At 45.5% G+C, this 57,671-nt stretch carries 47 protein-coding genes and 6 pseudogenes; 9 read left to right on the top strand and 44 right to left on the bottom strand.

What is annotated here, in order from left to right; translation table 11 throughout:
• The first annotated feature begins 14 nt into the window (after window positions 1–14).
• Together MUG84_RS10930 and MUG84_RS10925 are read left to right on the top strand one after the other, a co-directional pair.
• Window positions 15–173: a hypothetical protein gene (locus MUG84_RS10930; RefSeq protein ID WP_244725464.1), complete on the top strand. Its 159-nt coding sequence runs from the start codon at window positions 15–17 to the stop codon at window positions 171–173.
• Between the two features lie 148 nt (window positions 174–321).
• Complete coding sequence (locus MUG84_RS10925) at window positions 322–438, top strand: YjcZ family sporulation protein (RefSeq protein WP_244725044.1); 117 nt, start codon at window positions 322–324, stop codon at window positions 436–438.
• Window positions 439–756: 318 nt separating this feature from the next.
• Here MUG84_RS10925 and MUG84_RS10920 read toward each other — a convergent pair whose 3' ends face one another.
• Window positions 757–2,007: an MFS transporter gene (locus tag MUG84_RS10920; RefSeq protein WP_244725042.1), complete on the bottom strand. Its 1,251-nt coding sequence runs from the start codon at window positions 2,005–2,007 to the stop codon at window positions 757–759.
• Between the two features lie 445 nt (window positions 2,008–2,452).
• Here MUG84_RS10920 and MUG84_RS10915 point away from each other — a divergent pair, with 445 nt between their 5' ends.
• Window positions 2,453–3,628 carry a serine hydrolase domain-containing protein gene (locus MUG84_RS10915; protein ID WP_244725040.1) on the top strand — a complete coding sequence of 392 codons (1,176 nt, stop codon included), beginning with the start codon at window positions 2,453–2,455 and terminating at the stop codon, window positions 3,626–3,628.
• A 206-nt stretch (window positions 3,629–3,834) separates the two neighbouring features.
• Here MUG84_RS10915 and MUG84_RS10910 read toward each other — a convergent pair whose 3' ends face one another.
• Both MUG84_RS10910 and MUG84_RS10905 read right to left on the bottom strand, forming a co-directional pair.
• A complete protein-coding gene (locus MUG84_RS10910; RefSeq protein ID WP_244725039.1) occupies window positions 3,835–4,278 on the bottom strand; it encodes a hypothetical protein in 444 nt (147 codons plus the stop codon).
• Window positions 4,262–4,735 carry a MerR family transcriptional regulator gene (locus tag MUG84_RS10905; protein ID WP_244725038.1) on the bottom strand — a complete coding sequence of 158 codons (474 nt, stop codon included), beginning with the start codon at window positions 4,733–4,735 and terminating at the stop codon, window positions 4,262–4,264. Before MUG84_RS10905 ends, MUG84_RS10910 begins: the two co-directional genes overlap by 17 nt.
• 518 nt (window positions 4,736–5,253) lie before the next feature.
• Between MUG84_RS10905 and MUG84_RS10900 the strand changes: the two genes are divergently transcribed.
• Window positions 5,254–6,819 carry an FAD-dependent oxidoreductase gene (locus MUG84_RS10900; RefSeq protein WP_244725037.1) on the top strand — a complete coding sequence of 522 codons (1,566 nt, stop codon included), beginning with the start codon at window positions 5,254–5,256 and terminating at the stop codon, window positions 6,817–6,819.
• 141 nt (window positions 6,820–6,960) lie between these two features.
• Here MUG84_RS10900 and MUG84_RS10895 read toward each other — a convergent pair whose 3' ends face one another.
• From MUG84_RS10895 to MUG84_RS10855, 9 genes and pseudogenes are all read right to left on the bottom strand, one after another.
• Window positions 6,961–8,466, bottom strand: coding sequence for an extracellular solute-binding protein (locus MUG84_RS10895; protein WP_244725035.1), 1,506 nt, complete (start codon window positions 8,464–8,466; stop codon window positions 6,961–6,963).
• A gap of 167 nt (window positions 8,467–8,633) precedes the next feature.
• Window positions 8,634–9,566: a carbohydrate ABC transporter permease gene (locus tag MUG84_RS10890; RefSeq protein WP_244725034.1), complete on the bottom strand. Its 933-nt coding sequence runs from the start codon at window positions 9,564–9,566 to the stop codon at window positions 8,634–8,636.
• Window positions 9,567–9,587: 21 nt separating this feature from the next.
• Window positions 9,588–10,478 (bottom strand): ABC transporter permease, encoded by an 891-nt coding sequence (locus tag MUG84_RS10885; protein WP_244725463.1) that lies wholly within the window; start codon window positions 10,476–10,478, stop codon window positions 9,588–9,590.
• Between the two features lie 218 nt (window positions 10,479–10,696).
• On the bottom strand, window positions 10,697–12,295 hold the full coding sequence (locus MUG84_RS10880; RefSeq protein ID WP_244725032.1) for a response regulator: 1,599 nt from the start codon (window positions 12,293–12,295) through the stop codon (window positions 10,697–10,699).
• 7 nt (window positions 12,296–12,302) lie between these two features.
• Window positions 12,303–14,120: a sensor histidine kinase gene (locus tag MUG84_RS10875; protein WP_244725031.1), complete on the bottom strand. Its 1,818-nt coding sequence runs from the start codon at window positions 14,118–14,120 to the stop codon at window positions 12,303–12,305.
• Between the two features lie 1,003 nt (window positions 14,121–15,123).
• Window positions 15,124–15,798, bottom strand: coding sequence for a sensor histidine kinase (locus MUG84_RS10870; protein ID WP_244725029.1), 675 nt, complete (start codon window positions 15,796–15,798; stop codon window positions 15,124–15,126).
• Complete coding sequence (locus tag MUG84_RS10865) at window positions 15,795–15,986, bottom strand: HAMP domain-containing protein (protein WP_244725028.1); 192 nt, start codon at window positions 15,984–15,986, stop codon at window positions 15,795–15,797. The genes MUG84_RS10870 and MUG84_RS10865 overlap by 4 nt, the downstream gene beginning before the upstream one ends.
• A 3-nt stretch (window positions 15,987–15,989) precedes the next feature.
• Window positions 15,990–16,481 (bottom strand): hypothetical protein, encoded by a 492-nt coding sequence (locus MUG84_RS10860; RefSeq protein ID WP_244725027.1) that lies wholly within the window; start codon window positions 16,479–16,481, stop codon window positions 15,990–15,992.
• Window positions 16,471–17,168, bottom strand: a pseudogene (locus tag MUG84_RS10855) (response regulator transcription factor). The gene MUG84_RS10860 and the pseudogene MUG84_RS10855 overlap by 11 nt, the downstream one beginning before the upstream one ends.
• Window positions 17,169–17,355: 187 nt before the next feature.
• On the opposite strand from MUG84_RS10855, the gene MUG84_RS10850 reads away from it, so the two are divergent.
• The 3 genes from MUG84_RS10850 to MUG84_RS10840 are packed head-to-tail and all read left to right on the top strand — an operon-like array spanning window position 17,356 to window position 19,844.
• Window positions 17,356–17,880: a CopD family protein gene (locus MUG84_RS10850; RefSeq protein WP_244725026.1), complete on the top strand. Its 525-nt coding sequence runs from the start codon at window positions 17,356–17,358 to the stop codon at window positions 17,878–17,880.
• Between the two features lie 19 nt (window positions 17,881–17,899).
• Window positions 17,900–18,493, top strand: coding sequence for a hypothetical protein (locus MUG84_RS10845; protein ID WP_244725025.1), 594 nt, complete (start codon window positions 17,900–17,902; stop codon window positions 18,491–18,493).
• The gene (locus tag MUG84_RS10840; protein ID WP_244725024.1) at window positions 18,465–19,844 is read left to right on the top strand and encodes a multicopper oxidase family protein; all 1,380 of its coding nucleotides are present in this window, start codon (window positions 18,465–18,467) and stop codon (window positions 19,842–19,844) included. The genes MUG84_RS10845 and MUG84_RS10840 overlap by 29 nt, the downstream gene beginning before the upstream one ends.
• A gap of 475 nt (window positions 19,845–20,319) precedes the next feature.
• On the opposite strand, the gene MUG84_RS10835 is transcribed toward MUG84_RS10840, so the two are convergent.
• The 3 genes from MUG84_RS10835 to MUG84_RS10825 all read right to left on the bottom strand — a co-directional run bounded on the left by MUG84_RS10835 (window position 20,320) and on the right by MUG84_RS10825 (window position 23,932).
• The gene (locus tag MUG84_RS10835) at window positions 20,320–21,066 is read right to left on the bottom strand and encodes a MerR family transcriptional regulator (protein WP_244725022.1); all 747 of its coding nucleotides are present in this window, start codon (window positions 21,064–21,066) and stop codon (window positions 20,320–20,322) included.
• Complete coding sequence (locus MUG84_RS10830; protein ID WP_244725020.1) at window positions 21,041–21,967, bottom strand: DUF2268 domain-containing putative Zn-dependent protease; 927 nt, start codon at window positions 21,965–21,967, stop codon at window positions 21,041–21,043. The genes MUG84_RS10835 and MUG84_RS10830 overlap by 26 nt, the downstream gene beginning before the upstream one ends.
• Before the next feature lie 531 nt (window positions 21,968–22,498).
• Window positions 22,499–23,932 (bottom strand): stalk domain-containing protein, encoded by a 1,434-nt coding sequence (locus tag MUG84_RS10825; protein ID WP_244725018.1) that lies wholly within the window; start codon window positions 23,930–23,932, stop codon window positions 22,499–22,501.
• A 510-nt stretch (window positions 23,933–24,442) separates the two neighbouring features.
• On the opposite strand from MUG84_RS10825, the gene MUG84_RS10820 reads away from it, so the two are divergent.
• On the top strand, window positions 24,443–25,510 hold the full coding sequence (locus tag MUG84_RS10820) for a M42 family metallopeptidase (RefSeq protein ID WP_244725462.1): 1,068 nt from the start codon (window positions 24,443–24,445) through the stop codon (window positions 25,508–25,510).
• Window positions 25,511–26,151: 641 nt separating this feature from the next.
• Here MUG84_RS10820 and MUG84_RS10815 read toward each other — a convergent pair.
• The 26 genes and pseudogenes from MUG84_RS10815 to MUG84_RS10690 all read right to left on the bottom strand — a co-directional run.
• A pseudogene (locus MUG84_RS10815) lies at window positions 26,152–26,322 on the bottom strand (DinB family protein); the annotation flags it as partial.
• Window positions 26,323–26,479: 157 nt separating this feature from the next.
• Window positions 26,480–27,355, bottom strand: a complete 876-nt coding sequence (locus tag MUG84_RS10810; RefSeq protein ID WP_244725016.1) for a hypothetical protein — start codon at window positions 27,353–27,355, stop codon at window positions 26,480–26,482.
• Window positions 27,356–27,772: 417 nt separating this feature from the next.
• Window positions 27,773–27,856 (bottom strand): annotated as a pseudogene (locus MUG84_RS10805) (ABC transporter permease); the annotation flags it as partial.
• A 474-nt stretch (window positions 27,857–28,330) separates the two neighbouring features.
• Window positions 28,331–28,657: pseudogene (locus tag MUG84_RS10795) on the bottom strand (ABC transporter permease); the annotation flags it as partial.
• A 76-nt stretch (window positions 28,658–28,733) separates the two neighbouring features.
• The gene (locus MUG84_RS10790) at window positions 28,734–29,429 is read right to left on the bottom strand and encodes a stalk domain-containing protein (protein ID WP_244725014.1); all 696 of its coding nucleotides are present in this window, start codon (window positions 29,427–29,429) and stop codon (window positions 28,734–28,736) included.
• 29 nt (window positions 29,430–29,458) lie between these two features.
• Window positions 29,459–30,634 (bottom strand): TolB family protein, encoded by a 1,176-nt coding sequence (locus MUG84_RS10785; protein WP_244725012.1) that lies wholly within the window; start codon window positions 30,632–30,634, stop codon window positions 29,459–29,461.
• 222 nt (window positions 30,635–30,856) lie between these two features.
• Complete coding sequence (locus tag MUG84_RS10780) at window positions 30,857–32,374, bottom strand: sensor histidine kinase (RefSeq protein WP_244725011.1); 1,518 nt, start codon at window positions 32,372–32,374, stop codon at window positions 30,857–30,859.
• A complete protein-coding gene (locus MUG84_RS10775) occupies window positions 32,375–33,061 on the bottom strand; it encodes a response regulator transcription factor (protein WP_244725010.1) in 687 nt (228 codons plus the stop codon). It abuts the gene before it with no gap.
• Between the two features lie 478 nt (window positions 33,062–33,539).
• A complete protein-coding gene (locus MUG84_RS10770) occupies window positions 33,540–35,546 on the bottom strand; it encodes a DUF5054 domain-containing protein (protein WP_244725009.1) in 2,007 nt (668 codons plus the stop codon).
• A gap of 282 nt (window positions 35,547–35,828) precedes the next feature.
• A complete protein-coding gene (locus MUG84_RS10765; RefSeq protein ID WP_244725008.1) occupies window positions 35,829–36,458 on the bottom strand; it encodes a Type 1 glutamine amidotransferase-like domain-containing protein in 630 nt (209 codons plus the stop codon).
• A gap of 908 nt (window positions 36,459–37,366) precedes the next feature.
• Entirely contained in the window at window positions 37,367–37,657 is a 291-nt protein-coding gene (locus MUG84_RS10760; RefSeq protein ID WP_244725007.1) for an alpha-L-fucosidase, read from the bottom strand.
• 36 nt (window positions 37,658–37,693) lie between these two features.
• The gene (locus MUG84_RS10755; protein WP_244725006.1) at window positions 37,694–39,364 is read right to left on the bottom strand and encodes a type 2 periplasmic-binding domain-containing protein; all 1,671 of its coding nucleotides are present in this window, start codon (window positions 39,362–39,364) and stop codon (window positions 37,694–37,696) included.
• A gap of 51 nt (window positions 39,365–39,415) precedes the next feature.
• Window positions 39,416–40,318, bottom strand: coding sequence for a carbohydrate ABC transporter permease (locus tag MUG84_RS10750; protein WP_244725005.1), 903 nt, complete (start codon window positions 40,316–40,318; stop codon window positions 39,416–39,418).
• Window positions 40,319–40,332: 14 nt separating this feature from the next.
• A complete protein-coding gene (locus MUG84_RS10745) occupies window positions 40,333–41,253 on the bottom strand; it encodes an ABC transporter permease (RefSeq protein WP_244725004.1) in 921 nt (306 codons plus the stop codon).
• Window positions 41,254–41,360: 107 nt separating this feature from the next.
• Window positions 41,361–41,654, bottom strand: coding sequence for an FCD domain-containing protein (locus tag MUG84_RS10740; protein ID WP_244725003.1), 294 nt, complete (start codon window positions 41,652–41,654; stop codon window positions 41,361–41,363).
• A gap of 193 nt (window positions 41,655–41,847) precedes the next feature.
• A pseudogene (locus MUG84_RS10735) lies at window positions 41,848–42,039 on the bottom strand (transposase); the annotation flags it as partial.
• 94 nt (window positions 42,040–42,133) lie between these two features.
• A complete protein-coding gene (locus tag MUG84_RS10730) occupies window positions 42,134–43,099 on the bottom strand; it encodes a phosphotransferase enzyme family protein (RefSeq protein ID WP_244725002.1) in 966 nt (321 codons plus the stop codon).
• Window positions 43,100–43,176: 77 nt separating this feature from the next.
• Window positions 43,177–43,926 (bottom strand): class I SAM-dependent methyltransferase, encoded by a 750-nt coding sequence (locus tag MUG84_RS10725; protein ID WP_244725001.1) that lies wholly within the window; start codon window positions 43,924–43,926, stop codon window positions 43,177–43,179.
• A 541-nt stretch (window positions 43,927–44,467) separates the two neighbouring features.
• A complete protein-coding gene (locus MUG84_RS10720) occupies window positions 44,468–45,649 on the bottom strand; it encodes an ABC transporter substrate-binding protein (protein WP_244725000.1) in 1,182 nt (393 codons plus the stop codon).
• Window positions 45,650–45,901: 252 nt separating this feature from the next.
• Entirely contained in the window at window positions 45,902–47,755 is a 1,854-nt protein-coding gene (locus tag MUG84_RS10715) for an alpha-mannosidase (RefSeq protein WP_244724999.1), read from the bottom strand.
• Between the two features lie 50 nt (window positions 47,756–47,805).
• Window positions 47,806–48,555: a glycoside hydrolase family 38 N-terminal domain-containing protein gene (locus MUG84_RS10710; protein ID WP_244724997.1), complete on the bottom strand. Its 750-nt coding sequence runs from the start codon at window positions 48,553–48,555 to the stop codon at window positions 47,806–47,808.
• A 406-nt stretch (window positions 48,556–48,961) separates the two neighbouring features.
• Window positions 48,962–49,159: pseudogene (locus tag MUG84_RS27635) on the bottom strand (hypothetical protein); the annotation flags it as partial.
• A gap of 77 nt (window positions 49,160–49,236) precedes the next feature.
• Complete coding sequence (locus tag MUG84_RS10705) at window positions 49,237–49,947, bottom strand: DUF421 domain-containing protein (protein WP_244724996.1); 711 nt, start codon at window positions 49,945–49,947, stop codon at window positions 49,237–49,239.
• Between the two features lie 281 nt (window positions 49,948–50,228).
• Window positions 50,229–51,068 carry a VOC family protein gene (locus MUG84_RS10700; RefSeq protein WP_244724994.1) on the bottom strand — a complete coding sequence of 280 codons (840 nt, stop codon included), beginning with the start codon at window positions 51,066–51,068 and terminating at the stop codon, window positions 50,229–50,231.
• Between the two features lie 513 nt (window positions 51,069–51,581).
• On the bottom strand, window positions 51,582–52,784 hold the full coding sequence (locus MUG84_RS10695) for a pectin acetylesterase-family hydrolase (protein ID WP_244724992.1): 1,203 nt from the start codon (window positions 52,782–52,784) through the stop codon (window positions 51,582–51,584).
• A gap of 453 nt (window positions 52,785–53,237) precedes the next feature.
• Window positions 53,238–54,620, bottom strand: a complete 1,383-nt coding sequence (locus MUG84_RS10690; protein ID WP_244724990.1) for an MFS transporter — start codon at window positions 54,618–54,620, stop codon at window positions 53,238–53,240.
• A 150-nt stretch (window positions 54,621–54,770) separates the two neighbouring features.
• Between MUG84_RS10690 and MUG84_RS10685 the strand changes: the two genes are divergently transcribed.
• Window positions 54,771–55,613 carry a helix-turn-helix transcriptional regulator gene (locus MUG84_RS10685; RefSeq protein ID WP_244724988.1) on the top strand — a complete coding sequence of 281 codons (843 nt, stop codon included), beginning with the start codon at window positions 54,771–54,773 and terminating at the stop codon, window positions 55,611–55,613.
• A 234-nt stretch (window positions 55,614–55,847) separates the two neighbouring features.
• On the opposite strand, the gene MUG84_RS10680 is transcribed toward MUG84_RS10685, so the two are convergent.
• The 3 genes from MUG84_RS10680 to MUG84_RS10670 all read right to left on the bottom strand — a co-directional run.
• Window positions 55,848–56,753: a DUF4240 domain-containing protein gene (locus MUG84_RS10680; RefSeq protein WP_244724985.1), complete on the bottom strand. Its 906-nt coding sequence runs from the start codon at window positions 56,751–56,753 to the stop codon at window positions 55,848–55,850.
• A 156-nt stretch (window positions 56,754–56,909) separates the two neighbouring features.
• Window positions 56,910–57,398 carry a GyrI-like domain-containing protein gene (locus tag MUG84_RS10675; RefSeq protein WP_244724983.1) on the bottom strand — a complete coding sequence of 163 codons (489 nt, stop codon included), beginning with the start codon at window positions 57,396–57,398 and terminating at the stop codon, window positions 56,910–56,912.
• Between the two features lie 179 nt (window positions 57,399–57,577).
• A partial coding sequence (locus tag MUG84_RS10670; protein WP_244723193.1) for an IS3 family transposase occupies window positions 57,578–57,671 on the bottom strand: 94 nt, incomplete at its 5' end.

Here is a 57,671-nt window from a genome sequence, read left to right as displayed (position 1 = left end):
TTATTTTCTCCCCTATGGCTGCGACTTGGTTTATTGATGAACCCAATGCTATCAGTATGGTTACTACTGCGCTTCGAATCGATGCTTTTGCAAAGCCTTTCTTGGCCATTGGTTTGGTACTGGCTGGAGCATTACAAGGGGCAGGAGATGCCCGATGTTCAGCACGGCTATAGGGATGTGGCTAATCCGGTCGTTGGGGTTTATGTATTGTGTAAATAAATCAAGTACAACTATTCCATTTTTTACCGATATGCCCTTACCAAATTTTGATTAATCCATAAAATACAATGTAATTCAAATTAATTTATGGAGGGGTAAGGGATGAGCGGAGTTGTAGGTGGAGTAGGTTATGGTTATGGTGGTTTAGGCACAAATATGGGAGCGATTCTGGTTCTCTTCATTTTGCTGGTTATCATTCTTAGCGCTTTTTGCTGGTAAGTAAAATTTTATCGTGTAAATGGACTGAATATTGTTTTTTAAACCCTGCTGGCCTATGCTGGCAGGGTTTATCTATTTTGTAGCGTTTTGAATAACCGATGCATATAATGTAGCGTAATTTCAACCGCCATAACTTACAGTTTAGCCATTCTTTATGTGTCCAGACATTTACTAGGCCGATTATTGATTAGGCGAATGGCATTTGCGAGTTCTTTATCCGTTACTGCAGCAAAATTTCGCCTCAGTTACCATAAGAAGAACCGACTACTTTTTTCGTAGCCGGTTCTTCTAAATTAAATCCTTATAATTATCACAACGTTACATCTCTTGTACAGTAGGTGCGCTATCCGGCGCTTTTTGGTTCATGATCGGCACCATGGCGAGTGCGCCAATAAGAAATAACAATCCTGCTCCGCTATAGATGGTACTTAGCGATAAGGAGTCCTTTAACGCGCCAGCGAAAGACATGGAAATGACCATCATGCCAACGAACATCGGATTTAGAACCCCATTCACCCGGCCAACAATGGAAGCATGGGACCATTTCAGGATCATTGTGCTGATCCCGATATGAATACAAGGGAAAACAAGCCCATTTAGAAATTGAACGGTCAGCGTGACCGGAACGCTCGTCGAATACCCGACAATTGCTGTGCAGACTGCGCCTGCCAGCATGCCGATTGCAAGAAGAATCTGAGGTGGAACCCGCTTCGCAAAGGCGGCAACGATTCCACCACCGATCAGCATGGCTACGCCATTCACCATCAACAGGTATTGCAGGAACTCTTTACTCTTGCCTAGCCGCTCCGTTACGATAAACAGGTTGAGAGCTTGGGCTACGCCAACAGCGAGTCCAGCAAGAATAAACGCGAGTCCGAGCATACGCAGCACTTGGCTTTGCCAAACAAAGCGGAAACCTTCAATGAAATCTTTACGGAACTGCCCTTTTGCGGCGACCGTTTGAGATTCCATATTATCCTCAGGTAAACGAATAAGGACGAGAGCGGAAAGAAGAAAAACGACGCCCATGATAGCAATCGATATTTCAAGGCCAAATGTGCTGTAAACGAAGGTTCCAAGCATTGGGCCAAGTACCATGAAGATAGCCATCAGGGATTGGAATAGAGCCATCCCTTGCTGCAGCTGATCTTCAGATACATGATACTTAAACAATCGCATGCCTGAAGGCTGCGAGAACTGCGAAAGAATAGCTGAGATGAATGCGACAAGGTAGACGGAATGCCAAGAACCGAAATGTATGGTTAGAAGAACGGCGAATACCGATACCGCGGATAATACATCGCACCAGATCATCGTTCGCTTAGGCCGCCAACGGTCGGCAAATGTACCCCCAATGAACGAAAAAACAAAAATTGGCGCAAATTCTGCCACACTGATTAGCGAAATGGCGTATGGATCATTGTTTGTTCTATCGGCAACGTACAGAAGAATTGCGAAATTACGTACCCAAATGCCGATCTGTAGGAGCACATTTGAAAATAATATCGTCTGCAGAAAACGATTGCTAAGAAGGCTTGGTGCAGTAGCACGTTTTTCAGGCTTATTCAATCTTTTCAACCTCCATTTTCTATATAAAGATGCCATCTTTAGTATTGATATGACTCTCCTTCCCTTTCCTAATTATACCGATCTCATCATCGTTCACCTCCGACTTAAGACTGATATTATGGAGTATATTTCCTAGAACTATATGCCTTTGCTTATCCCGGTTCCCCGGTTCCCCGGCACGCCGGACACTCCGTTTTCTTGGAGAAAAACGAAATCAACACTTGCGTGGCTGAACAGTTTGCGGCAGCTCAAAATGTTTCCATTGAATCGTCGTTCAACGTGAGGAAAGGCTCTGGAAGCCATTCCCCGAAATATTCCTCCCATTGAAGGTTCAACGAATATATCTCTATACAACCGGTCCCAAAACGCTTACTATTTTCTATAGAGTATTGTTAATATCTGCTTTAGTTTAAGAGAACTTATTCGTGAAGGAGTCATAACAAACATGCTGGAGCCATACATAACCAACCAATTAAAAAAAACGCTGATGGCAAGTATTGACAACAAGGAAATCGCCGGCGCGAATTTCATGGTGATCAAGGACGGCAACGAAGTTTTTTACCATGAAGACGGCTTGGCCGACATCGAGTCGGGACGCCCTATTGCAAGGGATTCCATTTTCCGTTTATATTCGATGACGAAGCCGATTACCGCCACTTCCGTCATGATGCTGTTGGAACGTGGGGATATCGATCTGTTCGATCCTGTAAGCCGCTATATTCCGGGTTTCAAAAACCAACGGGTCGAAAAAAATGGAGAACTGGTGCCTACCGGCCGGGAAGTCAACATTCACGATTTGCTGAACATGACATCAGGGTTGGTATATGGCGGAACCAATAAGGCCGGGCAGCAAACGGAAACATTGTTCCAGGAAATGGGCAGCCGGTTGTACAGTGATAACCCAATGAGCACAATGGAATTCGCAAACCGCCTGGGCCAAGGCCCCCTTTCGTTCGAACCGGGATCGTCTTGGCAGTACGGAACGTCGGCCGACGTTCTTGGTGCGATTGTGGAAGCGGTCAGCGGCATGCGGTACGGGCAATTTTTGAAAAAAGAAATATTCGAGCCGCTCAAAATGAAAGATACCGGTTTCTGGCTGTCTGAAGAAAAAAGAGTCCGCCTTGCGAAAACCTATCAGGATGATAACGAGGGCGGCTTGAAGCTGTACGCGGAAAGCCATCTTGGCATCGGCCATCAGATGGATCGGGATCCGGCATTCGAGTCTGGCGGAGCAGGTCTAGCGTCCACGATTGACGATGCCGCTAAATTTACTACGATGCTGATAAATCAAGGCAGCTTAAATGGTGTTCAACTGTTGAAGCCTAGAACGATTCAATTTTTGACTTCGGCTACGTTAACCGATTGGCAGCAAAAAGGCTTCGATACGTGGCATACATTGCGCGGCCATAGCTATGGCAACCAAATGCGCATTATGACCGACCCCGGTAAAGGCGGCTTTATCGGCATCCAAGGCGAATACGGCTGGGATGGCTGGCTTGGGGCTTACTTCTGCAACAGTCCTCAAGACCGTATGACGATCCTATTTATGATCCAGAAAAAAGATGCCGGCACGATGACGATTACGCGCAAGCTGCGCAATATCGTGTTCAGCTCCTTATAAATGGCAAAATGAAAGGAACCGCACGGGAGGGATAACTCCAGGTGCGGTTCCTTTTTATTGTCTACTTTAGCGGCTGCCTAAAATAAACCTCTGTTCAAAAATTGAGATTATGGCACGTTCTTCCAATCCGGCGACGCCGGCGTTCAGCGGATTTGCGTCCTCCCGCCCTCGCAAATGTCTTGGCTGGAAATCGCCTCACGAAGCTTTCATGGATGAGGTGTCGCACTTGGCTTGACAATCTGTCCTTTGTGCTTCTTTTTTATTCCCAGTATGATGAAGGTGACATAGATTACGGTGGCAATCGAATCGATTAACGTATCCGTAAGTGCCGAAACGTCTTGAAATGCCGATATGCCAAGAATGACCATCAGTCGGACGATCAGAAGCGACACGATCATCCATGCGGCAAACAGGATCTTCGATCGCTCGCTTTGGAATGACATTAAAATGAACACGATGCCGAAGACCAGATTTTCCGCCGTGATAATGTGCCAGACATACATGAATACTGTCTGGGTATCCATGGCTATCGCACTCACGTGGAGCGTCGGCAGCACAGCGGATTGCCCGTTCCATGCGTGCGTAACGGCAAACAGTATCGCAAGAATACCTGCAATCAGATAATAAAAATTCCTAACCTTGATGTCCATGACATCCCTCCTCGGATATTCCCGCTTCCTTCTTTCGAATAGCCCGGTAAATCCCGTGAACGATCTCTGCCAGCCGCTGGTCGCTTTCATGATTAAAGTCCCTTAGCGTTTCGGTTGTTACGTCGAGCAACTGACTGACCGTTTCCAGATGAGCAATCTTCTTGCGCGTTTCTGCATTCTTGGCATCGAGGAACGCAGCAACCTCCTCGCAATAAGCGGGGTCTACGTTCTCCATCCTGTGGAACCCAAACTTTCCCTTGATTTCGTCAAGAGAAAAGTCCGCATACTGCATGATTTGAATATTCATCAAGTCGATGAGGTCGTTCTTCGAATACCTGCGGTACCGATTGTCTTCCCGGGAGGGCGATACGATTCCAATCCGGTCATAATACCGAAGCGTATCCTTCGGTATCCCAAGTATCCGCGAAACCTCTTGTATAGAATAATGTTTTTCCATGAATTCAAAGTAACATTGGAGTAACCTCCAATGTCAAGACGTTTATTATTTTTTCTTCGTACGCAATCAAGCAATCTCTGAATTGTGTTGCGAAATCGAGATCACGATTAATAGGAATACGTTTTTCTATCTTCGGCTCGCTCAGTTTTAAAGCAGGATTTCTACAATCTGAGCCTGATTCATCAGGCTCTTTCTCAATAATTATGTGGGTACATTTGTGTCATTAGACATATGATGTTGCACACTTTATTCACTTAATTCTTTTTAAAGTTGGTTTACGCTTCTTTGATTCCTCCAAGCCCCATATTGGAAAAGTACCTGTAGATATCATAGTACAAGTGTTCTCATGTTAACAGCATCTTTAAAAAGGGTAATGAAATTGAAGATCCTCATCAATCTACCGATGAAAGTCATACATATTTCTACCAAACGGCTTCATCTGTCCTGTACAATTGCAATTGTACCATCCCTTCCCAATTCCGCTCACTCTAATGAGCGACAGACAAGGAGGAATCAATGTGATTAATGAAATGCGAGCAGACTGCATCATTATCGGGGGCGGAACCGGAGGATGTGCGGCTGCCCTGTCTGCGGCCCGCTTAGGCAAATCCGTCATTATGACCGAGGAAACCCACTGGATCGGAGGGCAGTTGACGAGCCAAGCCGTCCCTCCCGACGAGCATTCCTGGATCGAATCGTTTGGCTGTACGAGGAGCTACAGACAGTTCCGCGATGGCATCCGCGCTTACTACCGGCACTATCTTCCCTTGACTGCGGCAGCTGCCGCCAACCCGCTGCTGAACCCAGGCAACGGGATTGTAAGCCGATTATGTCATGATCCGAGAGCCGCGTTGGCCGTTCTGCATGAAATGCTGGCACCGTACGTGCTCAGCGGGTGCGTCGTCATCCTGACCCGGCACCGGATCGAATCGGCGGAAACCGAAGGGGACCGGGTACGTTCTGTAACTATTCGGTGCCAGCAAACGAAGCAGCGCTCCGTCCTGACTTCGGACTATTTCATCGATGCAACCGAATGCGGTGACGTGCTTCCGCTTACCGGCACCGAATATGTCACCGGGGCCGAATCCGTCAGCCTGACCGGAGAGCCGCATGCCCTCGAAGGGGAAGCCGACCCGCAGGACATGCAAGGGTTCACCCACTGTTTTGCCGTGGATTACCTGCCGGATGAAGTCCACACCATTGACAGGCCTGCACAGTATGCCTTCTGGAAAGACTACAAACCGGATTTCTGGCCGGATAAGCTGCTTAGCTGGACAGCCGTTAAGCCGCAGACGCTGGAACCGGTCCAATATGAGTTGTTTCCCGGCACCGAACGGTTTTCGCTGTTCCAGTACCGCCAAATTGCCGATCAGGCGAATTTTGTTCCCGGCACTTTCCGCAGTTCGGTCACGCTCATTAACTGGCCCCAAAACGATTATTGGCTTGGCAATCCGTTCGAAGTGGATGATGCAGAGCGGCAGAGCCATCTTGAGGGCGCCCGGCAGCTTAGCCTCTCGCTTCTCTATTGGCTGCAGACGGAAGCCCCCCGTCCGGATGGCCGTCAAGGCTATCCCGGCCTGAGACTCCGGCCGGACGTCGTAGGTACCCGGGACGGCCTCGCTATGTATCCTTACATCCGCGAGTCAAGACGCATTCGCGCCGAATTCACTGTCCTGGAGCAGCATTTGGCAGCAGATCGGCCGGGTGGAACGTCTGAACGGTATCATGATTCGGTTGGCATCGGCTGCTACCGGATTGACCTGCATCCCAGCACAGGAGGGCGGAACTATATCGACGTTTCCTCCCTGCCTTTTCATATTCCGCTGGGCAGCTTAATTCCCGAGCGGATGGAAAATCTCATTCCGGCATGCAAAAATATCGGTGTAACCCATATTACGAACGGCTGTTACCGCTTGCACCCAGTCGAATGGAATATCGGGGAAGCGGCAGGATCGCTTGTCTCTTTTTGTCTGGACCATGGCATTTCGCCGCGTGGGGTGCGCAATCAGGATAAGGAGCTGAACTCTTTCCAGACGCTTCTTCGTCAGCAGGGGGTCGAACTGGAATGGCCTGTCATCGTTTAACCGGGTCCTCTTACGATGCCAGATATCGTGCCCAAGCCGTTTATATTCTCGGATATCTTAAAAGTAAAAAGCTGCATCCGTCATGGCAACGGATGCAGCTTCTTTATGCGTATCGAAACGGTCACAAGGTACTAATTCCAGCTATTTCTTGCTCGATTGATACCAGTCGTTGGCCGCTTTGATCATATCGCTGCCCCCATCGGCTTTCCACTGCTCCACGAACTTGTCATAGCCCGACAATGGCTCCGCGCCGGAAATGTACTTAATGAACGTATCCTCCGCCATCTTTTGCAGCTTTTGAACGTTTTTCGATACATTCGGAATCGGTGGGGCGGTGATTAGGGCGTCCCCGAAAAGGATGTCCTTCGCGTTACTCTGATAGGTTTCATAATAGGTTTGAACGTATTTGTTCTTTCTGACGCGGGCTTCCCAATAGGTTGGATAATTGGTTTCATCCACTCCGGTCAGGAACGCGCTGCCATTATTCCATTCTTCGTTAAACTTGGGTAGAATAGGGTAATACTTGCCGTCTTCCACTTTATAATGAGTTCCTTCGATGCCGAGCGCATTACCCTTGAAGATTTCCTCGCCCATCTTCAAATCCAGATACTTCATCGCGTCATCCTTGTTAGTCGACCACTTCGGAATCGCTATAAACCATGAAATTCCTCCTGTGCCGACTTGGGCGGCTTTGCCGTCATCTCCCTTCATGTAAGGGAGAATGGCGATCTTGCCATTCGGATTGTTCTTCGCCAGAGCCTTATTGATATTCTCAGCGTCAAACCATCCGGCACGGTACATGAATGCTTTGCCGCTGGTAAATTTCTCGATCACCGTATTGGATTGGTTGATAGCCCATTCGGGGTCGATCAGGCCCTCATTATACAGCTTGTTCATGAACGCCAAATATTCCTTTGTTGTCGGATCATCCACATAATGGACGATTTCACCGTTCGATTCCTTCCAGTACGTCGAAGGGCCGTACATCCAGCCGAATGTAGAGGCTATTTCAGCCTGAAAGGGATCTTTCCCACCCGCAATCGGAATGACGTTCTTCTTCTCTTTGACCGTCTTTAATACGTTATACAGCTCGTCGCGCGTCGTCGGTTCTTTCAATTCAAGCTCATCCAGCCAGTCCTTTCGGTACACGAGAGCTGTGCCTGTGGCAACGCCAGAGCTGCCTTCCGGAATCGCATAGATATGTCCGTCGATTTTGGCTCCATCCCAGGAAGCTTGACTGATCACCTTTTTCAAATTACTTCCATACTTATCCAGAAGATCGTCCAACGGCTCCAGCGCACCTGAGGAAGACAGCTTGGCGAACTGGTTTGGGGTCAGCTTCATGAAGTCGTAAGGCTCCTTGTTGGCCATCAGCAAGTTCAGCTTCTCATCGGCATTCTCTACTGGCAACATGTCGTACTTGACATCGTAACCGGTCTTCTCTTTCAAATATTTGGCGACGGGGTCGGTACTGGGTTCGAAGCGGTTGTACTGCATTAACTCGCGCAGCTGCGGCTTATCTCCTTCTCCTTGCTTTTCTCCTGCGTTATTCGATTGTGCCGGCCCCGACTTTGAACAACCGCTGACGATGATCGCGGCTGCAATGATTGCCCCGGCTGATATTCTCCATAATTTCTTGCGATTCACGATAACCCCTCCTCTATATTTAGAGACTTCCCTTGTACACGTTCCAACAGCTGGGTTCAATCCATTACATTACTTCATCAATCCGGCTAATGCATCACTTTAGACAGCCTTCAGCGTAACCTCTTCACCCCCCTTTTTTGAAGTCACGTTCTGCCTGATTCAAACGGCTATTCCTTGACGGAACCGATAAGAACGCCCTTAACAAAATACTTTTGCAGGAAAGGGTACACGAGAAGAATCGGCACTGTCGCGAGTATGATCGAAGCTGCCTGAATGGCCTGTGGTGAACTGTTCATGGCGTTGTCAGCCCAATTGCCTGATTTCAAAAACGTGTCGCTAGACGTAACGAACAGCTCTTTCAAGTACAACTGGAGCGGTTTGTTCTCGGGTGAGTTGATGTAGATTAAGGAAGCGAAATAATCGTTCCAGAAAGCGACGGCGTAGAACAGGGCAATTGTCGCCAGCACAGGCAGTGAGAGCGGCAGCGTAATCTTCCATAGGATGGATAGATTGCTGGCTCCGTCCAGTTTCGCAGATTCCTCCAGACTGTCTGGAAGACCTTCAAAGAAATTTTTAATAATAAGCATGTTGTATACGCTGATCATGCCCGGCAGGAACAGCACCGGTAGCTTGTCGATCAGGTGCAGGTTCTGCATTAGCAGGTAGGTGGGGATCAGCCCGCCTGAAAACAGCATCGTGAAGATATACATTAGAATGAAAAATTTCCTTCCACGAAGCCGCTTCTTGGATAGCGGATATGCAGCCAGCGTTGTCATAGCCAGCGCCAGTAGCGTGCCCAGCACCGTCACGGTAACCGAAACGCGCAGCGAGCCGAGAAAGCTGCTCTGTGTCAGCACATAGCGGTATGTACCGAACTGAATGTCTACGGGCAAAATCCCTACCATCCCTGATACAACGGCCGCTTCGCTGCTGAGCGACTTGGCGATCAGGTTGAGAAATGGTACAACAGTCGTCACCGCAAGCAGTACGAAAAAAGTGACGTTAAGCACATGAAAGATGCGCTCGGATGGGGATGACTGAATGCCCCGCCGGCGGGATGGCACGTTTTGGGGTTGGGGCTCAATGGAGACGGATTTCATAACGGGATTGTCGGCTCCTTTCTACCAAATGCCGCGCTGCAAATATTTTCGGCTCAGGAAGTTGCCAGTTACGATAAGAATAAAAGCGATCACCGATTCGAACAGCCCGACGGCCGTAGAGAAGCTGTAATCCTGCTCGCCCAGCCCGATTCGGTACACATAGGTGCCGATAATGTCGGCGACGTTGTATACGCTGGGGTTATACATAACGAGCACCTGCTCCGTTCCGGCCTCAAGCACGGAACCGAGTCGCAAAATGAACATCAGCAGAATAATCGGAATAAGACCAGGCAGTGTAATATGCAGCGTCATTTTCCATTTGCCGGCACCATCCATCTTCGCAGCCTCGTACAGCTGGGGATCGATGCTTGTCAACGCCGCTAAATAGACGATCGTGCTCCATCCCGTTTCCTTCCATCCGGCTGATGCAACAATTACGGAGCGAAATACGCTGCTGTCCAGGAAAAATTTGATCGGCTGCCCTCCCAGCGCCGTGATCCATTGATTGACCATCCCGCCATTGACGGAAAGCAGATCGATGAACAGGCCGCTTACAATGACCCAGGACAAAAAATGCGGAAGATAGATGAGCGTCTGAATGGAACGCTTGAAAATCATATTTCTGAGCTCGTTCAGCAGGATGGCGATGATGATCGGCAGCGGGAATAGAAACACGATTTTGTACACCGAAATCAAGAGGGTGTTGCGGAACACCTGCAGAAAGCTCTCGGAAGCGAACAGCTTCTCGAAATGATGGAGACCTACCCATGGGCTTGCCGCCATGCCTTCAAAAATATTGAAATCCTTAAACGCAATGATGATGCCGTACATCGGTGTGTACTTGAACAGGAGCAAGAATGCGATTCCCGGCAGCAAGGCCAGATAGAGATCCCAGTCTTTGCGGATGTCGATGGCAGCCCTCTTGAATTTGCCTGTCCTCTCCTTCGGTTTAGGGGATGCCCGTAAGCCCAATAGAGACTCACCTCTTTCTTATTCCTCTTCGCCCTCGAAGGGAGAATTTGTTATAAGTGTAAGCGCATCAAACGTTGGTCGATAGATGAAAGCGATTACTTTTTTCGGTAAATTCATGTTCAAAAATAAAGATTGCTTGAGATACCCGACATTCTTGTTTATTTGATCTCTCTTGGCGTCACGCCCCAATATTTGCGGAACACCTTTGTAAAGTAGCTCACATCACGATACCCGACGGTTCGCGCGGCATCGTACACTCTGGCGCCCTTTTGCAGCGTGGCTTTGGCCAGTTCCATCCTTCGCTCCAGGACATAGGCGGAGAACGCCTTTCCTGTCTCCTGCTTGAACAGCCTGCTTAAATAGGAAGAGTTCACATACATCCGGTCCGCTACCGTATGCAGCGTAATCTCCCGATCGATCTCGGCTTCAACCATGTCTAGAATCCGCTTGACCATTTGGTGACTGACTGCCTTCCGCTGCCGCTCCACCTGGGCAACAATACCCTCGACTGTACGGAAGATCCAGCCGCGGACCTGCTCTTTCGTCGACAGCAGGCGCAAATTCTGAAACAGAGCATAGTCGCCGCCTGTGACTTCCTTGACGCTCCATCCCATCTTCTGCATAATGCGGATCAGTAAGCCGCTCCAATAGAGCACGTATTCGCGCGCCTCTTCCAGCGACTCCGCTTGGCCGAGATTTGTATCCCACATCTCATCGATGATTGCTCTGGCTCTCTTCTCATCACACGTTTCCAGCGCAATTTCAAGCGTCTTCTCCATGTGCGGGTGCACTTCCAGCTCAGGGCATTCCGCCCGCTGCTCTTCCCGGTAAGGTATCGCAATCCCGGACCCGTACAGCATCCGGTTTTGAAGCGCCTTTACCGCTTGCGAATACAGCCTGCTAACATCCCCCCGCCCGCCGGTGGAGCCGCTGATTCCTCCGTTAACAGGTACTTTCAGCACTTCCTTCAGCCTTGAGAGGAGACGATCGACAATCGTGTTGACAGTGAGCAGTTCCCGGTTCTCATCTTCTCTGGCTGGTGCATGGAAGAGGAGGACTGTGCGTTCATTTGTATCCATGACAATCCACGCAGGGACTGGATGTAGGAGTTCTGTTGCGAGCCGGTTCAGGGAGAACATTAGCTTTCTCCGATCCCTATCACCGGGTCCAGCTTCCCCTGGCGTCGGGTCGTCGATATCCAGAACGACAAGGGTGTACTGCCAATCGCTACCCAATTCGATCCCCAGATCATGACTGATCTCCAGCACTTGCTGCGGGTCGTATTTACCGCTTATCCAATGCTGTATAAACATCTCTTTCATATAAGGCAAATGCTGCTCCCACCGCTCCTCCAGCCTTATCTGATGGTTGAGCCGCTCCAGTTCGAACCGCAGCTGGTCTGCGGCTTCCAGAACCGCCTTTACAATCTCGCCCTCGCCCGCAGGCTTGAGCATATATTTCACAACACCATGTTCCAGTGCAATCTGAGCATATTCGAAATTGTCATGACCGCTCAAAATAATAAGCTTGACCATGGCATCCCTGCGTTGGATTTCACGGATCAGAGCAATACCGTCCATTTCGGGCATTTGAATGTCCATAAGCACAATGTCCGGCTTCTGGTGTTCGAACAACTCAAGGGCGAGCAGCCCGTTCTCAGCCAGCCCCACCACTTCTATTCCATGCTCTTCCCAAAGAATATTGTAAGCAAGGCTGCTCCGCAGCCGGTCTTCGTCTTCTGCTATCAATAAGTTCAATTGGTCTTCACCCCTGTTGTACTGTTGTCATCGTCGTGTTCGGCTTGTATTCGTCCTGGCACCGGTCGAGCGGTAACATGAGAGCAGCCGTAGTCCCGGAGTCTTCCCTGCTCTCAATCGTCATCTCTGCGCCGGAACCATACCAGATGCGAATTCGCGAGTGCACATTCCGCAATCCGTAAAGGTCCTTCGCTCCATGCTCCAAGTAAGAGAAAGGCCCGGATTCAGATGCCGATAACCGCTCCAGCTCGCCGCGGATATATTGGAGTCGTTCCTCCGGGATCCCTTTGCCGTTGTCGCGAACCTCAAGGACGAGATCATCACCTTGGAGGTAGCTTGCAACGGTAAGTTCCCCTTCGCGGCAAGCTTCCAGTCCGTGTACAATCGCATTCTCCACCAGCGGCTGCAGCACCAGCTTCAGCAGCGGGATTTGGCGTGTCTCCTCCTGAAGCTCATAGCGGACTGTGAACGAATCCATAAAACGAAGCTGCTGAACCCGGATATAGTAATGAAGATGGGTAACGGTCTCCTCGACGGTGAACGTTTCCTTTCCTCTGCCAAGACTTAGACGAAAGAAGCTGGAGAGGTTGAGAACCATCTCCGTAATTTCATCGGCATCGTAGTTTTTGGCTGTCCAATAGATGGAATCCAGCGTGTTGTAGAGGAAATGGGGATTGATCTGCGACTGCAGAAATTTCAGCTCTGTATGAGCGAACCTAAGCTTCTGCTCATAATAGTTCTTAATCAAATCCTGCTGCTCCTCGACCATCCGGTTAAAGGAATGCGTTAAATAACCGAGTTCGTCTCTTCGGTCCTCCTTCAGCCGTATGCTGAAATTGCCGCTTCCGACCGACTTCATCCCTCTCATCAGCCGCTGGATTGGCGAGGCTATTCCGCTGTAGACACCCCACGATATAAGAACCGCCAGAAGCACGCTCACACCGATAATGACGTACGTAAAGAGCCTCGTCACGTTCGTTTCCTTATAAAGCTCCGCCTTCGGCTGAACGAGCACAAGCGACCATTTAGAGTAACGGGAAGTGACCCGAACCATGAACTCCCCGGGCTCGGCAGTGGATACACTCGTAAGCTCCTTAGCTTGGTCCCCCGTGCTGGTCACCAGCTTGCCTTCATCGGTGTACAGATCGATCCGGGCGCTGGACGAAGGGAGCAGCGATCGGATTAAGTCAAGCAGGCGGGCCTTGTTCAAGCTGATCAGAAGCAGATTGGGCTCACGATCCGGATTGTTCAGGTCCATGGTCCGCACGAGCGAGACGCTGCCTGTTCCTGTTACGGAACCGAGAGTCTGTCCTTCGGGAAAGGGATAATCCGGCGTCATGTAGACGATACCGGTCCCTTTGGTCTCGGCTATTTCGTTCAGTTCCTGACGCTGCTGCGCGCCCTCGATCCGCTTTCCTCCCTGGGTTGTCGACAGCAGCATATACGAAGGGGCATGGAATAGTGAAACATGGGATATCAGATGGTTAACCGAGGTCAGCCCGGACAACTGTTTCAACAGATCGGCAAAATTGACATACGACTGCGCATTAAGATTCGGTCCAACGTCATCGATCAGACTTAGCATCCGGTCGTCAGTGGACACTATGGTGGAAAGCTCCTCCACGCTTTGCAGCGATAGATCGATATAGTCCATCGATGAGGTCAGCGCCCCTCTTGTCCGTTCCTCCGCCTGCTTGAGGAGAATAGCCTGGGACCGGAAATTGACATAAAGACTTACGATGACGAGCGGCAGTAAAAGAAGCAGGAAATAAATCGTCAGGCGCATTTGAATCTTTCGTGTATATTGACGGTACAACCAAGCCAATAACCATTCACCTCGCTTTTATCTTCGTGCTGCGGACCCATCCTCTGACTTCAGGCGCAATATGATCCCCTCCTTCTTGCCCGGCGGATCGGTTGGCAATACCATTGCAGTTACCATCTGCGATAAATGGGATGCCGCTCTTATCCGCTATTTTCGCTGTCTTCAGGACATGAGCCGCCTAACATCTTCGTTTCCATACAAACGTTCTCCTCTATGACAGCGTTCGTTCGGCAGCGTCCTACGTCTGACTCATGCATCATGCCCGTTTGAGTGCTGATTGCCATGAGTTTTATAACCGGGCAGCTTACGCCTGCAATACACCATATCGGAATTAGCAACCATTACAGGAATTAACCCGACTCCTTTTTATTCATATCGAGACAAAATCATCATGGATAAGTTTATGCTAGATTCAAGAAATGTCGGTTACGGCATCTTTATCAACGAATTTGAAAATACACTTGAGATGTTTTGATAAATCAAGCTTGCCGAGCCGATCGGGTCTTTTCATCAAACACAGCTTCTTTGATCTGTAATTGATAACGATATTTGTTCTAGTCCTACGGTTTTGACAAGAACATATATCGTTAAAACACAAAAAGCCGCAATTACGCAGCTTTTATACGTGTATGTTCTTGTCGTCTAGGGGTACCGCCAACAGAACGCGGAAAACTTACGTTAAGCGAAAATATCTTCAAATACGTCGGAAATGTATAAGGCAACAATTAGGCCTGAGCCATCAGCTTGTTTACTTCTCTTAACACACTTTCGACGACCGATTTACCCGGATCAGCCTTAATACTCTTTACGTCCCATTTGTCTTTCCCCTCGGAGATCAGCCGACTGACATATGAAATAGCGCCTCACGAAGCGGGGGAATGTCGGGCGAATGTTGTGGATGGGGAGACCTTCCTAAATCTCGAAGGTTTATAGGCGACCAAACCCATAAAACCACGAGAAAAAAAAGGTACTCCTTTTCAAACTCTTCAACAAACAGAGTTTTTTATAGATTTTCTCTTAAACGCTCTTTTGCTGTCGGTAAAAATACCGAGAATGCCGTACCTTTTACAGCTTCGCTGCGTACTTCGATCCAGCCTTTGTGTACGACAATGTTTTGCTGCGCGATCGCCAAGCCAAGACCTGTACCGCCGTTCGGACGACTTCTTGAATGATCGGCCCTGTAAAACCGGTTGAATATATGGGGCAGATCTTCCTGCGGAATGCCGATTCCGTTATCCTCAATTACAATCCGGACAACCTCATCCTGTCGGTCGTGACTGTACATCCGTTCCACATGAAGCTGTACTTGTCCCCCCTCGTTCGTATAATGAATCGCATTAATTAAAATATTGTAAAGCGCGTGAAGAATACGAGATTTCTCGACCGAGACCTCGATCACATCCTCTGAAGCATGCATGGATAAGCCGATGTGCTTTTCCTCGGCCAAAAACTGCGTTTTCTCAATTAACCCGCTGACCATCTCGACTATATTTTCAGCGCTTGGGCGGAGCTCTGCGCCGCCGGCCTCCAGCTTGGATAGATCTAGCACGTCATGAACCAGTCGGGATAGCCGCAACACATCGTCGAGCAGAGAGGATAGCTTTTCCGGGGTAAGCGGGACATCTTTTTCCTGAGCTAGCTCCATCTCGCCCTGTATAACCATGAGCGGGGTTTTCAATTCATGCGCAACATCGGATAATAGCTGTTACGGGATTGTTCTGCGCTGGCGAGGCTTTGATTCATCACCTGAAGCGCTCTTGAGATCGCCCCGAACTCGTCCTTCCTGCGGACAGGGAAAAGCACGTTTGCATCTCCTTGCCTGATCCCGTCGATACCTGCAACAATTTTGCGTATCGGACGGGTCATCCTCTAGGATAACAGAAAGATGATGCCCAGAGCGGCAACAGCAGTCAGAAGTAAGGATACAAGAAGGGTATTCGGGAGAATGTTGTACCACATGTTTTTAAATTCATAAGTGTGGTACTGGCTGTCGTTCATAACAAAAAGGCGGCCGATCTTCTGATCATGTTCATGTAACGAGATATGAAAACCATCGGCCTGCATGATTTCGATGTCCAGCCGTCCTTGCTGGTACAATGTTTTGCCATCCAATACCATGGCGATTTCGGCAAAACCTCGGCTATGTTCAAATTGTTCATCATGGACGCCTTCCCAGGAATCATTGTGATCCGCATAATATTGCTCAAATTCCTCTTGCAGCAATTTAAAAGCGGCTTTGTCTTTATAATAAGCAAGATCACGGACAATAAAAAACTGGATATGTGTGACAGCGAGCAGACTGAACAAGATGAATACGATCAGAATGCTCATCGAGAGCATTAGCTTCGTTCTAATTTTCATGCTTCGCTCCGAAGCGATATCCGAACCCGTAAACCGTCTGGATGTATACAGGCTGATCGATATTGTCCTCGATCTTTTTACGTAGTTTGCTAATGTGTGAATCCACCGTCCGTTCGTCAATGACGAATTCTTCTTCAAAAGTGTGCTGAAGCAGCTGCATTCGGCTGTATACCCGGCCAGGCTTCGCTGCCAGCATATGAAGGAGCTTGAATTCGGTCGGGGTTAGCCGCAGCTCCTGATCTGCTTTATATGCTTGCAAGCTCTCCTCGTAAATCGTCAAATCGCCCCGGGAAGCACATTGCTCTGTACACCGCTGTCACTTCTGTTCATTCTCCGCAATAAGGAACGGATACGAGCGGAAAGCTCTCTTAGGCTGAAAGGCTTTGTTAAGTAATCGTCCGCTCCCATCTCCAGGCCGACGATTTTGTCCGTTTCCTCCGTTTTGGCCGTTACCATAATAATTCCCGGCTCTCCGATTTGCCGGAAGTAACGGCACACATCCAGACCGTTCATTTGCGGCAGCATCCAATCCAGAATGACGATATCCGGCTTGTGCTCCTCAAATCGACTGACCGCGGTTTTCCCATCCTTGGCGGTAACAATATTGTAGCCCTCCGTCTGAAGGAAATCTTCCATCAAGGACAATATTTTCTCCTCATCTTCGATGATTAGAACTTTGATCCCCATTTTTATCCCTCGATCATTTTTCCGTTTTTTCGTGTTCCCGGTTTAACTACATTTTTATTATACAACAACTTGATTCTACGAAAGGAAGCATCACAACTTCTCAAAAATGTCTCCATAAGTTCGCAACATTCTGGTGTTAGCATAGTTTTAAGTCTGTTACAAAACACGATATAGGAGGATTAGATCCATGAGCTACAGATTATCTTTGAAAAAGAAGCAATTGTTGATTACGATTCATGTCATTTCGATTATAAGTTGGTTCGGCGGCGTTTTATGTATGTTTATGCTCGGGTTGTACATGTTGAACTCAGATAATGGAGAACAGCTTTATTACACCCTTGAAAACATGCATTTGGTTGATGTCATCTTGATTCGCTATACCGCGCTTGTCGCCTTGTTATCAGGTCTCGCGCTGTCACTGTGGACAAATTGGGGACTATTTAATTATTACTGGATTGTAACCAAACTCATCTTGACGATATTTTTAATTTTATTCGGGATCGCATATTTGAGTCCATGGTTATCGCAGCTCCTTCGCGAAGCGGACCAGGGAAGGTCTCTTGCCCTGATTAATGCAGCATTTCTCGATAAAAGCTATTCCCTTCTCGGAGGCTCTATCGCAAACATCGTCGCGCTTGCTTTTATGACGGCGATCTCTTATTTCAAACCATTCGGCAAAATCAAACCAAAGCTTAACAAATCCAAATCATAGCACGAAAGGGGTTTATGAATTGTTCCACATTTTTTCCAATATGATTTTGACATTTCTGATGGCGATTATATGGTCTATTGCCGGATTATTGGTTACGATACTTCCTTATGCGAAAAATAACCAGCGACTAAGGCTCTGGAGAATGATTCTGATGGGGGTTATCTACATCGCTCTCACAATCGCCGGGTTATGGGGGGCTCTGCTTATCTTCAGTTATATTCAAAATGACTGGCTGCTCATTGAAGGGACCATCAAGGGCATGGTTCCCGTCGCGCTTACCGGTTATATGCCAGTCCTTGTTTTCACATTGTCACGGGCAAGGCGTCTTGGCGAAGCAAATCAAGAACAATTGTCGGCAGTGACGTTGGCCAAGACAATGGACCCCCTGCTGGTTATTCCGGTCTATGCAGCTGCATTGGCTTCCGGCATAAATGCTTTCAGCAATGTTGTCGCGCAAGCGGTTATGCCGAGCTTATTTGAAATCGTGCAAAGACCTGTTCTGTTGCTGCTTATTCTGGTCGTGCCTGCTTTCTTCATCGTAAGAAGATATCTTGTGGTCTTACGAAGGGGGCGGAACGCCTACGATGATGTCTGCCCATCAGATGTGCGGTGATTCCAATCATTCCAATATGGTCGAAGTGGCTGCTTTGACGGGAGATATCTCCGATCCGGCGGATGTCACTTTCGAACTCGTCGCGCAGAGGCGGGAAATAACACTTGCTTCCGGTGCGAAGATCGATGCCTGGACCTACAATGGAGAAATCGCCCCCGAGCTTCGCGTGCGATATGGGGATATGGTGGAAGTGAAGCTGCTCAACAAGGATATCAACAAAGGCGTGACGATTCATTGGCATGGCTATAATGTGCCGAACGCGATGGACGGCGTGCCGGGAATGACCCAGAATGTCGTCAAACCGGGGCAGTCTTTTACGTATAAATTTCGGGCGATGCAGGAAGGAACCTATTGGTTTCACTCTCATCAGCAAGCTGCAGAGCAAGTGAGGAAGGGGTTCTTCGGATCGTTAATTGTCGAGCCGAGAAGCGGCCTGATAGACGAGTACGATGAACAATTTACGATTATCAATCATAATTGGGAAACAGATCAAGGAAAGAAGATCGCCTTCGGAACCGAGGATCAAATGCAATTCAAGCAAGTGGAGCCCGGGAAAATGGTAAACTTGAAAATTATCAACACACATAACCTCTCGCAAAAATACCTTTTGCAAGGCGTCGATTATCAAATTACAAGCATTGACGGCGTGCGGATTCGTGATCCGGACCTATTGTCCGATGACACTGCATTCAGGCTCGCATCTGGCGGAAGATATGATATCGTCTTTAGGATGCCGGATCATCCCGTGAAATTCAAAATCGGAGACTACAGGGAATCTGAGAATCCTGGCATCGTCTTCTATGGTGATGATGATACGCGTTCCCTGCCGAAGGAATCAAGCTTCAAAGTGGAATCCAACTTGTTCGATCCGACAAAATATGGGAAGCCAATCGTCAACGAATTATCGTCCGCAACCAGGTTCGATCGGGAATTCACGATGATCCTTGGCAACAGGATGGGCTTTTATAACGGACAATTTAATTTTTTGTGGACAATTAATGGAGAAGTATACCCCAATATCCCAACCTTTGTCGTCCAGGAAGGCGACAGGGTCAAAACAACATTCGTGAATAGAAGTCTGACTGAGCATCCGATGCATCTTCACGGGCATCATATGACGGTATTGAAGAAGAACGGCAAGAAAGTAAGGACGCCTTGGATGACCGACACGTTAAATGTCTATGCAGGCGAGACTTATGAGGTGGCATTTATCGCGGACAATCCTGGAATGTGGATGGATCACTGCCATAACTTGGACCATGCTGCGACAGGGATGATCTTGCACTTGATGTACGACAACATCACTCCTTCTTATGAAGTAGGAACGAGATCAGGGAATTTGCCGGAATAATAATGAGTTGGGCGTTCACTAATGGGTAGCTGTGACTATGAATAGATTCCTAAAAGCATTATTCGCTATCCCCGACTTTTTGAAGCATATTTCTCCTCTAGGATGGGAATACATCAATTTCTTAGGCGAATACAAGTTTGATATAAAGCAACTCGCATCTCTAAAAGGACTACGTCCACTTAAACATCCTTCACCAGAAGAATACAAACGAGCCGGATTTCCTTAGCGTACGGAAATTCCGGCTTATTTGATCAAATCTTCACTTAGCGTACGTTAAGCAATTCGTTGCATAAAAAAAAGCGAGCTCTCCCTATCTCTACAAGGGGCTCGCTTTTCGTAAATCGCAGCTAAGAAAATTTCAACTAACATGTCCCGTTAATCATTAATTTTCATAACCAGTGGGCTCATTTCTTTCAGTGTAGCACGCCCCCACTGACCTACGAGCTTACAATAACTATCGGAGTCATGCATTTGATTAGCGATTGATATTATGCATTATTGCACTGTAAAGAAAATCTGCTAAATCCTCATTGCTATATTGATTAAAGTAGTTTTTGAATCGCGCATCGAATTTGTAGGTATTGGCAATGCAAGCCAGTATCTCTGCATCACATGTCATGAATTGCATTAGATTTTTTTTCCACTCCTCGATTAATCGCTGAACTTCATCGGAGGAAGGATCCTGATCGACACATGACGCAATTTGTTTGAAAATTTCCTCCATGGATTGAAAACGTTCCTCTTTATCATCTAGTGATAATTTTTCCAACGTTTCATTAAACTCTTTATACGTTTCTGTTTCGCCATAAATGAATCTCGCCTCATTGGCATACTGTTCTTTCAATGGCAAAACGGAAGTACTGTTGAAGATTTGCAAGTTACTAATATCATTCCCCGAAACGTATTCATCGAGAGCAGTCATAATGTTTTCCAGTCTTTGTTTTCTCAATAATAAAGTTTGTCTCTGCTTCTTTAATATTTGTTTCTGTTCTTGCCTGGTCAGCTTTAAAATGTCCGCAATTTCTTTCAAGGAAAAATCCATTTCCTTTAAGATCAAAATGGTTTGAAGTTTTTCCAAACTGCTTCGATCATATAAGCGATACCCTTTTTCCGTTAGATGTGTCGGTTTAAATAAATGGATTCTATCGTAATAATGCAGAGTCCGGGCTGTAATGCCTGTAATCTGAACAATATCTTTAACCGCTAATAATGGTTTCTTCATCCCAAAATCCTTTTACTTCGTCTAGTATTTGAGCTGCAGGCGTTATTGTTGCCTCAAAGATCGTTCTTCCTGTTTTTCTTAAATAATATTGGATTAAATAATATCCGCAAGCGTATCCGGCACTATAAGGCATGTTGACCGGTTTAAAGTTCTGAAGTTTTGCGATCTCGTCACCGTAAAGATACGGAGCAAATTTATCAAACCCGGTTAATTGCAATTGCTCTCTAAGCACGGGCTTTATGCGTCTGTTAAGTGTTTCTGCGTTTGTTTTCGTTACCCAAGGGCCGAGCAATTCTTCTCCAAACATGAACGTAGCATAGTTTTCAGCTAATCCTTCACTTACAATTAGCTCGCCCAAATTAACGGTGTGATCCCACTTAATAAATTGATATCGCACATTATGGTTGCATTCGTGCGCCAGCGCAGCCTTCATTCGAGGAATCGTGTACTCATTTGGCACAATTGTACCCCAGATAAACCCAGGAATGCCCCCAAAGCCGCTATATCCTTCGTTTATTGCTAAGGAACGGCTTTCCGGATTCCCTAGTTGAATGGTAAACAAATAATCGGATACGGGGAGGTTAATTTCATGATCTATAAATAGATGCAGGCTTTTCTTCACAGTATGCTCGCACTCTAACCAAAATGATTCGGACGAAATCAGCTCGATCTCTGCCGAAATCTGAGGGGTAATCTGTTCAGGTGATCGATGCATCATACTATTAAACGTAATAACGTCAAAACCATTCGCCTCTTCAGCTCTAAAAGGGATCTGTTGAATTTGCCATTGTTTCATAAAGGGAGCCATCATTTCGTTTCTGAATAATTCAAGTTTTTCCTCGGGCGAAGCTTGGGCAACTTTTTGATAAATTTGGTCTGAACGCAGTGATTTTATATTCATTTCTCTCACTCCTTGTAGTTTATAGTGAGAATTATGCACTATGACTTAACGTCATAGTCAAGTACTTTGGATCAAATACTGAAAATTAGGTACATGGTGCTCCATCAGACTGCTCCGAAGGGCCATACCCTCCTATTTTTTCAATTATAATAAAATATGATGTGACACATATTATCTCGTGCCTGGGTTGGCGCTGCCATAACACAAAACTCATAGCCCAAAGCTCCTTCTTTTCCAATCCTGGACCTGACGTACAGTAATCCCGTGCAGCCAATACCGGAACGGCCGGTTCGGGTCGGGTCGTATTTGTGAATCGACCACCAAATGCGCATGTTAACTTCATTCACGATATCCTCAAATGTCTTGTTTGTTGTAGACGAGAAAAGTACGAGAAAAGTAACCGTTCCGATAGAAAAAATATTACTTAACCATTCTGGATGAAAATGGAGCTTCATTGAGCTGTTTTAAGATAAATTGTTAAAACAGGCCCAGCGTTAAGCTGAGCCCTTTTTTGCTTCATTTTCATTAGCATTAAGACTGAATTACAACCTCACCGGTAGCTTTGTTCCATTTCAGATTTATACCCAATCCTTCACAAATGGTTTCCAACGGGAAGACGGTCGAGTTGGACATATAAAAAATCTCCGAATTGGGCTTGTCTTGATTAATCGAAACCGACCGCTCTCCATAAGTGAATGTCCATATCGACTGCGACTGAGGAACGGCTTTCGGATCGGTTGCTTTGACAACTTCGTGTGAAATCTTAACTCCCATCGCTCCAAACACGCTGGTATAAGGAACGTAAAGTTTATTACCTACTACACCTGATGTGGCGTAGAAATTGACGCTTTTCCCATTTACGGTCCAGGATAGAGCTTGCTGTACATGAGTCACCATCGTATCCGAATCGTTATGAGCTGAGCCGCTTCCTTCCGCAAGCCCAGTTCGATACCCATCAGACCAGGCCAGGAATTCACCTTTTTTATTTATGGCCAAGCCTGTCAGGCCTGTAGTTCCCCAAATAGCGGTGATCCCTGACAATCCTTTGACCTGAAATGGCTTGGCATTGCCGCCATAATTATAGTTCCATTGCCATACCGTCCCATCCTGCTTAAGAGCGTAGAGGCGATTATAACCTACTGTCTGAATATTGGAAATTCCTTTTAAACCATCAACAACCGTGAATTTCTGACTATCCGCGTTCCAGCGCAATACGGTTCCATCCTTACGAAGTAGAAAGGCGTCTCGCCACGATATAGCAATGCGGGATATATCAGCTTTGAGAATCTCTGGTGCCTTTAACTCCTCTTCAGACCGGTACCTTCCGTAGTAATCATTATATAGACTTAACGATCTCAGCGTATCATCCTGACCCAGAATTAACGCTGTATTGCCCATAATTTGGACCGCTCTTGCCCCCGTAACCCCTTTGAGGGGCACATATTTGATATGCTTTTTATAATCCGAATCGTAAAAAATATACCACAGTGTAGCCGTACCATTCTTATGCACCGCTATTCCTGCTATACCATTCGAACCTATGCTGGTCACATCGCTTAAACCTTCAAGCTTGGACGGAAGTTCTATTTTTTGATAAGGCAGCACAGGATCACCGTTCACAGAGTCTGAATAGCCCGCACCCCAGGCCCATACCTCCCCTTCCGCCGTTACTGCAAATGAAGCATCCCTCGCCGCTGTAACCTGAATAACATTCTCCAGTCCGGAAATCTTCTTGGGCACATACTGATCAATGCGCGTACCGTCCCCAACTTGACCGTATTTATTGTACCCCCAACCGGTAACAGATCCGTCGCTCCATGCCGCGATTCCATAATCATACCCGCCCGCGGCGCTAACCACTTTGGCCGGAGAGTCCGCCATCGCCTCCTGACCGCTGGCCCATAGACTGCCAACCGTTAAGAGAGCGATAATTAACCATTTTCCACATAAAGTCCATCGCTTCATTCAGGTTCCTCCTACTATCAGTTTGCTAACCAGTTCTTACTTTCACCACTAAATAAAATTAAGGAGCTCTTTAAACATCCAGTTAAAAAAATAAAAATAACCATAGATAAACAAACTAGAATTCCTTTTATTGGACCCTCCCTCGAATATTAATGAAGTTCACATATTATAAAACGAAAGGGAAACTAATTTGTTACGTTATACTGCCCAATCCTGGAATCCCTACCGTTACAGAGAACATAGAATTCACTCTCAATTCATCAAATGGTCTTACAACAAGCAGCAGTTCGCACGGTAGAGCCCTTCCTACCTGCGAAATAATAGTATCATTCGATCAAATGAAGGGGGTATAGACCTGAAAGGAATCATACGTTCAAGAAATCAATTGGCAGTTTTTTTGCTGTTGGCTAAGGCGATCTCTTTCCAATTAATGACTTTATCTGTATAGTCATATATAATAGATTGATAGTCAAAAATGGAGGAGGAATATCCTTGGACTCTACCTTACAAATGTTAAAAGCTCTAACCGACGCCAACGGTGTACCAGGTCACGAAGACGAAGTTCGCGACGTTATGCGGGAGCACATTGCCCCTTTCGCTGACGAAGTGACGGTGGATCATCTCGGCAGCTTGATCGCCAAAAAAACGGGCACGGTCCCGGACGGCCCTAAAATTATGGTAGCCGGACATTTGGATGAAATCGGTTTCATGGTGACGCGGATCGACGACAAAGGCTTCCTATACTTTCAACCGCTCGGCGGCTGGTGGGAGCAAGTGATGCAAGCGCAGCGGGTGACTGTCATGACGCGCAATGGGAACATTCCCGGCGTGATTGGCTCGAAACCGCCGCATATTTTATCGCCGGAAGCCCGCAAAAATCCAGTTGACAAAAAAGAGATGTTCATCGATATCGGTGCGGAAAGCAAAGAGCAAGCTACGGAGTTCGGCGTTTGCCCGGGCGACTCCATCGTACCGGTTTGCGAATTTACCGTGATGAAAAATGAAAAAATGCTGATGGCCAAAGCATGGGACAACCGCATCGGCTGTGCCATTGCGATCGATGTGCTGAAGCAATTGAAAGACGTCGAGCATCCGAATACCGTTTACGGCGTCGGCACCGTTCAAGAGGAAGTCGGCTTACGCGGAGCGAAAACTGCCGCAAATATCATTCAACCGGATATCGGTTTCTCGGTTGACGTAGGGATCGCCGGCGATACGCCGGGTGTGAGCGAGAAGGACGCCTTGGCCAAAATGGGGAAAGGGCCGCAAATTCTCATTTATGACGGATCGATGATCTCGCATCGTCGTCTGCGCAACTTCGTTACCGACACAGCGGATGAGCTTGGCATTCCTTATCAATTCGACTATGTCGCAGGAGGCGGTACCGACGCGGGCGCCATTCACGTGACAGCCGGCGGCGTACCGTCACTTGCGATTTCGATTGCAACGCGATATATTCACACGCATGCGGCGATTCTACACCGCGAGGATTTCGAAAATGCCGTGAAGCTGATCAGTGAAGTAATCAAACGATTGGATAAAAACAAAGTGAAGGAACTTACATTCGGCCAAGGGTAAGGAGCGACTGCGGGCCCTCTTCCCTATTTGGTGCTACGCGCCATCGAAGTATTGAACTATCGTACTCCTTCGTATTATGAGGTCAGCCAGTTTTTCCTGGTTGACCTCTTTTATTTTTGTGGTGTATTTGTCAGTAGGCGGCGCAGATCGATCGTTACCTTGGGTCGATAACCCGTCGATTTATGAGAGGGAGAGTGTTTTCATGAATCCAGTGATAGGTATGGAATTAAGTTCCTAGCCTGGTCCTTAAGTTCTTGTCGTGTACAATTTTCAAATATCCTACCCGGTAGCTTAAGAGTAAAAAATAAGCAGAAAAGAGCAACTTGCTCGCCACTCTGAATACTACTTGACGAAAACCTACTGATGATTGGAGTCACAGAGATATAAGCAGGAAGAGCCAGCCCATACGTTCATAAAAACAATGGGATGTCCTTTCAAACGAATTCGTTCGGTTCTTATTCCTCCTCGCTTTATTATTTTTTATTGTATTAGGAATACATGGAGATAAAATAAATACTCCGGGTCACTTCCTTTAAATGTCCTTCATTAGCGAAATTTGCCCAGTTAACGCAACAACGGCAGCCGATCTGACGGCTGCCGTTGTTTTTTGGATTGAGCTTAATCACAACTAGAATATAGTGTTATTCCCTATCCTCTCGATATGCCTGTCTTACCCGCTGGATCTGGGCAAGGTGGTCACGGACATGCTGGACGCGCAATTCCAGCAGCTCTTTGAACGTGTACCGCGCTCCATCGGGATATTCCCCGACCCGATCTAGCTGCTCGGGAGTCAGATTTTCCAGAAGTGGCGGCAGTAATGAGTTCAAGTTCTTGTCAAAATCGGGAATGAGATAATGTTCCTGTCACCCGTCACTCATTCCCGCCTGTTTCCATGAAAAATAAAAAACCGCCTATCACATTCCTTCAGCTCGTTTAACTTATAAAGCTCCCTGTTTCTCAGTTTCCGAGTTACCAGGTCGATAGAGCTGTCCTTTTCCAGCTGTTTTGCGCAACGCAAACATATACATATTGGTCGTCCCAAGCCATCTGCCCCTGACTGCAAGGCTCACTCGACGAATCGGGCGTATGCTTCTCGCGGATGCGCAGCATGTCTCCGTTTACGTCAAGCTTGGTGTCGGGGTCATTCACACCTATCCCGACATTGCCCTCGCCACGCTGCAGGGTAATCGCGGAATCGATTGGGTTGCCGTCATCGCCGTAACGGACGAACTGCAGGTCGGCCCCCGTATTACTCCCCGCTTCCTTCGAGCTGTCCGCCCGGATGGCCCATCTCGGCGCCGTCTCATTATCTTTGCCAGCTACGCTGAACTGAAGGTCACGGTTCGTTCCTGTTTCCCCCGCTACCCGCAAAATGCCGTTCATCACATTGAAGTTGGACGAATGGGTGCGGATCTCGCTCACGTCGGTGTCATAGGGAATTTCTAACCGGGTGAAGAGCTGGTTTGCATATTGTCCGTTTGGCGACATTGTCGTCTCAAACGAGAGATGTTTATGGTCGTGCTGCTCCGGATTGTTGGCCTTGTCGTGGGAAATGATCGCCGTTTTGTCATGGTCGTTCTCGTCAGCCCAGACGATCGCCGGCTTGGCTCGATCCGCCGTCCATTGTAGCCTGATCAGGTCGGATTGATGTCCCTCCTGGTTGATCCACTTTTTGTCGGTGGATAGCAGCAAATGATCATTGTGTGGAATTTGGATTTCGTTACCGATCTTCTCGGCTTGTCCCAACGGTCCCGCCGCACTTAGTTTCTGATCCGCAAAGCCGATGCCCAGCAGGCAGATGCTCCCCAACATAACTGATACCATCATCACCTTCGATAATTTCATTGCACTTCCCTCCGTTATTGTTGTGATTTGAGCTTGTTCGTTTTTTCGGTCTTTTCGTTTTAGTGAACAACTGACTCGGTCTGATCGTATTATAACAACACCTGGTTCACAAGCATTTCCCGGAAAAACCATTCTTTTCGCCTATAAAAATTTAACGGGGTTTATCCGATTAAGACCGATACTCATGCAAATATTGACCAAACAAGCCTCTTCACTCAAAGGTAGTCAATTTGTCCTAGTTTTTTCTCACCGATAGCGAAACTGACACTACCCGCAAAGTAGATGGATATATATATAAATTACACTCTCGGAGTCTCTTATTGCGAAAATATACGCCAAGCCTATGATTATGTCTACCGGCTTGGCGTTTTATTTTAAACAATACCTAAGTTTTAGTCATAGAAATAGAAATAGCAGCAGGAAGATAAGCGGGTAGGAAAAGGCGCTTGTGCCATCCACCGATTTTGCGGAGAGTCCGACATTCGCCGCGACCCAAGTTATGCCCCGTTGCACATCGGTAAACAGGCGGAATGACGTGTAGGATACACAACAACATACGACCGGAGGTTAGAAAATCATTGGGATACTAGCAATGAAACCTTTGCGGATAAATTTTATCTTGATACAAAACAGGTATTCCTAACATCTCGGCAATAACCCGAAACGGAAGTGGAGAGGCAAAATCTGGAATGAGATCATCTTCCCTTTTTTCTGTACTGCATCCAATAAATCATCTGTAATCTGTTGAATACGAGGTTCTAGATTCGCGATCAATAATCATCTAGACGGATAAGTGGCTCTTGTTGTTCCGTTAGTTTTTTTAAAAGCCAACAACATCCTTCATATTTTCTGACGAACTAAAATCTTCTGTTGTAATCTTTATCATTTGGTTCCCCTCTCTTTCCTTTTTTCAGCCCTATTGTTTTAAATTACATATTCTCTTTTGATTGATAGCTTCTTCCATCTTTAACGATTTCACACCCGCCTTTTATAAACCCTCATTGCAAAGATATAAGCCACGAGCAAAATCCCAACACACCATGCAAGAGCGACCCATATATCATTGCCCACCGGCTGACCTGACAGTAGCGCACGAATAGCTTCCACGATCGAGGTCACCGGCTGGTTTTCTGCAAAGACGCGAACGGCAGTTGGCATCGACTCGGTTGGAACAAATGCGGAGCTAATAAATGGCAGGAAGATAAGAGGGTAAGAAAAGGCGCTTGCGCCATCGACTGTTTTTGCTGACAGTCCGGCTATAGCTGCGACCCAAGTTAAGGCCAGAGTAAACAGCGCGAGTATGTTTTCTTGGGAGTATACTCACATTACTCCTTTATAAGTCTAGACAAAGCTGTACTTGTTGCGATTCCTCTACTCCTTACTTCAGTTCAGCTACGCTAACAGCGACCTGTTCAATTTGACTGCTGCTCAAGGAACCGTCAGGGGAGCTGATCGTCACCGTCCGGTCGTCCAATTGGAAACCCAGCAACGGCGTTTTGGAAGGCGTATACCACTTCGCGCTAACACCGTTGGACAGCTTAACCTCCTTGGACTTATACCCAGTTGAATAATCCCTTGGCGACACATTCACGGTCATATGTTTAAAGATCAGATTGACTCCATCGCCCGTAGCTGCCGCTTTAACGTAGCTATCGTGTTTGGCCATTTGCTGTGGAGCATAGGCCGTCTCAAAAGATTCAAACTTGGCGTATGCCTCTTTGATGGCCTTGATCTGGGCTTCACTGTAATGGATAGTTGTCCATTCATCTGCGGGTTTATCCCTGCCCTGTTCCGTTTCCAGTCGAATTTGCTGGCTAGCAGCATCGAACCCTACATTGATTCCAGCCAGGTTGGAGATAACCCGCACCGGCAAATATGTCGTATTCTGATAGGTGATCGGCACCAGCTTTTTGCCGTTACTGTCTGTTAAGGATTGATCGGCTCCGTTAACGCTAAAGGTAATGCCGTGATTCAGATAAGCGTTGATCTTCTCCAGCTTGCTTCCGGCATACACTCCGGCGGCTCCCGATAAAGTCATTCCCAATACGATGGTGGACAAAAGTGTTTTTTTCACAATGAATCTCTCCTTTTTTCTGAACAATGTCATTTTTTGAAATCCACAATATGCGTGACGATTAGCTTTTCTTTATCGTCCACGGTAATGCCCAGCCTAGTGCCAGAAGGGTTCCAGCTCAGCGGGTATACAGGGTAATACGATAACCCAAGCGGCGATACCTTGCCGGAGACTGTATCAAAGATATAGATCCCATTCATGCCGCCCTTATCCTCGGTATAGACCGCGAAGGCCAGCCTGGAGGAATCGGGGGACCAGGATTGATGTGATAGCAAATCGCCCTTACCGATCAGCAAGCCTTGTACATGACCACCCGTATCGTAAATGAGCAGGCGCGAGTCTTCCTGCCCGCCGCTTCTAGCGGTGGAGACGGCAATCCGCTGACTGTCAGGCGACAGGCTCATGGTGGAGACATCGTTTGCAAGCAGGGTTGGCCGGGATTGTGTGGGGGTGAAGCTTTTCATGCGACTATTGGCATCAGTGTAATAAATCTTCCCGTTGCCCGTAGCAAATTCGGTGAAGCTCTCAACATCAGGATCCTGTAGCTCGATCTTCTTCCGGGTACCGTCCACGGATATGTTCCATATCTCGCCCCGGTCCTTCATCGAGCCGGCGGCAAGAACATAGGAGTCATTATTGAGCCATCCGCCCACTTCCATGTAATTGTCGACTGCGACCTCATGCCGCTCCCCTGTAGCCATATTTTTGATCTCATTCACGGCCTTATATTTGTCCTTCCAGGTCTGAATGAAGCTGTATTTCCCATCCGGCGATAGAAAAGATTTGATGACTTCTCTCTGATCCGCTCCTGTTTGTTCCTTGATACTCAGCCGCTCACCAGTCTCCAGATCAAATCGGAACCTATGGTAGCTATATTGCGCTTCCTTCGTCGCGGTGGCCTGTTTCTCCACCGTGGTGACTTGGATCTCCAGTTCATGGTCTGAGAGCCATTTCTCGATATTTGCGCTATTCATCTGGTGGATGCGCTCCACGGCAATCCCCTGTTCAGCAGGCGGTTTGCTCTCTTTGACCACTGTTAGTTCACGTTTTCCTCCTCCCGCCTCAGAGCTGGATTGGCCAGTTGTATCCGGCGTGCTGCGTACTTGTGCTATGCTGCCCTTCTCCTCTGCGTTACAACCGAATAAGATGCCGGCAGACAGCAAGATCATGGCAATCAGACCGGCGATGTATTTCCCTTTGTTCATCAGGGACCTCCTGCTCAAAAAAATTATTCTGACCCGGGCCGCTTGATCCAGTTGTTGTCTCCTTTCGATCCAACCCGGTGCAAAGCCCCCATACCTTTAGTATAGAAAGACAATATTGCATAAACATATCCGGCTTGTAACGAACTTGTAAACAATCCGGGAAGCCAGCATTGTGTGAACCACGGCGAAAAGCCCGAATGATCTCATTCATTCCGGGCCTCGTCATTTGGTGTATATTTTGTTCTTTACCGTACCAAAGGCATGCAGTAGAAGCTCCACCCTGAGACGCGACCCGTCCGGTCCCGTCTCTACAAGCTGCACCATTCCGCCTTGCTTCTCGGTCAGATTGCGAACTAGGGCTAACCCAAGTCCAGTTCCGCCGTTAGCTCTTGACCGGTCTCTACTGACCGTATAAAACGGATCGAAAATTCGAGATACGGCTTCCTCCGGAATACCGATTCCCGTATCGGCAACCTCGATAATCATCCGGTGTGCTCCGTCTGCTGACTCTGCCGTGTAGTTCAGCAGGTGAACTTGTCCGCCTGGGCGGTTATATTTTATAGCATTGTCCAGTAAATTGAGCATAATGTGCATCACGTTCTCAGGATCTGCCCACACCTCACCTTCAACAAGCGAAGTATGGATCGTAACCCTGAAGCTGTCCGCCCTTCCTTGCAGCCGGGCCACAGCTTCCTCCAGTAAGGGGCACAGCGAAACCGCCTCCGCCTGTGTCTCAAACTCGTAAACATCCATCGCTGACAGCTGTAGCGCCTTCTCCACAAGACTGTACAGTCTCTGTGCCTCCACATGGATGCGACTTCCGGCATCGTCCAGCAGGGTAGGATCATCGTTGTACATCGTCAACAGGTCAGCGTACGCGATAATCGAGGTTAACGGTGTCTTTAGCTCATGGCTGATATTACCGATGAACTGCTTTTGTTGCTGCTCCAGTTCTCGCAGCCGCAACACCGTTTCAAGCAACTTCTGCTTTTCTTCATGCAGAGCACCGACAGACGTGGAAATACTGCTGCTCATCTCATAGATTCCTTGTGCAAGCTCGCCCAGCTCATCCTTTCTGACTACCGAAGGGGCCGACAGATAATCTCCCTGACCAATTTGCGATGCCGCCCTATTCAGCCGGTCAATGACATTGACCTGCCGCCGGACATACACGTAACCGATTAAGAAACCGACACCCAGCACGGTGGCACCGGCAAGAAGAAACAACTGGCGAATTCGAGCGTAAAAAGCATTTTGCTCGGCGAGCGAAGCATGAAACTGCACCGTGCCCAGACGCAGCTCGGCATTGTACAGGGGAGCAAGGAACAACAGCTGGTCCCCTTCGGTAATGTATGCCAACTGCCCCTGAGCCGTAATTTTCAGAGCATCCTGCACATCCGCCCGTGGCTGAAATGGCAGCGAGGTACCGGCAAATGAGCCATCCGCCGTATACAGCGTCACCGCCATACCGCTTTGTGCGCCCAAATCCACGGCCAGCCGTTGACCCGTCTGCTTCATAAACTGATCCGGCGGAATCCTGCTTCCGGTCAGATATTCCTCCCGAACGCGCAGATTGGCGGCTTCTGCCTGTCGGGTAAAAGACTGCTCCAGCATAGTTCGCTGGTTCTCCCGGATGCCGCTCAGCACCAGCACGCTCAGGCAGGTTACGATAAATACGAGCAACAGGGCGAGTAACAACGACATTTTCCCCTTCAGGCCCAGCCGAAATTTGCCGACCATCTAGGGTGACCCCGTGCTTTTATAGCCAATACCGTAAACGGTTTGAATGAGCCCGTGATGACTGCCCAGCTTTTTGCGCAGACGCTGTACATGAATGTCCACCGTGCGGGTGCCACCCGCAAAATCCATATCCCACACCTTCTCCAGCAGCACTTCCCGCGAATAGACCCGCTCCGGATTGCGCATCAGCAATACCAATAAATCAAATTCCTTAGGCGTTAAATCCAGCAGTTCACCTTGAATAGACACCGCACGGCTGAACAGCTCTGCGGACAGTTCTCCCAGTCTCAGCACGTCCTGCTGCTCCTGTTGCATTTGCTCTACATAACCTCCCCTGCGTGATAGCGCCTTGACTCTGGCCAGAAGCTCCCGCATATCAAAGGGCTTGGTCATGTAATCGTCAGCGCCTAGCTCCAGTCCCAGCACTTTATCGACAATATCATCCTTGACAGTCAGTAACAGAATAGCAGGCCGCGGCCGACCATCCAGCTTGCGGCATACGTCGTAACCGCTTACACGAGGCATCATGACATCGAGCACCATAACCGTAGGGCGAAACGTCACCACCTTGTCCAGCGCTTCCTTGCCGTCCGAAGCCATCTCCACCTCATACCCTTCCCTACGCAACGCATAAGCTACAGCCGCCCGAATGCTGCTCTCGTCATCCACCACAAGTATTTTGATCATGAACATCTCCTCGAATGCTTTGTACCATGTATTATACATGAAGAAACGGTTGCACGGTCCTTAATATCTCCACTATCAAACACGATTCTGCCCGTTCATTAGTATAAAAAAGGGCTGCCATCTGGCAGCCCTAATGCAATTGAACTATCGTGTCCCGTTAGCGCAACAATGAGCTATCGGCGTAATCTCTTTTTCATGAAATTACCAGTGGGTAACACTACGATAAGAACTATGAGAATATAGGGTAAATAATCTGACCAATTATACCTTCCACCTGCATATTCACCGCCATAAGTTGCTTTTACGTATAGCATTTCATTTTCTTTAATTGCAATTGCATCATTGATTTCAACCCCTATAATTTCCTAACATTTAGTTCCCTTTGGATATCGATTTGAGAAATTTCCAGAGTAAGCCCATTTCCAGTGTAATAATCGTTTACCCTGTGAACAGAGTGAATTATGTTCGCAGGAAATTTTTATCCTAACACTAACTCAAAACGAGCGAAAATATCTTCTTCATACCACATCGTGAAATTAGTTCCCCAAGTTGTGTTCATTAGTGTAAACGTAAATTTATTGTTGTCTTGATGGTATTTGTTGTTATAACTTAGATTGTTATTTGTTCCGATTCCCAAAAGAGGGGCATCAATAGGTTTAATATTGATTTTTTTATCGCTACCATCGTAAATTAACTCTTCAATCATGTGTTGCAACTTATTTCCGTGACCTACCACTTCAAAAGGTGAAATAACGGTATCAATTTTACGAATCTTAGTTAAGTACGGCGAATTCAAACGTGGTGTAATGTCAAAAGAATAAATTTCTGGATAACGAATTGCATCTTTATCCTTTAATAAAAGTGCAATTTCAACTTTATCTCCAAATTGATATTTAACCTTTACAACTCTTGGAGCACCATACTCCTCCACAGCTCTTTGGCTATACTTTAAAGTTGCAATAATCGAATCATTTTCCTTAACTAATTTCACAACATGTGGTGTGAAATTTTCGTTCAATTGAATGCGTTTTTGAATTTCCATTCCTGGCTTTAAGAAGTCAATTGCCCACCAATTATGTTGTAATTCACGCAAATAGTTGTAGCGTAGGTTATCATAGTCATTTTGCCCAGCAATTGTATAGCTCAGAACCCCGAGTTTGTTGTCCTGATCAAAGTAAAGTGTTCCATCCTTTTCTAAGTGGTTAATTGAACCATCGCTAGCAAACATAACTTGATACCCGTTTACCGAAATCATTTCTTCCAAACCACATTCAATACCTTGGTTTTCAAAGATATGATATGGAACTTCGATAAGTTTTTTAATGTTATTTTGATCTTTAGGCTCCAAACAAGCTATTGCACGATCAACGTTCTTGCGTTGTTCTTTCCATGAAGACTCATAAAATTTGTACGAACGATCCGTCCACTCATTATAAGTGAATTGCATTTCGCCAACAGTTGCATCTTTAACAATTCCATAAGCGTAGGTTAAATCAAGATCGGTAATTTGGTCTAAACTACGCGCTCGTTGGAAGTCTTTCTTTTCATAATTCATATAGTCACTGAAATAGCGTTTGATATCCATTCCGCAAGTATGCTCTGGAACTAACATCGCATAGAAATTAGCATCATCATTTTCTATTTTGTTATCAAACATGTAATTAGTTAAAATCCGATAATCACGAATGATTTTCGGATCAGACATCATTCCGTGAATCCATGTGTCCCCAATCTCCTCTGTAATAACTGGCAGTTGGTCACGTACTTCCCAAATTTCATTTGCAAACTGATCCATTGAAGTCATTTCAAGCTCATAGTCTGGATACTTATTCGCCATTTTTGACAAAAAGACGTTAATCTTCTCTTTTGTTCCTGGACCACTATTATCATGAGTATGCATAAACGCCAGCTTGTTATCCATGCAATCAATTCCGATTACGCCACCATAGTCGTCTGAATAAGAGACAATTATCTCACTTTCGCCATTCTTCCATAGAAATGTATCTGGAACTTCTGGAATTGAGCTCGAGCCATTTACACCAATGTGTAGGAATTTAATTCCTTGACGATATAACTCATCAACAATCCCGATAGTATGTGCTGGGACGTCAGTCATCTTTGCGCTTGTTGTTTTGTAACCATAACGAGCATCTAACTTCTTTGAGATTGAAGTCATGTAATGTAAAGTTTGAGGTGTCATAGTTTCAGATTCAATCGTACACGGGATTGCGTGCCAGCGAATGTAACCTTTCTTTATGGCGTCGTCTAGCTTTTTACAAGCTTCTTCATCCATGTTTTTGAAGTAATATTCAATAATAAAGCTACCTGTTGTCCAAACAAAGTCTTTGCCCTCTTTTCTTAAGTCTTCAGCTAAAGTGATTGCGTTTTGAATGTAATCATGGCAATACTTGTGCAAGACATTTTCTGCTAAATCGGTAAAACCAATGTCAAAATGAGTTTTGTTTACCACATAGATTTTTTTCATTTCTATAATCACGCCTTTCTTAGTCATAATACGTCGTGAAATAATTGCTTTCAGGCTTTTACTCCACTTTTATTTTTACAAGGTTCGGCCATTCCAATTCGGTATTCAAAGTAATAATAGGTCATTCCATACGTCTAGTATTTATATTATACGGACACATCTTTATAAAATCCTGACATTTTAATGTGTCTACCACCTGTTCATACAATAAAATCTGATAAAACCAAATCAATCGCGAAAAGCTGTAGTTCTCCGTTAGTTCAGTCTTCCTGTTCACTACATTCATTCGATAACAATAACTTCACCATCCCTCAAAGCTTTAAAAAGAATTTTATTATCTATCATATATTCAACTGCATTATCCATATCTTCAGATTCTTTATGATCCGACTTATAATGTGGGGCAATAGCATAATTCAAAATATTTAATCCTTCCCAAATCGTTTGATGTTGTTCTCCGTACGGTTTCTGATTGGGGTCATCTACTAGGTGAATCCCCCTTAGTGTTGGTCCTAGGATACATATACCTGCACTGTATCCCCCATAAACAATATTTTTACAGTCTCTATGATATTCTTTAATAATCTCATCAAAACCACTCAATTTCATTGCCTGTGCTAGAACGAATGTATTACCGCCTCTAACCCATATAACATCATAGTGTTCGAGTTTTTCTTTAAGTGTTTTTGAGCTGTTAAAGTACTGTTTTAAGTCTAAAATATCCACAATAAATCCCAATCTTTCAAGATCGGAAATATTCAATGCAACACTTTTGTTCCTTCTTTCCAAGTCAGTTGCATAGTCTAGTGCATTATGAATAAAAGCAACATGTTTATTCCCATTAGCTGTCATTTCTTTCAATCTTAATTCTTCAGTTCCAATTTTATATGATGATGATAAAAAAAATTTCAATTATATTCTCTCCTTGAGCCATAATTTATTTATAAACGAAATAAAACACGATTTCCGGTCAAAACAATTATAATTTCTCCGCCTCATTAAAAATTCCTTTTTTGAACTATCCTGTCCTTTAGTTGAATAAAATAAGCAGGCTTAGGCAGCCTGCTCAACAATGTATGATATTCAGCTATCGTGTCCCGTTACTTCAATCCTTTATTTGTCCCCAACCTTATCCGGGATAGTGTTATGGTTATAGTCTAATTGTTCTTCAGACAATCCCAACATCAATTCATCACAAAATAAGAAAACCGCATTGTAACTTTGCTATAAGTAATATGATTTTAGCCATTTTTTACCTCAAAATAAATAGCCATCCTAACACTACCGCATATTGGAACTATTTTGTCCATGAGTCACACATGCTAGGGTATTCAGACCCTGTTTTAAGCGAAATCTTTCTAATCGATTCGATTTAAACAGAAAAAGCGCCGCGCGACGCTTTTCCATTTTGCTGACAATTTGAGGCATGTGGAACTTCCATACAATAGATTAGCGATGGCGCCTCCGGCGGCTTGACAAACAAAAGCTTCAAGCATCGCCGTCCAATGTATATCGATGCATAATTATACATTTATCATTAATTATGAAATTTTTTTCTCACTTATTTGAAAAATCTTCTCACTAAATATGACACCACACAATGTGAACCCTCATCAGCGTTTAATGATCTAGACTATTCTAAACCACATCGATTTTCTGACAGAACAAATTGAGATGTTAGATCAAGAGATTGCTCAAAGAGTTAGCTCTTTTCAGGAAGACTTAGAACGTTTGGACTCCATTCCTGGCAGCTCCTCGCATGGCCGAGCAAATTTTAGCTGAGCTTGGTCCAAACATTGAGAAGAGTTTCCTAGTGCGGCTCAATTATGTGCCGTATCGAAGAGGCAGAATCCATCATGATGCTTCGCGGTGAGCACCACGTATTTCGCACCTGCTTCCTTCGCCTGCCGAGCCCATTCCCTAGGATTATAGTTCGTAGGATGGAACTCATCTGCCAGACTTTCATAGGTTTCAACATCCAGATGCTGACTGCTATGAGGCATTAATGGCCAAGAAGCTTCAATTTCGCGTAAAGCATATGGACCCCAATGAATAAATACGCCGAATCGAGCTTCATCAAACCATTGCGCCTGTGGGTGAACTGCTTTCATGAATATTCAACTCCTCTTGATTTATTCTCCGTGGTTTTATTTCAGTGAAGACAAGAACTCTACTGTCTTCGTATCGGATTGGAATGCAGATGTATCGAACGGCGCGGTCATCGCTTTCTGTGCCATCTCCAGATACTGCGTCAATCCTAATTTCTGCAAGCCGTCCACATAAGTCTGCCAATCCTTCTCGATCGATTTCGCTCCATTAATGAACTGAGCCATGGATTGCTTCACATACTGTTCAATATTTGTCTTTAGCAATGCGAAGTTCTGATATTCCTCTGGTTTGATCCAAATAACCCCTGGATACACTTGCTTCGGTTGATGACCGGCATAATTCTTCATCGTCTCTAGCATCAACAGAGATTCCAACCCATCCGCCGAAAATGGTGCCTTCGCTTCAACGAATCCGTTTCTCCATGTGGTATTCTGGAAAATTGGCCCCATCTGGTTCCAGCCTTCGTTCTGCTTCGCGCCGGCAGAGTAGAATTTATCAGACTGCGTAATGAACAGCGCTTGTTCCCCGCTCAGACCCTTAACCCCGGCTCCTGCTTTGGTCCAATACTTCCCTTCCTGCCCGAAATTCATCATTTGGGTGCCTTCAGGCGTATAGATGAAATCGACGAGTTTGATCATTCGCACAATTTGCTCTTCAGTAGCGTTTTTCGTAACGACAAACGTTAGGGATTTAGGCGTATTTCCGCTGAATGCCGCATATTGAGTACCATCCGGCCCTTTCAATGGGGGTACGGTACTCCAATTCGGATAATTCGGGTTGGCGGTATCAATAAATCCCGCGCTGTACAAATAAGGTACTACGCCTACTTTGTTCTGCGCAGCCAGCTGCTTGATGACCTCGCCCTTTTGGCTGAAAGCTTGCTTATCAATGAGTCCTTTCGCGTACAAATCACGCATATAGGTAAGGCCTTTCTTCCACCCTTCTTGCATAGGCGCATAGCTCACTTTCCCATCCTCTACGTTGAAGAAATCGGAGCCATTGTCATAAATGAAGGCATTCATGAGGAAGATTGTCAGGTCAAACCCGTCAGATGTGCCGGACAACGGCACAAGCCCATTATCTTTAAAGGTTTGCAGCACATTTGTCAGCTCATCCGTCGTCGTTGGCATGGACAAGCCGAATTTTTTCAGATCATCGGTATTAATCCAGAATTTCTGTCCCCAATAGCAATGAATGCATGAATTATAGCTTGGGACGCCATAAATGTTCCCATCCGGTGCGGTCATCGCTTGCTTCAGACCTGGCGCGGTCTCAATCGCTTTCGTCAAATTAGGAGCATACTTCTCGATATAAGCATTGAGCGGGACGATGATCCCTTGCTGTGAATATTTCAGAATATCTGATGGTGAAAAGCTGCCCGACCAGAAGGCATCCGGATAATTGCCGCTGGACAGCAGAAGGGATTGTTTTGTTAAATAATCGCTGGATGGCGCAATGTTCCATTGAATATTCAGCTTGAAGGTTTCTTTCACATAATTGGTGAACCAGTTCGTTTTGAGGTCTATCACATCTGAAGACGGAACCGCGAAGAAGGAAACATCGACCACTTTGTTTTTGTCGACCGTACCATTGTTATTCGTTGATACATTATTGTCCTTTGGATCCGTCGAATTGCCTGAACAAGCGGATAATATGATCATGATGGATGCCATCATGAGAGCCAATACCGTTCGATTGAAACGAATCATGCATACCCCTCCAAAATTCGAAATGGATTTCACCCTCACGACCCTATGTGCTTATTCTTTGATGGAACCCACCATCACCCCTTTGACGAAGTATTTTTGAATAAACGGATACAAAATCAACACCGGTATGCTTGCGATAACAATCACGGAATATTTCAGAAGTGTCTTCATATCTTCGAACTGCTTGAGCTGTTCTGGAGATAACATAATCGAGTTCGTCGAGACATTGTTTAAGACCAGAATTTCACGCAACACGAGCTGCAGCGGGTAGAGATTTTCACTATTCAGGAAGATCAGCGCGTTAAAATAGGAGTTCCAATTGCTCACGGCAGCCCAGAGCAGTAATACTGCGATGACTGGCTTGGATAATGGAAGGACGATATGTGTTAAGAAACGCGTATCATTGCATCCATCGAGCTGAGCGGCTTCATATAAATCATTAGGGATCGAGCTTTGGAAAAATGTTTTGGCGACAATAATCGAGAAGATATTGAGCGCGCCTGGAAGGATCATGGCCCAACGTGTATCGAGCAGATGAAGAGATTTGATAACGAGATAGTAAGGAATTAATCCGCCGCTGAACAGCATCGCGAACAACAGCGCCCACATGAGGACTTTCCTGCTCATAAACGTCTTTCGTGATAAGGGATATGCCATCATAATGGTTAGAGCAACGCTAATGATGGACCCCGATACGGTATAGATGAAGGAATTGAGGTAACCCGTCCAGATTTGCGGATATTGAAACACGGCTTGATACCCGTACCACGTAGGTTCTACTGGGAACAACCATACTTTACCGGAGGTGACTGCGGCAGACGAACTGAACGAAGAGCTGATAATATAGATTAAGGGGTAAGCAACGCATAGTAGAATGATACTTAGAAAGATATAAATAACAACAATGCTCACTCGGTCGCTCAAAGGCTCGCGAATGTGAATGGCTTTCTCCATGGCTATCCCCCTCATCAGAACAGACTCGAATCCGAATATTTTCTAGCGAGCACATTCGTTGTGAAGATTAGAATGAACCCAACAACGGAGTTGAATAAGCCGACAGCAACAGCGAAGCTGTAGTTGGTGTTCACCAACCCGATTTTGTACACATACGTCGATATGACTTCGGACGTACTTAGGTTCAACATATTCTGAAGCAGGAAGACCTTCTCGAATCCCACGCTCATCAACCCGCCTACCGCTAAAATTAATAGCACGATGATCGTTGGACGAATCGCAGGCAAATCGATATGTATGATTTTCTGAATGCGGGATGCTCCGTCAATTTTGGAAGCTTCATAGAGCTCAGGATTCACGTTCGCTAATGCTGCAAGATAAATGACGGCGCCATAACCTGTCTCCTGCCAAACGCCAGACCATGCATACAGTGATGAGAACGCTTTCGATTCTCCTAAAATATCATAGACATTGTCTACGCCGAAGAGATGGGATAGTTGACCGTAAAGACCTGTTGTGGGGGATAAAATAATGTTAATCATGCCGACTAACACAACGGTGGAAATAAAGTAAGGGGCGTACGTAAACATCTGCACGATTTTCTTAAAGCGTTGGTTCTTCACTTCGTTGAGTGCGAGTGCGAGTAGAATGGCGGCTGGAGTTCCGATACATAATGCGTAGATGCTAAGTAGGAGCGTATTTTGGATGATTGGCCAGAAGTATGGGGAATCGAAGAACATCTCGAACTGCTTCCCTCCGACCCAGGGACTGTGCCATATGCCTTGCATGGGGTTGAACTCTTTGAACGCAATCTGGATGCCGAACATCGGGACGTAATTAAACGTGATGAGGAATAGAACGGGTAATGCCACGATACAATAAAGCTGCCAATGCCGATAGATGTTTTTCCACAAACTCACTGTGCGAACAAACATGATCGTCCCCTCCGCTATTATGTAATCGTATTCAATACTATATATCGTGTATGATTTGTTTAGAATAATATCATACACGATTTATAGTGTAAAGAAGAATATGGACGTTATTTGAAGTTGTCTCGCAACCGTTGATAAGCCTGCTGTAGATGGATTCTGGAAGCCCCTACGGCTATTTCTGTATCCTTCTCGAGCAAAGCTAACACGATCTTACAGTGTTCTGCAATCTCTGCGCTCATGTCGATTTTGTAATGGACCAAGTTTAAGTAGCGGTGAACCCGCTCGATTAATGCCGTGACCATCTGCTTCAGATTCTCATTGCCTGAATCAGCAAATATCGTTCCATGCAGATCATGATTCATCTTGGAGATGACGTTCTCTTCGTGGCTCGCTTCCCACATTTGTGGAGGCCGGTCTTGCTATCGTTACGGGTCGGTGCCCTTTGGTTCAATACATCCGGTACTCCGTGCTTTCTTTGAAATCCCGCGAATATGACAAAACTCGTACAATGAAACGGAAAGTATGGTTAAGCTGTTAGCTTGATTGGCATCGTTTTAGGAGGATTGTAGTTGCGAGCCATTCCAACTAAAATAACTTCGGATTGTTCGCAACTAAACTCATCGTCATCATGAAGATAAAACGTCGGAGGCGAGAGCGCCCGCGTTTGCTAATCTTCATCTGCACTGTCCATTTACCTGAACTTGCTTCTGCGAGGTTAAAACCAGCATGACGCAGCAAAGCATTACCGTGCGCTAAGCTACTTAAATCCCCCGCCTCACCGATGATGGGATTTTAAGGGCTATGACCCGTTGCGTACTCCCATCGTACCTTTTTTGCAAAGCTGATAATTAACGCTCTACAGGAATGCTATCGTGTCCCGTTAGCATAATAATCTTTCGTTTAGAATACGCAATGTCTCTATGGCATTAATAACAACCGTTGTCTTTTCTTCTTTGGAATTTTTATTGACTTCTAACATGTCTAATATATCTTTACTCTTTCTAAGTAACAACACATCGGAGTAAACATCGATGCTTTTTTCTTCTATCGAGCTAAGCGGCCTGACTGATTGATAACCATTCAAGATTGATTCATAAGTGCTGTAATCAAAACAAAGCCTTATTACTGCTAAATCATGTATCCTCCACCCGTAAGCACAATGATCGAAATCGAAAATTTTAAATCCGTGTTCAGGACTATAGTGAATGTTTGATGGGTTTAGGTCACCATGAATTAACCCAAAAACCTCGCTGGTTATAGGAAGTTGATTAATACGTTCAAGCATGAAGTTTGCACAAGTTTTGAAAAAAGATATATCAGATAACTTTAAGGTTCTAATATACTTTTCCAAAACTTCTAACGGCTCCTTTATCAAATAATATTGATCCATCTTAATCCGAGAGTATTCACTTTTGAATTGGTCAGCTTTCTTATGAAGAGCCGCAACTATTTTTCCAAAAATCTTTGCATCGCTAAGATTGATATCGCCTATCTGACTTCCTTCTGCATGATGAAATAGGGCTATATATCGAAGCTCATTATTGAAATATACAGTGTTGAGGGATTCATTTTTAATACTTCGAATTGGAAAAGCTACAGGTACCCCCTGACTGTGAAGAAACTCCAGAAAATCTAGCTCAAAACGAACATCCGTATTTGTTCTAATTTGGCTTTTTTTATGTTTATAAAGCCTTAGAACAAATCTGCTTCCATTTGCATCAATGGAGTAATGATCATTAAAACTTCCTCTTAGAAAATTACACTGTATGGGCCTAGAAAGGTTGTATATTTCCTCCAAGGCACAATGTAGTTGATCTTGTTCAATCAGGTCACCGTTAATATTCATATCGCTCCCATCTCACTAACAGCCTAAAATTTTATTGAAAAGTTATAACCCTTTGACTCAATTGGTAGACAATCTAATTAGTCTTTATGCCCTATCATTAAAAAACGTTTTGTTGTATCATCAATCGGATCAAAAGGCTTACCATCCCATGTGGTCATTTCGATTCTATCAAATCCAGCAGCTATTAATAACTCTCTCGTACAATGGGTGCTTACTGTTTGTGAATTAATATATTTAATCGTTACCTCATCCGTATTTGTATTTATATATGTTTCCTCATGCTCAATTGTTGATGTTGCATTATTATATTCGTGGCGAATTAGCTTATATATTCCATTCTCTAGAGACCAAGTCTTATTGAAAGTATATCGGTGTTTATGCTTTCCATAGTTTTCGTTCCACATCTCATATATGAACACTCCTCCACTTCTTAATAATTGAAAAATGTTTCTAACAGGTTTGGCTGTGATTTCGATGGGATCAATCCATGTAGCAATATCAAATTGATTATTATTGTTTATATTATTGATGTCTTGAACGAAATAATTCGAGTTCGGAAAATCACGGTTACTTTGCTTAGACTGTTCAATGAACGTTTCTGATAAATCGATACCGGTTACATTATATCCATTTTGTAACCATACTTTATGATATCTAGACAAGCCGCATGCAATATCAATAATGTCACTACCGTGACGCTCAAAGATAGATAGCATTTGGGTTGCTATAAATATTTGTTCATCCACATCGTCAAAACCCCAATTAATATAATCTTTATCGAAATCTTCATCACCATAGCGAAGCATACACTCTCTATTAATTTTCATTTTTTCATTCCTCATGGTTAGATTTGTAAAGTTCTACATAATTTCAGCTAACGTCTTATTCACGAATTTCATTCCATATGTAGAAGTATTCGCGTAATTATTTAGCTATCCTGCCCGTGTTACTCAGATCCCGTGAGCTATTCTGTTCATCCCACTACTTGTTAAACCGTGATTAGGCTAGTTGGGGCTTTGAACCCGAATCACAAGCGATAATGTGGACGAGAAGAAGATTAGGGGCTGCCGGCGCAAGAGAATACAAAAAGGGTCGATTTCAGCTAGTGCAACGAGGCAACGCCCTCTATCTTCGATTTCTTCAACTTCAACTCCACTAGCTTTGAGATTGGCGTGTAGTTGTTCAATGCTTTTGGCCGCATCCCCCTTTTCACGTTATGGATTATTTTACCACACAAGAAAATAACATTTAACTGTATGTTTGTAAACGATCTCTTTGTTAGGTATTCTGCCCTTTAGTTGTGAAAAGGCTACCCTATTGAAACCTTAAAGCATTCAACTATCGTGTCCCGTTAGCGTAACAAAGCTATTAAGCATCTATGTGCAGTTCAGTTGTTAGTTTCTCACGAATTCGATTTTCCATGATCTCAATTGCCTCGTCCCAAAGTGTATATTTCCGCACAGCTCGCTCCATTTCTTCCTTAACAATACTTCCGACCATGTACTCATAAGGACTTTGTGGATTCGGCCAACCAACTTTGGTTCCTCCGAACACCCATTCCATGTTGATTCCTGAAAAAGAGGGAGTTTCTTGTCCGTACTCCTTTTCGTATTTCTTACCAGTTAAGGAAGAGAACCTTCCGAGTTTGGTCTGATAGAGTTGAAACTCTTCTGATACTAAATAAGCTATAACTTCAAATACCTCTTCCTTCTGTTGGGATTCAGGGTGCAAAGTTAAAAACCAACCTCCATCGTTTAGTGACGGCACCCTAAGCGTACTATCAATCTGCGGAAAATTTACGGCACCTAATTCAAAAGACAGCTTACGAGTGAACATTTCAGGGGAGTCTATTGACATTGCAACATTACCATTGCGTCGGAAAGCTCTGCCGTATATGAAAATGCGCTCTTCGGTATCTTGAATATTACCTGGAATTCCGTAAGCACCTTTTATAATGCGGAAATATTCTTCACAATTGCTTTCCCGCAGTATAGGTTGGTGGGTTTCAGGATCAAGGAACCTAATTCCCATCTGCATTTTTAAAAGTGCGGAATCGCCTATGTCTAAACCGTAATATGAGGTATCGTCAATCGTTCCGGTTACTTTCGTTGCTAATGTGATTACTTCGTCCCATGTCATTCCGTGTTGGGGAGGAGGTACATCAAACTTGGCAAATATATTTGCATTGTAAAATAGGGCATGCGTATAAGTTGTACCTCTACTGAAAGGGAGTCCAAATATTCCATGTTCATCAGAAACCGATTTAAGTAAATCAGGATCAAATAACTGAAGGCTAACCCCGGAGTTTTTCAAGTATGGTGTAAGATCGTAGGTCTTGCTCTTAAAAAACGGTTCATCGCTAATATCCATTCGAATATCAAGCCCTCTATTTTTTTCCCAAGCTTCCCAGGCCTCCAAAGAAGTATGTTCACTCGAGTCTTGTACGTGGGCAAACAAGAATTGTGGAAATTTTTCTTCTAGCTTCGAAGCGATCATGGACTCGAATTCATGGTCAAACCACTTGGAGCAAAAAGCGATTGTTTTCTTCATACCAAAGCCTCCCATTATTGTAATATAATCATATCCAACAATAGAACAATTGTTCCTATCTGTAAATATATTTATTTTTATATCCATCATACTCTACTGCCCGTTAGTGAATGATCATTTTTGCAGCATGAACTCAAAAGAAACGAAATTCAAGAAAAGCCCATACCTATAGGCATGGGCCAACAACATTTATCTAAAATAACGGCAATGTATCTTCAAGCTAAATATATTGTACCATCTGGAAACTAGGAGTTATTTGAGAATGAAGCTTGCAGGTGCGTATCCATTAAGGTCAAACGTCAGTTGGCTGTCCTTAATTTCCAATAATTCACCGACTTTTTCTCCTCGGAGGTTGACCGGCATCGCGGTTGAGAACTTTGCTGAAACTGGTAGGGTGACGGTGAGTTTACCAGAGACACCGGCCTGCTCCCATACGCGCAGAAGAGTGTCATCTCCATCGGGGTTGGGTCCGAATGCAGTCAAAAGTATACCTTTACGGGAGACGCTGACACCTGTCTGTTTTGCAGGTAGAGTTTTGCCAATGCCAGTAGCTGTAGTCACCATTAATGGATTACGGGCTTCAAGCGCAGGTGTGGCTATGACGGCGTCAGTCGGCATTTTAGTATCGAAAGTCCAAAGGCGAACACGCGAACTCCAGGTGCCAGGGTACCAGTAGCGGAAATTAGTGTTCCACTGATTGTTGTAGAGATTTAGATACACTACGGGTTCTTTAGGAGTAAACTCAGTAGCATCTTTAGAAAACTTCCAGCATCCGGGACGGTCAAGGCTGACCAATGGATGGTCGAGCGGACAAACAGCGATGCCGGCGCCTCCGGCGTCAGTGATGGTCACACCATGGCCAACCGAGAATAGGTCCCGATTAGCACCCGGAAGAATGTCTGTTACGGGATTCATGACACCAAGTTGACGGTGCACATGGAACTGAGGCGTAGCTACCTTGAACGGCAGGCAGAGCCAGTCAGCCTCAGGCCAGTTATCCTTCTCTTTATTCTGGATTGTCAGCTCAAGGTCTATGTACGGCTGGTGATCATCTAGAGTGATCTTCAGCACCGTAGCCGGCATGTGGTTGGTTGGGTCGGCTGGGCACTCGATGGTAGCAGAGTTCAACCCCATTCTAACGATACCTTTAGCACAAGAGGCAGCTCGGTACGGTACCTGTTTTTCAGAAATCATACCACCTTTGTGCATACCAGGATGTGGCCAGTCTTTGGCACGATCCATCTGGTAGGTCATAGTGTAGTTTAGCGTCTGTTCAAAGGTAAAACGTTCGTTGTGGTATTGTCCGAGTTTATGTGTAGCGGATGAGTCTACCCACTCACGCCCTGAGCGCTTATCAATAAGAGAGGCAATAGAACCGGTGGATGGGTCTAGAATAATCTTGAAAAACTCATTTTCAAGACTATTTCCAGCTTGACTAGGTCCAGGTTCGCATTTTGTGTTTGCTTTGTGTGTATAGGTTTTGTATCCGCAGGCTGGTACATTTTTGGCAAAGAAGACAAACTGACTGTCACTCCATTTTCCAAAAATCTCTTCCCCGTCACTATTGTCAATCAATGAAAACACATCATTTTTTGACTCTACTGCAACAACCCCTGAACGAGTCCAGGGTAATGGATTGTACACAATGATGTCGCCTTGAACTGTATTTACATTTTCGGCAAGTGCTTTGAGGTTAGCGTTAGAAATAGTACTGGTAATATTGGCGGCGGTGCGTATGTAATCAGTTTTATCCTCCCATGAAGCTTCAAGACGTGCCACAAGCTCAGGATCGGCATTACTAAAGTCATCCCCGTATTGCTTAATGTTCGGCGATATACCCCAGGTATGCTCTCCATAGAGCAGGATATTTTCATAAGCGCGTGCAACATCATTGGCCACTGATGGCTGCGGTACACCCCATATACCGAGCTGGGTGTTAAGCGCCTCGGAGGCAGCAAGTTGCGGATGTACGGTACGGGAGGTCTGAATACCTTTAGGGTCACACATTATACCGTGGATCCAGGAATCAGGCATTTCTCCCCTAACCACCGGTAGCTCTGGTTTGTCAGCGAGGATAGATGCTACGAAATCGTCCATCGTGCCCATACGGATCTTGACACCAGGCTGCCTGTCCTGTGCTTCCTCGAAAAGTTTATTTATGTCTTCGGCAGACGGGGGTCCGGAGTTGTCCAGGGTGACAAGAATAGCAGGCCAGACTTTGTATGGCCAACCTTTAGGGGGGACAAAGTTGTGGCCAATGTTAGGCTCCCCCTCCCCCCACTCTTCAGGCCAATTAAGCCCGGTGGCAGTTCCGTAGGTGCTGGCAGGATACGAGAACCATCAGGGCCTTCCCACCAGAAGAGTCCTGGTGTGGTGACATAGCCGCTCGGCCAGTTGCAACCGATGTGAATAAACTTGACTCCACTGTTTGCCAGCACCGTCGCCAATGCTCCACCGTGAGAAGGGACGTCGGTCATTTTGCTGGAAGTGGGCAAAGGCATACTGTACTTGCGGCTGAGGTTGGAGGCGAATGTTAATCCGCGGGCTATTTCCTCCGGTTCGCAAGCATCTGACTCGAGCGTGAACGGTAACGCATGGAACTTGAAACGGCCGGACTTCACATAGTCATCGAGGCGTTTTTGGCGCTCAGGCGTCTGGCCCTCCCAGTCATCTAGTACCCTGGACATGACCCAGCTAGGGCTCGTCCAAGCAAATTGTTGCTCTGGGGGTGTTTCTTTCCCTTGATCCATGATGTCCATTGCCTTATCAATCATGGAGGTGCGGATGTAGTGGACGAACTCTTTGACACGGTGCGTATAGCCTATGTCAAAGTGTGTCTTACAGACAACAATGACCTCTTCCAGGTTCGACCATTCCAATTCGGACTCTGAATCATGATCTCTCATAAAACACCTCTTAATAATTAATTATGGGTATTTCACTTAACATCTCCGCATATTGTGGGGTATTCAAAGTAATAATAGGTCATTCCATACGTCTAGTATTTATATTATACGGACACATCTTTATAAAATCCTGACATTTTAATGTGTCTACCACCTGTTCATACAATAAAATCTGATAAAACCAAATCAATCGCGAAAAAGTCATTAGTACTCTAATTGAATTGTTTAATTAACCTGCCCGTTAGCACAACGCGGCTGCCGATCCATGCCGGCAGCCGCGTTTTAGTTATTTACTAAGCTATTGTGTCCCGTTAGCGTAACATAGACTGTCTCTATATCCAAAATCACAATAAAAATGTACCCAAATAATAGGTGCTGCCTTTTTCATCAGCATCCCAACCATCCCCTAGTCACTTTGTCTTTCATAAACTATCCCTCTAATTCGTTCCTCACTTAAATTGAAAATTTCAGCCAGTGCCGCTATGGTTAATCCTCCACAGTATTTTCTGAATATTTCCTCATTTCGTTGTCCCATTTCATCCCGTATCCCAGTTGAAGTTCCCCAGTTTTGACGTTCAGTTTGCGGAATATAGATGTGCTGTCCTTTTACATACGTGTCCCGTTAGGTTAAGCTTTACTTGTATCGCCCTTCCTCCATTCTCTCTTATGCTAAGGTGAAAATTAGGGGGTCCTTGGTTCCCGAACCACATGCACCTGTACAGTTAGCTTGCCGTCTACTGTTGCCAAGATTACGTTATATAATTCATGGGGCCGTATTTCCGTTTCCAGCCATACGCGGTCCTTTCCGATCTCGCGCAGTAGCGCATGTTCCATGTGGCCGTCCGTAATGATCGGTTTGGTTAGATTGAAGGGTTGAGTGGTCAGCTTTAAGTCAGCCGGAGTTACGGGCTGATATGCTGTATTCAGGAAAACAGAAAGTGTACCGCCTGGTTCCCAGGCTGCAAAGGCGACCTTCGAGATGTCCTCAACATTCGCTTTTCGTAGCTCAGCATACAGGAATTCAATGGGCAGCTTCGCTCTCGACAGGTTCCGATAATCAAGCTTCCCGTCCAGAACAAGGGGAATCGCCGGCGGGTCGAATAATTTTTTGAGGAGCGGGATCTTCAGACTGAGCCAGATGGCGGCAGTGTACAGTAAAACAAGGGAAAAGGTCGAAATGAGGGCTCCTTTTAATCCAAGATGCTCGTCCGAGAGCGGATGGGCGATAATATTTCCGAGCGTAAGTGCGATAATGAAATCAAGAAACCTGAGCTGGGAGATGGAACGCTGGCCCATCATTTTGGCAGCAATGATCAGAAATACAAATCCAACAATGCTTCGCACAACCCATTCTAATGCCGTCAAGGAGTCTTGGCCTTTGAAAAAATCCATGCACGCATTCCCTCCGTCACTTTATTGCCAACAATTAGGTTCCCCTACTATAATCCACTCCATACAAATGGTGGTAGCTGCTTGAAACGATTCCAACGAAACGCGTTAGATTTAATTTAATCAGCAACCAAGACAACCCCGCTCTACTGCCCGTTACTTCAATGAAAACGGCATCTGATCGTTTGACCAGCTACCTCGATATCATGATTCAACTATCGTCTCCCGTTAGTGCAAAGGTCTATCAGAGGTTTTTTGTCACACTCTGGTCGTTTACGATTCAGTTAATATTTATATACATTAAATCGGTTGCCATCTGGGTCATAAAAGTGAAAAAACGCAAAAAAACCACCAGTAATGTAGTCAGAAGTACGGATACCGTTATCTCGTAGATATTGAAAATATTGAGAAAAAGCCTCTCCATCATGAGTGACACAATAAGGGCGGCAAGGTCCATCTACTGGTCCATTATCCGGTGCGTCTTCTGAAAGTTGGTCAAGCCACCAAACGGAATGTACATCGGAATGATGTTCCAAAGATAACCCCATTTTTAGGGACCCTTTTGTAGAGTAATCCTCCAATAATACCATCCCTAAATATTTTTCATACCACGTTCTAGCCTCTTGAAGATTTCTTACTCCAATACGAACCCAACTTCCGCCAAAGCGTGAACCGTCTTGAATATCTTGGCTTTCTGCTGCGGTTAATCGAGTACCTTCGAATCCCCAAAAATCAAAGTGCCCCTTACCATCGGCTGTGTAATAAATGTCAGAAGTACGTATGCCTTCTTTTTGGAAATAAGTATGCTCGGCTTCTAAGTCACGCGTAGCATGACACCAGCGAACGTTTGGGTCAACCGTGCCACGTTCGGCGAAAAAATGATTAACTCTTCTGTCCGTCAGTACAGATTTGAGCCATAAACCAGCTCGCAACTCGGTCATAATTTCCGCTGTAGATAATTTTTCATTTTTCCCATTCATTACTTGCTTTCGGGTAAATCCCATATGTTTTTCATACCATTGGACAGCCATTTCATGATTGTCCCAAATTACATCGATTTGTCCACCGTCATATGCCAATTTAGGGACAGATGTAACCGTAGCTGGCTGCTGCGTAACCTCCATCGGGCAAACCTTCTTTCCTCTTTTCTTAGTACAAGTAAGAATTCAATGCTCACCAATATATTCCTGGAATAATGAAAAATATATTGATAAACTATCCTGCATATCATCCGACACCTTGGCCTAATTCCACCAACTCTTCACGAAAATCGAATTTGTTTATTTCGTTCCCGCTCCGTTTGATTTAGAAACCTACAGGGAAAAGACCATTATTCAAATATACGGAGTGCGAGAACATGTTATCTTGGAAGACATTTTACAGCAATATGATGCATCTTTTGAAACCAACGTCAGAGAAATCTCAGTGTATCCTGATAGCTAGTTTATTGAATTATACCAATTAGGAATAAGCCGCCTCTATGACTGTTAGATTCGCTATTGTCACACGCCTATAGACTAGTTCTCGCATGCTTATATCCTGTAACTGCTGTCGAAGATTATTGCACGACACCACTACACCATATACTGGGACTTTGATATAAAAAAAGGAACCCCTAGACCTTACAACCGACAGCGTCAGCCGTCATTCTCTACAAAATGCCGCCCCACGGAGTAATATACATCCTTATTCACGGCATCGTCCAACCACTTCATCAGCTTCACCCCGTCCTGTTCGGCTTTGTAGAAATGATTTAATGAGGAGAGTGTATGTGGTGTTCGGCCCGTCTTCTCGTTAAGATCGTAATCAGTGATGTAATAATAGTAGCCTGGCAATACTTCAGTTAGCTCTCCCGCAGATTGCAGCATGCGTGCCGACCAGCGATGCACATACTCGCCATCGTCCGAAACATCACCATTCAGATCCTTTTCAAAGTCGAACAGCAGCTCATCATAAAGTGTATTGGATTGCAAAAGTACCGCATTGTCCGGGAGCAGCTTGCGGTTCGCCGCGAGTACGGACGAAATCAAATCGCCGTGGACTTCATAACCAAAGGTTGCTGCAAAGTTGGCCTTCCATTCGTTATCGATAATATCTGGCCAGCGGTCGGCATTTAAGTAGGAACCGTCCGAATATTGATAAATACGGGCATCTGGGTAGCGTTTCGCAATCTCAGGCGCCCAGAAAGCAGCTCCGAATCCTCCGGCGCTTTCTCCCGCAATGAGGATCTTTACCGGCGAAGCGAAATGGTTTGCAATCCATTCCAATGCTGCGCGCGTATTGGCTTGCCCGTTGTAACGCATTGTAAACGGCTTGCCTTTGGCGTCCGTATATTCCTTGGATGCATTCCCGATATGCAGATCACCAGTAGAATAAGGGATATATACAATATTCCAATCCTTGAACGGATTGTCAGGGTTATTATTTTTCAACAGGCCGCCAAGCGTACTTACTTTAAAGAATGGAATGTTCGGAAAGTAATATTTGATCTCACCGTTCTTCATTACATTACTCAGACTGATCGGCTGCGCGGCAGTCACCGCATCCCAGGCCACACCGCCCCCAGAAAAATAAATGATCAATTTATCTTCTGTAGCTGCTCCCTTATTGGCAAGTAAATAGTATTCCGAACCGTCGGCAGAAATTACTTGTGCATCATGGTCAAACTTGATTTTATTCCAGACATAGCGCTCCGCAGCAGCCCATTTATCCGGTTCAGCAGGCTTTTCAAGTATGAAGAAATAAACATAACCCGCCAAAACACCCAAAATAAGTGCGATTCCGCCTATCGCAGTCAGGAGAATCTTGTTGATTCTTTTCACTGTTTTCTTTTTTGCCACACAAAGACCGTCCTTTCAACCAGCGCTTCTATCTTTCTTCCACCCATTAGCAGAACAAAATACATCGTCCTTGCTCCAATTAAATACAATATCGTAATCATCTATATTTAATGTTCTTAATCTAACATCCATCTCTCTTCCTCCAAAGCTCGAAAATATTTCAGTAATCTTTTTGTTTTGCATTGATTTCCTATAACTTCTTATTCACGTCCTTAGTAAATAATTCCATGTGTGGGGTATTCGCGAAACTTTTGTACTATCCTGCTTATTAATAAGAAAAGGCATCCGACACAAAATGTCGGCTGCCTCCAAAATTCTTATTGCATTAATGTTCCCGTTAGAGTAATGAGGTTGCAGGTCGATCGCTGCAGAAGCCTAATGATACAATCTCTTTGCTTTATCGTTCTCGGTTAATTTATCAAATGAATTATGTGAAGCCTTCGTTTATTGCCGTTATTGTTTTCTGCCGATAAATGCAAACGACAGCAAGCTGCCGCCGAAGAAAATAACAGTTGTAACGATAAGCGACATATGCATTCCGGCAATAAACGATTTGCTGCCACTCAGAATCGAGCCGAGGATGGCGACCCCCAGCGTCGCGCCAAGCTGACGGCTCGAATTGAGAGCGCCTGAAACTGCACCGGTCTGTTCCTTCGGGACAGAAGAGATTACGGCCGCCATCAACGAGGGAATCGTAAAGGACACTCCGAAACCGATCAGCAGCAATCCAATCATCGTAATAACATAGTTCGTGTTCACTTCCGTCCACACTTGCAGCAATGTACCTACTGCACCAAGGCTAAAGCCGACAGTCATCGGTATCCGCGCTCCGATTCTGCCAACAATTCGACCGGTCAGAATTGGATTAAAGGCCAGTGGAATCATCATTGGAAGGAGCGTGAGTCCTGCTGTGTGGGCCGATAATCCGCGCGTTTGTTGAAAAAATAATGGCAGTACAAATAAAATTCCGGACAGGCCGATGTTAATCGCCATCCCGGCAAGCATTCCGGCCGATACCGTCGTATTCCTAAATAGCCGTAACGGAAGTAACGGTGTCTTGCCTTTCGCTTCAACAATCAAAAATATGATGGCGCTCAACAGAGCCAGACTAAATGCCGCGAAAATAACCGGGGAATTCCATCCGTACGTTTCCCCCTCCATCAGTCCGAACGACAATGCAGCTATGGCGACAATGGCTGTGATTTGCCCTCCCAAGTCAAAGTATTTCCGCGGTTTACGGTCCGTTTCCCTGACGAGCAGGAAAGTCATGATTAAGCTAATGCCTGCAAGCGGCACGTTGAGAAGGAAAATGCTGCGCCAACCGAACGAGTCCACCAATAGCCCACCGACAACAGGTCCTGCCGCCATCGCTGCCCCGGTAACTGCTGCCCAAATGCCAAGCGCCCGGGCACGTTCAGCTGATCCAGGGTAGGCATGGGCAAGCAGGGTGAGCGAGGCTGGCATCAGAGCTGCGCCTCCTATACCGAGTATCGCACGTAGCCCGATAAGCGCGCCTAGCGTCGAAACGGCTGCAGTAGTGGCCGATGCTACGAGAAATAGGGCCAGACCGCACGTATAGACACGTTTGGCCCCAAGTTTGTCAGCAAAAGCACCCATTGATAGCAGTAAACAGGCAAACACAATCGTGTATGCGTTGACCACCCATTGAAGGCCGGATATTCCCCCACCCAACTCGGCGCGAATCGCAGGCAGCGCGATGCTCACCACCGTCATATCCAAGAGCACCATAAAGTATCCGAGCGAAAGTCCGAGAAGCAACAGCCCTTTGGCCAGCTTGCCGGTACTGCTGGTCTGTATTGGCATTGCTTTTTCCAAAGTAAGTCCCCTTTCAGTGCAATTTTAAGTATTTGCCATTTCGTCTCATTGAAAGTGTATAATGAATTGTATACTAGAATAAGATGAGGGTTTATCATAGGAGTAATTCTCCTACGATATGTGTCTGACAAGGAGAGCAGGAGCAAATTTATGGAACAATCAAACAATACGCGGCTTGATGAGCTGGCGCAGTTTTTGAGGACACGTCGTGCCCGTATTTCACCCGAGCAAGCTGGTCTGCCTAATGTAGGCCGTCGGCGCACGCCGGGACTTAGACGCGGGGAAGTGGCGCAACTCTCTGGTGTCAGTGTGGACTGGTACACATGGCTGGAACAAGCGCGAAATATTCAGGTATCGGCTCAAGTGCTAGAAAACATTGCCCGAGCTCTCCAGCTTGATTCGAATGAGCGCAAGCATTTATTTTTGCTGGCCCTCCAGCAGCTGCCTGCCGATCTGACGCCAGTCGAAAACAACATTAGTCAGACACTTCAGAAGTTCCTTGACCTACAAGGGAGTAGTCCGGCCTATGTTACTGATCAACGCCTAAATATTGTTGCATGGAACAAGGCTGCAAATTTGATTTATGGGGATTATGGGGCTATGTCAAAGCGCGAGCGAAATACTGTTTGGCGGACGTTCACTTCGCGATACGTGCGTGAATTGCTTCAAGGAAACTGGGAAACACATGCCCGGCATCGGTTGGCTCATTTTCGTGCCAGTTACGGTAAATTCGCCGGTGATCCTTGGTGGATGGAACTCATCGGGGATTTGAATCAGGTAAGCGCGGAATTCAGGGCATGGTGGCCCCAGCATGATGTTCTGAATGGACCTGAAGGAAAGAAAATTAATCATCATCCGACGGCCGGACTACTTGTATTTGATCAAATTTCGTTTCTTGTATCTGATTCTCCCCACCTTACGGTCACGATCAATATCCCGGCAAACGATAACGATACGATCCCCAAGCTTAATAAGCTTTTATCGAGTAATTGATATAAAATCGGCCCGATCTTGTCGATCGGGCTGAATCTTTCTTATTATACATTTCTGCCGTTAGCTGAGAAAAGGCTGATACGTATGCCGGCGGCCTTTTCTCGTGTTTACTGAACTATCCTGCCCGTTACTTCAATGAAAACGGCAGCTGATCGTTTGACCAGTTGCCTCTATATCATGATTCAACTATCGGTCCCGTTAGTTCAACTCCTCAACAGGATACATCCGCTTCGTTTATCGCCAACCTTCTTTATTTTCAAATGATTCATAGCTACAGCCTGTTCCATAATAATATTCCTTACCTGTTCTCTTGACATAAGCTTCATGAGCAATGCTAATAAGGATCTCAAATCCCTCGTCTTTAGGCATATCACAAGGAGAATTCAGTGCCAATTCATAAAAGAATTTCCCTTTTGCGACAGCGGCACAACGAGCGTACAAAAATCCATCAGCTGAGATATAATCTTCTTCCTCATTGTAAGCAAATTCCCCAATTTGCTTGGCATGCTCTTTCGTATCTAGCAAATATAGCTTGTACGCCAAAGTTTCGTCGAATCTTTTAATATTACTGACACTGGTCTTAGCGAGCTTCATTACTAAAGGGGAAGCGGCATCTTCTTCGTCCTTTTGTTGAAGATCGAGCATAGATATGTATGTCCAAAATTCAACATCTGTCATCATTTGTTTTGGTACGTGTATTCGATGTTTGTTCTCTTCTTCACGCTTGAGTCTTTCAGCTTGTATTTCATTCTCATAGTTTTCACGATCATTTAGCCAACGCCACTCCCAATAAACTGGATGTGCACAAGAAGAACTCAAACTGCCGCTATATTTATTGCATTCAACCATCTTCTCATGTTCTGATACAGGAATATTACCTATATACAGAAAGTCTTTAGGTATTTTCCCATCATACCAACTTATCGCAGATTCGTTCTTATAACTGAATCGATTTTGAATAAGAATCATTTGTAGTTGTTGATCAGAAACCGAAGGTATTCTTGGTTCCAGATAAGTCGTAACTGCTATTAAAAGTGATTTATCCACTTGATTTATAATACGTATCGCACCATATCGTCCATCAGGCAATACGACAACGAATAAGTCACCTGGATGAGCATTTGTTTTTTTGGTTTTCATTATTTTCACCATTTCTAATGTAATTATGGATGATCTTTCATTCAACTATCCTGCCTGTTAGTTCAATAAAATAAGCAGGCTTAGGCAACCTGCTCGACAATGTATGATATTCAGCTATCGTTTCCCGTAAGCTTAATCCACATTTGCGAAATGCCATTACTTCTTGCGAACGGGAAAGCAAATATCCGTAATGGACTCCGCAGACTCGGGATCATGATTTCTTTCATCGTAGATTTCGATATTATATAGCCCAGCAAGTTCATATCCACTTTCTTTTAACCACGTAGAGTATAAATAAGCATGTACGGCACCTGCATTTTCGAAAGGGCCATTGAATGTAAATAAAACATAAGTATTGGCTGGGATCTCTCTAACGACCATTTCATCCGGAATGTCCTCGGTCGAAGAAACTTCAACTCCAATAAAAAATTCAAAAAGGTCCGTTTCGGGATTATAATCTTCAGGGTCCGTACTAAGACCAAATACTTCTCTTTCGTTAATGCAACTTTTGACTTCCGCTCTTCTTTCCATGAAATTCGCCGATAGATTAAGCGTTGTCCGATTCTGTTGCACATCATAGAGAGTTACTTTAGCCGCTAAACCGATTAATGTCATGGACGGCTTTTCGATGATGGTTGCTTTCATGCACTTCCTCCTTAATGAATCTGATTTGAGTAAATTCAATTGAAATTTTTGTAGAAGTTGTCCTTAGCGATTTTTTCCATTCGTCAATTATTCGCGAATTGATTGAACAATCCTGCCCGTCAACAAGCAAAAAGGAGCTGCCTCCATGAAGTGACCCCAAAAAGTTAGACATTATATAGTTAGGCCACCTCTAACGCATGAGTTCGGTACTGTACCGGGCTCATGCGTTTTAGTTTTGCCTTTATTCGTTTGTGGTTGTAATAGTGGATATAT

The sequence above is a fragment of the Paenibacillus mangrovi genome (assembly GCF_022898935.1).
In the GTDB taxonomy this organism is placed as follows: Bacteria; Bacillota; Bacilli; order Paenibacillales; family Paenibacillaceae; genus Paenibacillus_AQ; species Paenibacillus_AQ mangrovi.
The sequence above is the reverse complement of the archived record's forward strand: the minus strand, read 5'-3'. Positions and strand labels throughout refer to the sequence as shown.

Bases quoted from the DNA above. Each gene is read 5' to 3' on its own strand.
- MUG84_RS10930 (WP_244725464.1), top strand. From the start codon at position 15: ATGGCTGCGACTTGGTTTATTGATGAACCCAATGCTATCAGTATGGTT.
- MUG84_RS10925 (WP_244725044.1), top strand. From the start codon at position 322: ATGAGCGGAGTTGTAGGTGGAGTAGGTTATGGTTATGGTGGTTTAGGC.
- MUG84_RS10915 (WP_244725040.1), top strand. From the start codon at position 2,453: ATGCTGGAGCCATACATAACCAACCAATTAAAAAAAACGCTGATGGCA.
- MUG84_RS10910 (WP_244725039.1), bottom strand. From the start codon at position 4,278: ATGGACATCAAGGTTAGGAATTTTTATTATCTGATTGCAGGTATTCTT.
- MUG84_RS10905 (WP_244725038.1), bottom strand. From the start codon at position 4,735: ATGGAAAAACATTATTCTATACAAGAGGTTTCGCGGATACTTGGGATA.
- MUG84_RS10890 (WP_244725034.1), bottom strand. From the start codon at position 9,566: ATGAAATCCGTCTCCATTGAGCCCCAACCCCAAAACGTGCCATCCCGC.
- MUG84_RS10865 (WP_244725028.1), bottom strand. From the start codon at position 15,986: ATGACCCGTCCGATACGCAAAATTGTTGCAGGTATCGACGGGATCAGG.
- MUG84_RS10860 (WP_244725027.1), bottom strand. From the start codon at position 16,481: ATGAAAATTAGAACGAAGCTAATGCTCTCGATGAGCATTCTGATCGTA.
- MUG84_RS10850 (WP_244725026.1), top strand. From the start codon at position 17,356: ATGAGCTACAGATTATCTTTGAAAAAGAAGCAATTGTTGATTACGATT.
- MUG84_RS10840 (WP_244725024.1), top strand. From the start codon at position 18,465: ATGATGTCTGCCCATCAGATGTGCGGTGATTCCAATCATTCCAATATG.
- MUG84_RS10835 (WP_244725022.1), bottom strand. From the start codon at position 21,066: ATGAAGAAACCATTATTAGCGGTTAAAGATATTGTTCAGATTACAGGC.
- MUG84_RS10830 (WP_244725020.1), bottom strand. From the start codon at position 21,967: ATGAATATAAAATCACTGCGTTCAGACCAAATTTATCAAAAAGTTGCC.
- MUG84_RS10825 (WP_244725018.1), bottom strand. From the start codon at position 23,932: ATGAAGCGATGGACTTTATGTGGAAAATGGTTAATTATCGCTCTCTTA.
- MUG84_RS10820 (WP_244725462.1), top strand. From the start codon at position 24,443: ATGTTAAAAGCTCTAACCGACGCCAACGGTGTACCAGGTCACGAAGAC.
- MUG84_RS10810 (WP_244725016.1), bottom strand. From the start codon at position 27,355: ATGAAATTATCGAAGGTGATGATGGTATCAGTTATGTTGGGGAGCATC.
- MUG84_RS10785 (WP_244725012.1), bottom strand. From the start codon at position 30,634: ATGAACAAAGGGAAATACATCGCCGGTCTGATTGCCATGATCTTGCTG.
- MUG84_RS10780 (WP_244725011.1), bottom strand. From the start codon at position 32,374: ATGGTCGGCAAATTTCGGCTGGGCCTGAAGGGGAAAATGTCGTTGTTA.
- MUG84_RS10775 (WP_244725010.1), bottom strand. From the start codon at position 33,061: ATGATCAAAATACTTGTGGTGGATGACGAGAGCAGCATTCGGGCGGCT.
- MUG84_RS10770 (WP_244725009.1), bottom strand. From the start codon at position 35,546: ATGAAAAAAATCTATGTGGTAAACAAAACTCATTTTGACATTGGTTTT.
- MUG84_RS10760 (WP_244725007.1), bottom strand. From the start codon at position 37,657: ATGAAAGCAGTTCACCCACAGGCGCAATGGTTTGATGAAGCTCGATTC.
- MUG84_RS10755 (WP_244725006.1), bottom strand. From the start codon at position 39,364: ATGATTCGTTTCAATCGAACGGTATTGGCTCTCATGATGGCATCCATC.
- MUG84_RS10750 (WP_244725005.1), bottom strand. From the start codon at position 40,318: ATGGAGAAAGCCATTCACATTCGCGAGCCTTTGAGCGACCGAGTGAGC.
- MUG84_RS10745 (WP_244725004.1), bottom strand. From the start codon at position 41,253: ATGTTTGTTCGCACAGTGAGTTTGTGGAAAAACATCTATCGGCATTGG.
- MUG84_RS10740 (WP_244725003.1), bottom strand. From the start codon at position 41,654: ATGTGGGAAGCGAGCCACGAAGAGAACGTCATCTCCAAGATGAATCAT.
- MUG84_RS10730 (WP_244725002.1), bottom strand. From the start codon at position 43,099: ATGAATATTAACGGTGACCTGATTGAACAAGATCAACTACATTGTGCC.
- MUG84_RS10725 (WP_244725001.1), bottom strand. From the start codon at position 43,926: ATGAAAATTAATAGAGAGTGTATGCTTCGCTATGGTGATGAAGATTTC.
- MUG84_RS10720 (WP_244725000.1), bottom strand. From the start codon at position 45,649: ATGAAGAAAACAATCGCTTTTTGCTCCAAGTGGTTTGACCATGAATTC.
- MUG84_RS10715 (WP_244724999.1), bottom strand. From the start codon at position 47,755: ATGGGCACGATGGACGATTTCGTAGCATCTATCCTCGCTGACAAACCA.
- MUG84_RS10710 (WP_244724997.1), bottom strand. From the start codon at position 48,555: ATGAGAGATCATGATTCAGAGTCCGAATTGGAATGGTCGAACCTGGAA.
- MUG84_RS10705 (WP_244724996.1), bottom strand. From the start codon at position 49,947: ATGGATTTTTTCAAAGGCCAAGACTCCTTGACGGCATTAGAATGGGTT.
- MUG84_RS10700 (WP_244724994.1), bottom strand. From the start codon at position 51,068: ATGGAGGTTACGCAGCAGCCAGCTACGGTTACATCTGTCCCTAAATTG.
- MUG84_RS10685 (WP_244724988.1), top strand. From the start codon at position 54,771: ATGGAACAATCAAACAATACGCGGCTTGATGAGCTGGCGCAGTTTTTG.
- MUG84_RS10680 (WP_244724985.1), bottom strand. From the start codon at position 56,753: ATGAAAACCAAAAAAACAAATGCTCATCCAGGTGACTTATTCGTTGTC.
- MUG84_RS10675 (WP_244724983.1), bottom strand. From the start codon at position 57,398: ATGAAAGCAACCATCATCGAAAAGCCGTCCATGACATTAATCGGTTTA.